The sequence below is a fragment of the Actinosynnema sp. NPDC050801 genome, from assembly GCF_040673975.1.
Classification (GTDB): Bacteria; Actinomycetota; Actinomycetes; order Mycobacteriales; family Pseudonocardiaceae; genus Actinosynnema.
The window spans coordinates 1-56,448 of sequence record NZ_JBFAQZ010000036.1 but is presented as its reverse complement, the minus strand read 5'-3'; the positions used below and the strand labels follow the sequence as shown (position 1 = coordinate 56,448).

The 56,448-nt window shown below is 71.7% G+C and carries 47 protein-coding genes, 1 tRNA gene, 1 pseudogene and 2 riboswitches; of the genes and pseudogenes, 15 read left to right on the top strand and 34 right to left on the bottom strand.

Annotated features, from left to right (window positions below; all coding sequences use genetic code 11):
• Positions 1–94: 94 nt before the first annotated feature.
• Both AB0K14_RS38985 and AB0K14_RS38980 read right to left on the bottom strand, forming a co-directional pair.
• Positions 95–964 (bottom strand): methyltransferase, encoded by an 870-nt coding sequence (locus AB0K14_RS38985; protein ID WP_360464940.1) that lies wholly within the window; start codon positions 962–964, stop codon positions 95–97.
• Between the two features lie 97 nt (positions 965–1,061).
• Entirely contained in the window at positions 1,062–1,643 is a 582-nt protein-coding gene (locus tag AB0K14_RS38980) for an XRE family transcriptional regulator (protein ID WP_360464943.1), read from the bottom strand.
• A gap of 184 nt (positions 1,644–1,827) precedes the next feature.
• On the opposite strand from AB0K14_RS38980, the gene AB0K14_RS38975 reads away from it, so the two are divergent.
• Positions 1,828–3,408: an MFS transporter gene (locus tag AB0K14_RS38975; RefSeq protein WP_360464945.1), complete on the top strand. Its 1,581-nt coding sequence runs from the start codon at positions 1,828–1,830 to the stop codon at positions 3,406–3,408.
• A 141-nt stretch (positions 3,409–3,549) separates the two neighbouring features.
• On the opposite strand, the gene AB0K14_RS38970 is transcribed toward AB0K14_RS38975, so the two are convergent.
• From AB0K14_RS38970 to AB0K14_RS38950, 5 genes and pseudogenes are all read right to left on the bottom strand, one after another.
• On the bottom strand, positions 3,550–4,206 hold the full coding sequence (locus AB0K14_RS38970; RefSeq protein ID WP_360465001.1) for a nucleotidyl transferase AbiEii/AbiGii toxin family protein: 657 nt from the start codon (positions 4,204–4,206) through the stop codon (positions 3,550–3,552).
• Complete coding sequence (locus tag AB0K14_RS38965; RefSeq protein ID WP_360465007.1) at positions 4,206–4,577, bottom strand: transcriptional regulator; 372 nt, start codon at positions 4,575–4,577, stop codon at positions 4,206–4,208. The genes AB0K14_RS38970 and AB0K14_RS38965 overlap by 1 nt, the downstream gene beginning before the upstream one ends.
• Positions 4,578–4,583: 6 nt before the next feature.
• Positions 4,584–4,709 (bottom strand): annotated as a pseudogene (locus AB0K14_RS38960) (helix-turn-helix transcriptional regulator); the annotation flags it as partial.
• Between the two features lie 177 nt (positions 4,710–4,886).
• Positions 4,887–4,960 (bottom strand) — tRNA-Leu (locus tag AB0K14_RS38955).
• Between the two features lie 65 nt (positions 4,961–5,025).
• Positions 5,026–5,307: a metal-sensitive transcriptional regulator gene (locus tag AB0K14_RS38950; RefSeq protein ID WP_360464948.1), complete on the bottom strand. Its 282-nt coding sequence runs from the start codon at positions 5,305–5,307 to the stop codon at positions 5,026–5,028.
• 274 nt (positions 5,308–5,581) lie between these two features.
• Here AB0K14_RS38950 and AB0K14_RS38945 point away from each other — a divergent pair, with 274 nt between their 5' ends.
• Positions 5,582–5,923 carry an Lsr2 family protein gene (locus AB0K14_RS38945; protein ID WP_015104119.1) on the top strand — a complete coding sequence of 114 codons (342 nt, stop codon included), beginning with the start codon at positions 5,582–5,584 and terminating at the stop codon, positions 5,921–5,923.
• Positions 5,924–6,003: 80 nt separating this feature from the next.
• Here the strand turns inward: AB0K14_RS38945 and pabB are convergent, their stop codons facing one another.
• The 3 genes from pabB to AB0K14_RS38930 form a co-directional block, all read right to left on the bottom strand.
• Complete coding sequence (gene pabB, locus AB0K14_RS38940; RefSeq protein WP_360464951.1) at positions 6,004–8,025, bottom strand: aminodeoxychorismate synthase component I; 2,022 nt, start codon at positions 8,023–8,025, stop codon at positions 6,004–6,006.
• 214 nt (positions 8,026–8,239) lie between these two features.
• Positions 8,240–9,181, bottom strand: a complete 942-nt coding sequence (locus AB0K14_RS38935; RefSeq protein WP_360464954.1) for a hypothetical protein — start codon at positions 9,179–9,181, stop codon at positions 8,240–8,242.
• Positions 9,163–9,681, bottom strand: coding sequence for a SigE family RNA polymerase sigma factor (locus tag AB0K14_RS38930; protein ID WP_360464957.1), 519 nt, complete (start codon positions 9,679–9,681; stop codon positions 9,163–9,165). The genes AB0K14_RS38935 and AB0K14_RS38930 overlap by 19 nt, the downstream gene beginning before the upstream one ends.
• A gap of 114 nt (positions 9,682–9,795) precedes the next feature.
• Here AB0K14_RS38930 and AB0K14_RS38925 point away from each other — a divergent pair, with 114 nt between their 5' ends.
• The 4 genes from AB0K14_RS38925 (at position 9,796) to AB0K14_RS38910 (ending at position 13,632) form a co-directional block, all read left to right on the top strand.
• Positions 9,796–11,025, top strand: coding sequence for a metallophosphoesterase (locus AB0K14_RS38925; protein WP_360464960.1), 1,230 nt, complete (start codon positions 9,796–9,798; stop codon positions 11,023–11,025).
• A gap of 98 nt (positions 11,026–11,123) precedes the next feature.
• A complete protein-coding gene (locus AB0K14_RS38920) occupies positions 11,124–12,323 on the top strand; it encodes a type III PLP-dependent enzyme (protein WP_360464963.1) in 1,200 nt (399 codons plus the stop codon).
• Between the two features lie 56 nt (positions 12,324–12,379).
• Positions 12,380–12,793 (top strand): adenosylmethionine decarboxylase, encoded by a 414-nt coding sequence (gene speD, locus AB0K14_RS38915; RefSeq protein ID WP_360464966.1) that lies wholly within the window; start codon positions 12,380–12,382, stop codon positions 12,791–12,793.
• A complete protein-coding gene (locus AB0K14_RS38910) occupies positions 12,790–13,632 on the top strand; it encodes a spermidine synthase (RefSeq protein ID WP_360464969.1) in 843 nt (280 codons plus the stop codon). Before speD ends, AB0K14_RS38910 begins: the two co-directional genes overlap by 4 nt.
• Positions 13,633–13,684: 52 nt before the next feature.
• Here the strand turns inward: AB0K14_RS38910 and AB0K14_RS38905 are convergent, their stop codons facing one another.
• Positions 13,685–15,772 carry a prolyl oligopeptidase family serine peptidase gene (locus AB0K14_RS38905; RefSeq protein ID WP_360464972.1) on the bottom strand — a complete coding sequence of 696 codons (2,088 nt, stop codon included), beginning with the start codon at positions 15,770–15,772 and terminating at the stop codon, positions 13,685–13,687.
• A gap of 118 nt (positions 15,773–15,890) precedes the next feature.
• Here AB0K14_RS38905 and AB0K14_RS38900 point away from each other — a divergent pair, with 118 nt between their 5' ends.
• Positions 15,891–16,538 carry a hypothetical protein gene (locus AB0K14_RS38900; RefSeq protein WP_360464974.1) on the top strand — a complete coding sequence of 216 codons (648 nt, stop codon included), beginning with the start codon at positions 15,891–15,893 and terminating at the stop codon, positions 16,536–16,538.
• Between the two features lie 105 nt (positions 16,539–16,643).
• Here the strand turns inward: AB0K14_RS38900 and glyA are convergent, their stop codons facing one another.
• From glyA to AB0K14_RS38860, 8 genes are all read right to left on the bottom strand, one after another.
• Positions 16,644–17,909, bottom strand: coding sequence for a serine hydroxymethyltransferase (gene glyA, locus AB0K14_RS38895; protein ID WP_360464977.1), 1,266 nt, complete (start codon positions 17,907–17,909; stop codon positions 16,644–16,646).
• Positions 17,910–17,924: 15 nt separating this feature from the next.
• The gene (gene gcvT, locus AB0K14_RS38890; RefSeq protein ID WP_360465004.1) at positions 17,925–19,028 is read right to left on the bottom strand and encodes a glycine cleavage system aminomethyltransferase GcvT; all 1,104 of its coding nucleotides are present in this window, start codon (positions 19,026–19,028) and stop codon (positions 17,925–17,927) included.
• Between the two features lie 122 nt (positions 19,029–19,150).
• Positions 19,151–19,249, bottom strand: a riboswitch (glycine riboswitch).
• Positions 19,250–19,337: riboswitch (glycine riboswitch) on the bottom strand.
• Positions 19,338–19,400: 63 nt separating this feature from the next.
• Positions 19,401–19,703 carry a DUF3817 domain-containing protein gene (locus tag AB0K14_RS38885; RefSeq protein ID WP_360464980.1) on the bottom strand — a complete coding sequence of 101 codons (303 nt, stop codon included), beginning with the start codon at positions 19,701–19,703 and terminating at the stop codon, positions 19,401–19,403.
• 15 nt (positions 19,704–19,718) lie between these two features.
• The gene (locus AB0K14_RS38880) at positions 19,719–20,096 is read right to left on the bottom strand and encodes a hypothetical protein (RefSeq protein WP_360464983.1); all 378 of its coding nucleotides are present in this window, start codon (positions 20,094–20,096) and stop codon (positions 19,719–19,721) included.
• 110 nt (positions 20,097–20,206) lie between these two features.
• A complete protein-coding gene (locus AB0K14_RS38875; protein WP_360464986.1) occupies positions 20,207–20,695 on the bottom strand; it encodes a helix-turn-helix transcriptional regulator in 489 nt (162 codons plus the stop codon).
• Between the two features lie 201 nt (positions 20,696–20,896).
• On the bottom strand, positions 20,897–21,058 hold the full coding sequence (locus AB0K14_RS38870; protein ID WP_181319924.1) for a hypothetical protein: 162 nt from the start codon (positions 21,056–21,058) through the stop codon (positions 20,897–20,899).
• 419 nt (positions 21,059–21,477) lie between these two features.
• Positions 21,478–22,617 (bottom strand): CaiB/BaiF CoA-transferase family protein, encoded by a 1,140-nt coding sequence (locus tag AB0K14_RS38865; protein ID WP_360464988.1) that lies wholly within the window; start codon positions 22,615–22,617, stop codon positions 21,478–21,480.
• The gene (locus AB0K14_RS38860; protein WP_360464991.1) at positions 22,617–23,765 is read right to left on the bottom strand and encodes an acyl-CoA dehydrogenase family protein; all 1,149 of its coding nucleotides are present in this window, start codon (positions 23,763–23,765) and stop codon (positions 22,617–22,619) included. Before AB0K14_RS38860 ends, AB0K14_RS38865 begins: the two co-directional genes overlap by 1 nt.
• A gap of 136 nt (positions 23,766–23,901) precedes the next feature.
• Between AB0K14_RS38860 and AB0K14_RS38855 the strand changes: the two genes are divergently transcribed.
• The 3 genes from AB0K14_RS38855 to AB0K14_RS38845 are packed head-to-tail and all read left to right on the top strand — an operon-like array spanning position 23,902 to position 27,676.
• Positions 23,902–24,354, top strand: a complete 453-nt coding sequence (locus AB0K14_RS38855) for a GNAT family N-acetyltransferase (RefSeq protein WP_360464994.1) — start codon at positions 23,902–23,904, stop codon at positions 24,352–24,354.
• Between the two features lie 56 nt (positions 24,355–24,410).
• Positions 24,411–25,613: an acetyl-CoA C-acetyltransferase gene (locus tag AB0K14_RS38850; protein ID WP_360464996.1), complete on the top strand. Its 1,203-nt coding sequence runs from the start codon at positions 24,411–24,413 to the stop codon at positions 25,611–25,613.
• A complete protein-coding gene (locus AB0K14_RS38845; protein WP_360464998.1) occupies positions 25,613–27,676 on the top strand; it encodes a 3-hydroxyacyl-CoA dehydrogenase NAD-binding domain-containing protein in 2,064 nt (687 codons plus the stop codon). Before AB0K14_RS38850 ends, AB0K14_RS38845 begins: the two co-directional genes overlap by 1 nt.
• A gap of 217 nt (positions 27,677–27,893) precedes the next feature.
• On the opposite strand, the gene AB0K14_RS38840 is transcribed toward AB0K14_RS38845, so the two are convergent.
• The 3 genes from AB0K14_RS38840 to AB0K14_RS38830 form a co-directional block, all read right to left on the bottom strand.
• Positions 27,894–31,265, bottom strand: coding sequence for a phosphodiester glycosidase family protein (locus tag AB0K14_RS38840; RefSeq protein ID WP_360464802.1), 3,372 nt, complete (start codon positions 31,263–31,265; stop codon positions 27,894–27,896).
• 115 nt (positions 31,266–31,380) lie between these two features.
• Positions 31,381–32,373 (bottom strand): AraC family transcriptional regulator, encoded by a 993-nt coding sequence (locus AB0K14_RS38835; RefSeq protein WP_360464799.1) that lies wholly within the window; start codon positions 32,371–32,373, stop codon positions 31,381–31,383.
• A gap of 247 nt (positions 32,374–32,620) precedes the next feature.
• The gene (locus tag AB0K14_RS38830) at positions 32,621–33,178 is read right to left on the bottom strand and encodes a DM13 domain-containing protein (protein ID WP_360464796.1); all 558 of its coding nucleotides are present in this window, start codon (positions 33,176–33,178) and stop codon (positions 32,621–32,623) included.
• A gap of 121 nt (positions 33,179–33,299) precedes the next feature.
• Between AB0K14_RS38830 and AB0K14_RS38825 the strand changes: the two genes are divergently transcribed.
• From AB0K14_RS38825 to AB0K14_RS38805, 5 genes are all read left to right on the top strand, one after another.
• Positions 33,300–33,695 carry a hypothetical protein gene (locus tag AB0K14_RS38825; RefSeq protein WP_360464793.1) on the top strand — a complete coding sequence of 132 codons (396 nt, stop codon included), beginning with the start codon at positions 33,300–33,302 and terminating at the stop codon, positions 33,693–33,695.
• Positions 33,692–34,792 (top strand): winged helix DNA-binding domain-containing protein, encoded by a 1,101-nt coding sequence (locus tag AB0K14_RS38820; protein WP_360464790.1) that lies wholly within the window; start codon positions 33,692–33,694, stop codon positions 34,790–34,792. Before AB0K14_RS38825 ends, AB0K14_RS38820 begins: the two co-directional genes overlap by 4 nt.
• A 73-nt stretch (positions 34,793–34,865) precedes the next feature.
• Positions 34,866–35,255 carry a hypothetical protein gene (locus AB0K14_RS38815; RefSeq protein WP_360464787.1) on the top strand — a complete coding sequence of 130 codons (390 nt, stop codon included), beginning with the start codon at positions 34,866–34,868 and terminating at the stop codon, positions 35,253–35,255.
• Between the two features lie 77 nt (positions 35,256–35,332).
• Positions 35,333–36,421 carry a GNAT family N-acetyltransferase gene (locus AB0K14_RS38810; protein WP_360464784.1) on the top strand — a complete coding sequence of 363 codons (1,089 nt, stop codon included), beginning with the start codon at positions 35,333–35,335 and terminating at the stop codon, positions 36,419–36,421.
• Between the two features lie 81 nt (positions 36,422–36,502).
• Positions 36,503–37,489: a LacI family DNA-binding transcriptional regulator gene (locus AB0K14_RS38805; RefSeq protein ID WP_360464782.1), complete on the top strand. Its 987-nt coding sequence runs from the start codon at positions 36,503–36,505 to the stop codon at positions 37,487–37,489.
• Between the two features lie 64 nt (positions 37,490–37,553).
• Here AB0K14_RS38805 and AB0K14_RS38800 read toward each other — a convergent pair whose 3' ends face one another.
• From AB0K14_RS38800 to AB0K14_RS38745, 12 genes are all read right to left on the bottom strand, one after another.
• Positions 37,554–38,972, bottom strand: a complete 1,419-nt coding sequence (locus AB0K14_RS38800; RefSeq protein WP_360464780.1) for a GH1 family beta-glucosidase — start codon at positions 38,970–38,972, stop codon at positions 37,554–37,556.
• Positions 38,973–38,980: 8 nt separating this feature from the next.
• On the bottom strand, positions 38,981–39,823 hold the full coding sequence (locus tag AB0K14_RS38795; RefSeq protein WP_360464777.1) for a carbohydrate ABC transporter permease: 843 nt from the start codon (positions 39,821–39,823) through the stop codon (positions 38,981–38,983).
• Between the two features lie 5 nt (positions 39,824–39,828).
• Positions 39,829–40,743, bottom strand: a complete 915-nt coding sequence (locus AB0K14_RS38790; protein WP_360464805.1) for a sugar ABC transporter permease — start codon at positions 40,741–40,743, stop codon at positions 39,829–39,831.
• Positions 40,744–40,805: 62 nt separating this feature from the next.
• Positions 40,806–42,089 (bottom strand): extracellular solute-binding protein, encoded by a 1,284-nt coding sequence (locus AB0K14_RS38785; RefSeq protein ID WP_360464774.1) that lies wholly within the window; start codon positions 42,087–42,089, stop codon positions 40,806–40,808.
• A gap of 321 nt (positions 42,090–42,410) precedes the next feature.
• Complete coding sequence (locus AB0K14_RS38780) at positions 42,411–42,992, bottom strand: hypothetical protein (RefSeq protein ID WP_360464771.1); 582 nt, start codon at positions 42,990–42,992, stop codon at positions 42,411–42,413.
• 65 nt (positions 42,993–43,057) lie between these two features.
• A complete protein-coding gene (locus AB0K14_RS38775; protein ID WP_360464768.1) occupies positions 43,058–43,543 on the bottom strand; it encodes a hypothetical protein in 486 nt (161 codons plus the stop codon).
• 214 nt (positions 43,544–43,757) lie between these two features.
• Entirely contained in the window at positions 43,758–46,271 is a 2,514-nt protein-coding gene (locus tag AB0K14_RS38770) for an FtsX-like permease family protein (RefSeq protein WP_360464765.1), read from the bottom strand.
• Positions 46,272–46,275: 4 nt separating this feature from the next.
• On the bottom strand, positions 46,276–47,028 hold the full coding sequence (locus AB0K14_RS38765) for an ABC transporter ATP-binding protein (RefSeq protein WP_360464762.1): 753 nt from the start codon (positions 47,026–47,028) through the stop codon (positions 46,276–46,278).
• Between the two features lie 166 nt (positions 47,029–47,194).
• A complete protein-coding gene (locus AB0K14_RS38760; protein WP_360464759.1) occupies positions 47,195–50,215 on the bottom strand; it encodes an AAA family ATPase in 3,021 nt (1,006 codons plus the stop codon).
• Positions 50,216–50,226: 11 nt separating this feature from the next.
• Positions 50,227–50,415: a hypothetical protein gene (locus AB0K14_RS38755; RefSeq protein ID WP_360464756.1), complete on the bottom strand. Its 189-nt coding sequence runs from the start codon at positions 50,413–50,415 to the stop codon at positions 50,227–50,229.
• A gap of 182 nt (positions 50,416–50,597) precedes the next feature.
• Positions 50,598–52,976, bottom strand: a complete 2,379-nt coding sequence (locus tag AB0K14_RS38750; protein ID WP_360464753.1) for a glycosyl hydrolase family 18 protein — start codon at positions 52,974–52,976, stop codon at positions 50,598–50,600.
• Between the two features lie 104 nt (positions 52,977–53,080).
• Entirely contained in the window at positions 53,081–55,939 is a 2,859-nt protein-coding gene (locus AB0K14_RS38745) for a BTAD domain-containing putative transcriptional regulator (protein WP_360464750.1), read from the bottom strand.
• Positions 55,940–56,448 lie beyond the last annotated feature (509 nt).

Genomic DNA, 56,448 nt, shown 5'->3' with positions numbered 1-56,448 from the left:
TCATCCTTCTGTCGCAAGAGCGATGATCAACCAAGGGCTGCTTCCATGATCAACCGGGGTGTGCGTCACCCGTCCGGGACCTTAAACGGCAAGCTCAGGCGCGGCGTGCGGCCCAGACGGAACGCTTGGTGCGGACCGCGAGGTCGTCGCGCCGCAGGAGGCTGTGCGGGCTGTCGACGTCGAGCAGCCGGTCGAGCGCGACGAGGTCCTCGGTGTCGAGTTCGGCCGCGACCGCGCCGCGAACGCGTTGCAGCGCACCGAGGGCGTACTGGCCGACCGCCGCGTTGCCTGCGCCCTTGACGTCCACGTCAACGATGAGCTCGCCCTCCACCACGAACCCGGCGGCGGTGAGCATCGGTCCCCAGTCGGCGCCGCGGTGGGGCAGGTGCCGGGCGTGGAGCCGGTCGCCCACGGCGTGGACGCGGTCCTCCAAGCCGGGCCGGTCGGCGGGTGCGGTTGCGGGCAGGAAACGGGGCAGGCCCGCCATCTCGACCACGACGAACAGGCCACCGGGTGCGAGCAGGTCGTGGACGGAGCGCAGGGCGTGGTCGGGATCAGCCATGTGGTGCATGGAGCCCGCGGCCCACACGAGGTCCGGGGCGCCGAGGTCGGGCCAGGTGACGTCGTCGAGGTTGGCGAGCACCGTGCGCACGCGCCCGTCCACCCCGCGGGCGCACGCCTTCTCGCTGAGCCGCCGCAGGTGGCCGGGCGAGGTGTCCACGGCCGTGACGAGGGCCTCGGGGAACTGGTCGAGAAGGGCGAACGTGCCGGCTCCGGTGCCTGAGGCGAGGTCGACGAGCCGGCGCGGGCGGCCGTGCAGGGGCAGCCACCTGATGATGTCGGCGGTGTGCTCGGCGAGGACTTCCGCGTCCAGTTCGAGGATCTCCGCCTGCGCGCTGTCCGCTTCGTGGTGATGGTGGCCGTGGCCGTGGTGGCCTTGGTGCTGGGCATGCGCGTGCGTCATGCTGCCACGTTAGAAGCGTTATGCCTTTTACGTATACGACCTTGCGTATTACGCAAGAAGTTGGGCTCGCGCAATGCTGTGGGCGCAAGCAGTGCCGTTATGAGCCGTTGTCCTCGGAGTCTTCGTTCTCGCGATGTCCGCGACGGGCGTCCCGGTCGAAGATGAACATGACCTCGCACGGGCGACCTTCCGCGCCGATGGCGTGCGGCATCATGGTCGGGAACTCGGCGGCACGATTGGTCTCGACGCGGAAGCGGCGGTCGCCGAGCAACAGGGTCGCGGTGCCGGACAGCACGACGAGCCACTCCCTGCCGGGGTGGGCGCGCATCTTGGCGGGATTGTCCGGCGGTGGCTCGGTCAACCGCCTGCGCATGACGCTCATGGCCGGGTCACCCTTCATCGGCCAGCTCAGGCCGTTGGCGCCGTGGTTCATCGGACTGATGACCACATCGTCCGCCGCGTTCTCGACCAGCTGGTCGAGAGTGGTGTCCAAGGCGCGGGCCAAGGCGACGAGCTGGTCCAGCGCCAAGCGGCGCTGACCGTTCTCGATGCGGCTCAGCGAGGACTGTCCCAGGTGGACTCGCTTGGCCAATTCCTCCAGGGACAGGCCCTGCGCGACCCGCAGTGCCCGGATCCGCTTGCGCACGAGGCCGTCCAGCGCACCTTCTTCTTGCGTCATGGGCAAGATGGTATGCCAGCGCCGCAAACCCTGCTTAGCATCGTGGCAGATGGCCCGGAACGACCGACGTGCCCGGCGTGCGGGTGGCCGGCAACGCCACCGGCTGATCTTCACCTCCCCCACCACTCCCGGCGTCCGGGCACCGCCCGGCGCCGTGATCCCCATGCCCGTTTGAGAGGAACCCATGAGCACCAACCAGCCCGCACAGGGGGCTGCCACACCGGACGCGCGTCAGTTGCGCACCATCCTCATCTCCGTGTCGATCTCGTTGATGGCCGTCGTCGCCTCGGTCTCGGGCCTCAGCGTCGCGCAGACCCACATGGCCGTCGAGTTCGAGGCCTCGCTGGGCACGGTTCTCTGGATGATCAACATCTACACCCTGACCCTGGCCGCGCTGCTGCTGCCGCTCGGCGCGCTCGGTGACCGCCTGGGCCGCAAGCCCATGCTGACCGCCGGGCTCACGTTGTTCGGCATCGCCAACGTGGCGGCGGCACTGGCCCCGACCGCCGAGGTCATGATCGCGGCCCGCGCGATCAGCGGTATCGGCGCCGCCGTCATCATGCCGATCACCCTGGCCGTCATCACCTCCACCTTCCCCGAGGAACAGCGCGGCAGGGCCATCGGCGTGTGGACGGCCGTCGCGGGAGGCGGCGGCGTCCTGGGCATGTTCCTCTCCGCGGTCTTGGTCGACATCGCCGACTGGCGCTGGCTGTTCGCGCTCCCGACCGCGCTGATCGTCGTGGCGCTCGTGACGACGGTGAAGTCGGTGCCCGCCTCCCGCGAGCGCTCGGTCCACCCCTTCGACACCGTCGGCGCGCTGCTCTCCACCCTCGCCGTCATCAGCCTCATCTTCGTGCTGCAGGAGGGACCCGAACGCGGCTGGACCGTCCCCGAGACGGTGATCAGCCTCGTCGTCGGCACCGTCGCCGGCATCGGCTTCGTGGTCTGGGAACTGCGCCGCCGCGACGCCTCCCTGCTGGACGTGCGCCTGTTCCGGGACCGCGGGCTGGCGAGCGGTTCGCTCACGTTGCTCGTGGTCTTCGGCGTCCAGGCGGGCACCGGCGTGGTGCTGTTCCCGTTCTTCCAGGCCGTGCTCGGGTGGTCGGGAGTGGTGTCGACGGCGGCCCTGATGCCCATGGCGATCTCGATGATGGCGGCCTCCGGCCTCGCGGCCAAAGCGGCCGAGCGCATCGGCTCCCGCGCGACCATGACCACCGGCGTCGCGCTGGCCGGCGTGGGGCTGGTGCTCATGGCGCTGTTCGTCTCGGTGGAGGGCGGCTACTCGTCGATCCTGCCGGGGCTGGTCGCCATGGGCCTCGGCATGGGCCTGTCGATGACGCCGTCCACCGAGGCCATCACCGGCTCGTTGCCGCGAGACGAGCAGGGTGTCGCCTCCGCGCTCAACGACATCACCCGCGAGTTCGGTACCGCCCTGGGTGTCGCCCTGCTGGGCGCGCTCGTGTCCGCCGGCTACCGCCGCTCGGTCGACGGCAAGCTGTCCGGCGTCCCCCAGGAGGCCGCGGACGTCACCAGGCAAGGCGTCGCCAACGCCGTCGAGGTCTCGGGCAGCACCGGCTCGCACGCGGCACGGATCGCCCAGGCCGCCCGAGAGTCCTTTGTGGATGGGTGGCAGCAGGCGATGTGGGTCGGAGCGGCCGTCATGGTGGTCCTGTTCGTCTACGTCGCCGTGCGAGGCCCGAAGAACCGGGTGCGCTCCGCGACGGACGAAACCGAGCTCGGCCTCAGGCCGAGCCTGGTCGAATGAGGGCTGAGTCCACCTGCAAGCCAGGCGATCGACATCACCACTGGCGACTGAGTCTCGTAGTTGCATCGGTTGAGGTGGACCAGGCACGGCAGCACAGCGGTTCATGGACACCTCCATGGACAACCGATCCACAAAAGATGATCAACTGGCGAGGCTGTCGACCAGCTCGACGGCCCAGTTCGCGAAGAACGATCGAAGTTCCGGCACTCGGTCACCGGGGATGGGGAGTTCGCCGTCCTCGAAGCGGGACAGCGTTCCGAGCATCTGCGCGAAGACCGCCACGTCGAACCCCATGTCGACTTCAGCGGCGCGGGCAAGCAGCAGTTCTTTGCCATAACGCTGGACCAGCGCGTAGACGTCCGTGAAGTCACGAGCTTCCGCACGGTCGAACAGGGCGAGCGTCTTACGGCCGGCCAGCTCCTCCAAGTCGAACGTCGGCCCGATGAAGCTGGCTGTGGGCGGCCTGCTGGGAGGCGTGTCCAGCGCGAGATCGACCACCAACGAATCCGACCCGGAAACCACCAGCCGGCAGAACGTCACCCCGTCCCGCACGCGCCGCACAGACCAGCCCCGCTCTTGCGCGGCCGTTTCGAAGGCGTCCCAAGCGACAACAACATTTCCGCTGTCTGGACCGACGGAGAAGCCCAAGTCCCGCGTGGGCCGGTCGGTCAAGGCTTGAGCCACCAGCGCCGCGCCGCCCGCGAGCAGGAACCCCTCGCTCTCCGCAAGACCGAAGAACACCCTGGCCACCTCGACCTGGAAGTCGGTCAAGCCCTCCGGAGACGACTCGTCGGGCATCACGCGGCCTCTGCCCCGGCACGACCGACAACCGAGGACCAAGCGGCTCGGACGTCACGAGGAAGGACGAGTTCGTCCCACAAGTCGATGAGAAGAGCACCGTCCACGTACGTGATCACGTCCTCCGGCCCACCCTCGCGAAGCACGATCTCGTAGACGCGCGCCCGTTCGGACCGGATGGCCAGGTTGAACCGCCGCTCCGGCGCGGACCAGTTCAAGTGGATCGGCAGGGTCACGACGGAAAACGCCCGATCCACCGGAAGCCGAGGAAGCTCACTCAACGTGGAGACCACGCGACCACGCGAGGTCACGTGCTCGACAACGCGCGGCACGGGCACGACCACCAAGTCGTGACCGGCTTCAGCCAGCAACCGCCCCAACGTGTCCACCGTGGGCGACTTCCGCCCGTGTTCGTAGGCGGATAGCGTCGGCCGCGAAGTACCTGCTCGACGTGCGAGTTCCTCTTGACTGAGCCCCGCAGCGCGCCTCGCTCGGACAAGCATGTCCGCCATGTCCGCCATGCTGCCTCCAGCGACGTATCCGAAGGGATACGGTACGCGGTCGGCTCAACGACGCCAACCCGTAACTGGTCCGACACCCGACGAACCGACCAGGTGGGGACAAGATCGGCCCTCGACCGGAAGATCACAGGTCGGGGGCCGCTGTAGGCGAATGCGATGTGCCCCCGGTGCGACTCGAACGCACACTGGACGGATTTTGAGTCCGCTGCCTCTGCCGATTGGGCTACGGGGGCCGGCGGGAGCACTGTACTGGATCAGGTCGCCCGGCCGCCTCGCGGGGGCGGCCGGGCGGGGTTGGTCAGGAGCGGACCAGGCGGCCGATCGCGGCGGAGGCTTCGGCGATCTTCTCGTCCGCCACCTCACCGCCTTCGGCCACGGCCTGCGCCACGCAGTGCTTCAGGTGCTCGTCGAGCAGACCCAGGGAGACCGCCTGCAACGCCTTCGTGGCCGCCGAGATCTGGGTCAGCACGTCGATGCAGTACTCGTCGTTCTCGACCATCCGCTGAAGACCGCGGACCTGCCCCTCGATGCGGCGCAATCGCTTGAGGTACGCGTCCTTGTCCGCCGTGTAACCGTGCATCGCTCCCGGCCTTCCCTACCCTGGGCGGGTACCGGGCTCCAGGATAGGCCACCCGTCCGGGTGTGACCGGCACCACGGGGTGGCGGCGTGCGGGGCCTCTCAATTCGGCTCCGTGCGGTTTGTGTCGCGAAATGACCCGTCCGGGGGCATCAACCACATTTTGACCGCGAAAGGTTAGGCGATATTCCTCTCGTGCACTATGGTGTCGACCTAAGCGTGTGGCGCAGAACTAGTCGAGGGCAGCACGCGCTATGCGAGCACACACGGAGGAACAGTGGCACAGCAGACCGTCGTCCAACTCATCGACGACCTCGACGGCAGCGAAGCCGCCGAGACCGTGACCTTCGCGCTGGACGGTGTGGAGTACTCCATCGACCTCTCCAAGGACAATGCGGACAAGCTCCGCGAGTCCCTGGCCGACTTCGTCGCCAAGGCGCGCCGCGCAGGTGGCCGCAAGCAGCGCAAGGGCACCGGCAAGAGCACGGTAAAGGCTGGTGACAAGGCCCAGGCCCAGGCCATTCGGGACTGGGCGCGCGCGCAGGGCCACCAGATCTCCGACCGCGGCCGCATTCCCCAGGGCCTGGTCGTGCAGTTCCAGGAAGCCCACGCCTCCTGAGTCACGCCGTTTTCCCCTGCGGCGGGCGGTGCCTGCCGCAGGGGAAAACCGCAGGTCAGCGATACCCAGAGCAGCGATACTCAGGGCAGGGATGAGCGCCCCGGGAACTCGACCCCTGCCAGGCTCAGCAGGGCGGTCGCCTTGACCGCGGTCTCCTCGAATTCCTCTGCGGGGTCGGACAGCGCGATGACCGCGCCGCCGACGCCGAAACTCACCTTGTCGCGGTCCACCACGAGCGTCCTGATGACGATGCTGAAGTCAGCCGTTCCGGAGAGTGAGAAGTAACCGAGCGCCCCGGAGTAGACACCCCGGGGCCCGGCTTCCAGCCCGTCGATGATCTGCATTGTCCGGATCTTGGGCGCACCCGTCATGGACCCACCGGGGAACGCCGCCCTAACGACCCGCGCGGCGGAACTACCGGAACGCAGTCGAGCCCGAACGGTGCTGACGAGCTGGTGCACTGTCGCGTAGCTCTCCACCTCGAAGATCCTGGGCACCTCGACGCTGCCGACTTCCGCGCAATGGCCCAGATCATTGCGGACCAAGTCCACGATCATGAGGTTCTCGGCGCGGTCCTTCTCGCTGGTAGCCAAGGCCGTGCGCAAAGCCGCGTCCTCGGCGGCGGTGGCCCCGCGGGGTCGTGTCCCCTTGATTGGCTCGGATTCGACGACACCCTGTCGGTCGACCCGGATGAACCGCTCGGGTGAAGTGCTGAGCACGGAGAGCGCACCGAAACGGAGCAACGCCCCGAACGGCGCCGGGCTTTCCGCCCGCAGGAACCGGTAGGCGTCCCACGGATCGACCGACCCGCGCCACGTCACCGTGTTCGTCAAGCACACCTCGTAGCTCTCGCCCGCGGTGATGGCCTCTTGGCAAGCCGCCACCAGCTTCAAGTAGTGCGAACGGCTGTGCCGCGGCTGCACGGAGTCGGCGCGGGCCGGGCGCGGGGCGGCCGCCGGCACCGCGGTGAAATCACGCAGGAAATCGGCCGTTCGGCCCAACCAGCCGTCCTCGTCGGTCAACGCCAACAGGTGGACGCACCGGGAAACGTGGTCGAAAACCAGGGCCCGGTCGGCGAACACGAATGCCGCGTCGGGTTGCTCCGAACGGTGCGCGGCCGTCGCGCCGCATTCGGCCTTCAGCTCGTAACCGAGGTAGCCGACCCAGCCGAGGGCGAACTCGAACGGCACGTCCGGGGGCACCACCCGCCACGCCGCCAGGTCGGCCTCCAGCCAGTCGAAGAACGGCCCGGGCCGCGTCTCCCCGTCCACCGTCACCTCGCCGGTCCACACGTCGTACGTCGCCACCCGCGCCAGCGGCCCGGACGCGTCGCCCATCACGGAGAACCGGCCGCGCTCCCCGGCGAGGCTGCTGTCCAACCAGAACGCGTGTTGAGACGCCCCGTACAACGCCGCGTAGACGTCCTCCGGCGACGGGTGCACGTCCACGCGGCGCACCAGTACCTCGCGAGCGCCCTCCGGGGGCGGCGACGGCGCGGGCGCCGGGAGGACGGGAGGGGCGGGAGAGACGGCGTCGGTCAGGTCGCGGAAGTTGGCCAGCAGCTGGTGGCCGTGCGACGTGCACACCGACTCGGGGTGGAACTGCACGCCCCAGGCGGGCCGCGACCGGTGCCGCACGCCCATCAGCACGTCGTCGGACCCGGCCCAGGCGATCGGCTCCAGCGACGGCGGCAGGTCCGACACGGCCAGCGAGTGGTAGCGCACCACGGGCAGCGGGGACGGCAGGCCGGCGAACACGTCCACCCCGGTGTGCCGCACCTGGTCCACCACGCCGTGCCGGGGCGTGACCAAGCCCACGGTCGCGCCGTGCGCGAGGCACAGCCCCTGGTGCCCCAGGCAGACGCCCAACAGGGGGATGTCGGCGTGCTCGATCACCGCCCGGCACAGGCCGAAGTCGGCGGCGCGCTGCGGCCGGCCGGGACCGGGCGAGATCACCACGTTGTCGAAGCGCCGCAGGTCGGACAGCCGGAACCGCGGGTCGTCGTGGGTGATGACGACCGGCTCGCGCCCGTTCACCTCGGCCAGGTACTGGAAGAGGTTGAAGGTGAACGAGTCGTAGTTGTCGATGAGCAGCGTCCGCATGGCAAACAGCACGGTACCTGCACGAACACCCGGATGGAGTACCCCTGGACGGGCGAGGCGACAACACCTCACGGCCCGAGCGGAAGCAGCGCACACCGGAGAGGCCGGCACCGGAGGCACGCACCGGGAGGCGGACACCGGAGGCACGCACCGGGAGGCGGACACCGGAGAGGCCGGGCGCGCCTGTCGCCCGGCCTCTCCGTCCCTCGGGTGCTCAGTCCAGGTGGAACTTCGCGTCCGCGGCGATCGCCGCGAGCTGCGCCTCGGTCAGCGCGGGCCGCGACAGCGCCGGGTGGCCGGAGTCCCGGAACTCGCTGGAGTACCCGACGGTCACCAGCGTGCCGTCCGGGTGCCGGTAGAACGCACCGGCCTCCATCGTGTTGGCGCCCGCGTCCGGGGTGGCCCCGGTGACGACGGCGACCTGCTTGCCGCCGACGTCCACGAGTCGGCACGCGCCGCCCGCGACCGGGTACGGGTACTTCGTCGCCGCCTCGCACCCGGTCAGGCCGCCGAGCCGGGTGTTGCCCCTGGTCTCGACCCTGATGGACAGCTCGCCGACCCCGGCCTCGCCGGTGATCACGACCGGCGTGCGCGCGTCGTAGTCCCAGACCTGCAGGTCACCGACGTACTCGGAGAACTGCGCCTGCCGCCAGGTCATCGGCCCGTAGTCGGGGAAGCCGATCCGGGTCCGGTCCTCGGCCTTGACCCCGGGTGGCAGCGACGACGCCAGGTCGTTGAGCAGCCTGACGCCCTTGTCCGCCCTGGGCCCGCTGGTCGCGGTGCGGTCGCCCTGCCCGTCCGGCCACGGCGTCGAGGTCCCGCTCTTCGGCGGCCCGCCCGAGGGCGGCGTCACGCTCACCGCCGGCGGCTCGGACGGCGGCGACCCGGTGGGGGTGGTCACCGGTGGTCGGGGTCCCGACGGCTGACCTCCCGCCACCTGGACGTCGGCACCACCGCCGGTCAGGTTCGGCACCATCACGGCGCCGACCGCGATGGCCACCACCGCGAGACCGGCGACCGCACCGCCCCACGTGGCCTTCCTGCGGCGCTGCGCACGACGGCCCCGGTCCAGCGCAGCCTCCGGGCTCATGGGTGGCGGCGGGCTGCTCGCCACCATCACTTCCTCCAACGCGCTCTTCAACTCGCGCTCGTCCATCGCACCTTTTCTCCCTGCTGAGGGGTGATCAGGCCGCGCAGCGTCTGCAGCCCCCGCGCGGCCTGGCTCTTCACCGTTCCTTCCGAACAGCTCAACGCCCTGGCGGTCTCCTCGACCGACAGGTCTTCCCAATACCGCAGCACGAGCACGGCGCGTTGCCTGGGCGGCACCTTGGCCAGCGCCGCCAGCAGCACCAGCCGGTCCTCCGCCGAGCCGCGCGACACGGCCGCCACGTCGGCGGTCGTCTCGCTCACCCGTTCCTTGCGGAACCACCCCCGGCGCAGGTCGGACACGAACGTCCGGACGAGCGTCTGCCGGGTGTAGGCGTCGAGTGCCTCGTGCCGGTTGATCCGCCGCCACGCCACGTAGAGCTTGGCGAACGTGGCCTGGACCAGGTCCTCGGCACGGTGCCAGTCGCCGCACAGCAGGTACGCCGTGCCGCGCATGGCCTCGGACCGCGCCGCGAAGTACTCCGCGAACGCGGCGTCCCGATCACTCATCTGTCCTCCCCCGTGCTGCGGTACGAGGTAATCACGCCCGCGGGCGGTCGGGGGGTTGCATGCGGACTTCGAGATTCGTGGAAACTGGACCCATCACCACCCGGGAGGCCGCACTTGTTGTTCTTCGCCCTGTTCGCCGCAGTGATGGGCGCGGCCCACTACTACATCTGGCGGCGGGTCGTGCTGGCCACGACCCGGCCCGGCCGCGGCCGGCGGACCGGCACCGCGATCGTGGTGTTCCTCTACGTGCTGCTGGTGGCGGCCCTGGGGTTGAGCCGGTTCGGGTCGGGCTTCGCCGTGGTCGTGGCGTGGCCGGGGTTCATCTGGCTGGCGGGCGCGTTCTACTTCGCGCTGGTCCTGGGCGTGCTGGAGATCCCCCGGCTGGTGCTGCTGCGCGCGGCGCGCCGGCACGAGGCACGCCGGCACGAGGCGCCCGCCACCGTCGGCGCGCCGGACGCGGCGGTGGGGACGCCGGTGAGCACGCCGGAGGAGCAGCCGGTCGACCCCGGTCGGCGGCTGTTCATCGCGCGGTCGCTGGCCATCGCGGGCGGCGTGGCCACGGCGGGCGTGGTGACCTACGGCACCACGCAGGCGTTGGGCGACCCGGTGCTCAAGCGGGTACCGGTCGCGCTGGGCAAGCTCGACCAGCGGCTGGCCGGCTACCGGATCGCGGTGGTGAGCGACATCCACCTCGGGCCGCTGCTCGGCCGCGGCCACACCGAGCGCATCGTGCGCATGATCAACGCCCAGCAGGTCGACCTGGTGGCGATCGTCGGCGACCTCGTCGACGGCACGGTGGAGGAGCTGGGTGAGGCGGCGGCTCCGCTGCGCGACCTGGTGAGCACGCACGGCAGCTTCTTCGTCACCGGCAACCACGAGTACTACTCCGGCGCGGAGCCGTGGCTGGCGGAGTTGGAGCGGCTCGGGGTCAACCCGCTGCGCAACGAGCGGCTGACCGTCGAACGGGCGGGCGCGTCGTTCGACCTCGCGGGCGTCAACGACGTCACCGGCGAGGCGTTCCAGGACGGTCCGGACTTCGCCCGCGCGCTGGACGGCCGCGACACCTCGACGCCGGTGGTGCTGCTGGCGCACCAGCCGGTGCAGGCGCACGAGGCCGCCAAGCACGGCGTGGACCTGCAGCTGTCCGGGCACACGCACGGCGGGCAGATGTTCCCGTTCCACCTCGCGGTGGGCCTGCAGCAGCCGGTGCGCAGCGGTCTGGAGACCGTCGACGGCACGCAGGTCTACACCACCAACGGGGCCGGTTTCTGGGGTCCGCCGGTGCGGGTCGGCGCGCCGCCGGACATCACCGTCGTGGAGTTGCATCACAAGTTCGCCCGCTGATAGCGCATTTTTCGCCCGCACCACCTAGAGTGGACGGCCGTGCCCGAACACGGTCGGACCGTGCCTCATCACGGTTGCGAAGGGGGACCCCTAGCGAGATGACGACGAGCTTTGCCGATGAACGGCTTCGCGAGGCAATGGCTCGTATTCGTCGTTTCCTGGACCACGACCAGCCGGACACGCCCTGCCTGGTGATCGACCTGCCGACGGTGCGCGACCGGTTCGCGGCGATCCGCGCGGCGCTGCCGCGGGTGGGGATCTTCTACGCGGTGAAGGCGAACCCGACGCCCGAGGTGGTCGAGCTGCTGGCCGCCGAGGGGTCCGCCTTCGACGTCGCCAGCCCCGCCGAGATCGACCTGTGCCTGGCCCGCGGCGCGGCGCCGGAGGCCATCTCCTACAGCAACCCGATCAAGAAGGCGCGGGACATCGCCTACGCCCACGGTCGCGGCGTGCGGCTGTTCGTGTCCGACAGCGAACAGGACGTGCGCGCGCTGGCCGAGCACGCGCCCGGTGCGTCCGTGCTGCTGCGGATCTTGGTCAACAGCAAGGGTTCCACCTACCCGTTCGGCAAGAAGTTCGGCTGCTCACCGGAGATGGCGACGGATCTCCTGCGGTTGGCCGCCGAACTCGGCCTCGTTCCGCTGGGTGTGGCGTTCCACGCCGGGTCGCAACAGCTGGACCCGAACGGGTGGGACGGCGCGATCGCCGACGCCGCCGAGATCATCGGGAAGCTGCGCGCCGAAGGGCTCTCGCCGACCACGGTGAACCTGGGCGGTGGCCTGCCGGCGGGTTACCTGACCCAGCCGCCGCCGCTGGCCGACTACGCCGCGGCCATCACCGCGTCGATCGCCCGTCACTTCGGCGACTTCACGCCCGAGGTGATGATCGAACCCGGACGCGCTATCGTGGCGGAGTCCGGCGTGATCCGCTCCGAAGTGGTGCTGGTGTCGCGCAAGTCCTATTCGGACGAACGTCGCTGGGTCTTCCTCGACATCGGCCGCTACGGCGGCCTCGCGGAGACCGAGGGTGAGGCGATCGCGTACCCGCTGGTCACCAGCCGGGACGGGGTCCCGCTCGCCGGGGTGTCGCTACCCGGGGTGCCGGTGGGGCCTGTCGTGCTGGCCGGTCCCACGTGCGACGCGGACGACGTCCTGTACCAGAACACGTGCTACGAGCTGCCGTTGGACCTGCGCGCGGGCGACCACGTCGACCTGCTCGGTGCGGGCGCCTACACGGCCAGCTACTCGTCGGTGGCGTTCAACGGCTTCCCGCCGTTGGCCACCCACTGCGTGCGATGAGCGCGCCCCCGCCTGTCCGCTGCTGTGCCCCCTCCTGAAGATGTTTGGAGTGATTGATGTCCGAACTCCCGTGCGAAACCGAGCCGGTCGGCTTGTTCGCAGGACAGCACGTGCTCGCCGAGCTTGAAGGTGTGAGCCCCGAACTGCTCGACGACGAGCGGTTCCTGCGACACGCGCTCGGCGAAGCGCTCACCCAGGCTGACGCCACGGTGTTGGAGGTGGTCTCCAAGCAGTTCGAGCCGCAAGGGGTCACCGTGCTGGCCCTGTTGTCGGAGTCGCACGCGTCCATCCACACCTACCCCGAGGTCGGGGCCGTGTTCGTGGACGTGTTCACCTGCGGCACGCGCGCCAAGCCCGCGCTCGCGGTGCAGTTGCTGGCCGAAGCGCTGGGAGCTGTGTCGGCACGGACGGACACGGTCAGCCGGGGGCACCGCGTCCCCGCGCTCGTCGGTGAGGAGAAGGCGTCTTGATCCGCGAACCGCTCGCGGCCGGTATGACCAGGCACTGGGACGTCGACGAGGTCGTGGTCGACACCAGGACCGAGTTCCAGCACCTGGTGATCGCCCGCACCGCCCAGGGGTTGTCGCTGTTCTGCGACGACGACCGGCAGAGCACCGAGTTCAGCCAGCTGACCTACCACGAGGCGCTGATGGTCCCGGCGCTGCTGCTGGCCGACCGCGTCGACCGGGTGCTGGTCATCGGGTCGTCCGAGGGCGTGGTGTGCCAGATGGCGGTGGCGGCGGGCGCTTCGGTGGTCGACCACATCGACATCGACTCGCAGGCCGTGCGGCTGTGCGCCGAGCACCTCCCCTACGGCTACACGCTGGACGAGCTCGCGCTCGCGGAGAAGGGCGAGGGCCCGATCCACGTGCGGTACATCGACGGCTACGAGTACATCCGGACGACGTCGGAGCGCTACGACATCGTCCTGGTGGACCTGCCGGACGAGCGCGAGGAGGAGGCGCAGCACAACCGCTTGTACGGCGCCGAGTTCCTGGCCATGTGCAAGGCGCTGCTCACGCCGGGCGGCGTCGTGGTGTCCCAGGCGGGCTGCCAGACGATGTGGCGCAACACCACGCTGGTCCGCATGTGGCAGCGGTTCAACGAGGTGTTCGACACGGTCGCGTACTACGGCTCGGACGAGCACGAGTGGGCGTACCTGTTCGGGCGCGCCGACGAGGTGGCCGACCCGACCGCGTTGATGGTCGAGCGGCTGCCCGGTGCCGGCTACCAGCCGGAGACGATCGACGACCTGGCCCTGGTCGGCAACTCGATCCCGCCCTACCTGGTCCGCCACTCCCTGGCCTGACGGTGGTGCGGGAGCGGGGCCGTCCCCCTGGCGGGACGGCCCCGCTCCCCCATCAGGCCAGGGAACGGCGCAGGAAGTCGACCTGGAGCAGCAGGAGGTTCTCGGCCACCTGCTCCTGCGGGGTCATGTGGGTGACGCCGGACAGCGGCAGGACGGTGTGCGGCCGTCCCGCCGCCAGCAGCGCCGAGGACAGGCGCAGGGTGTGCGCGGCCACCACGTTGTCGTCCGCCAGGCCGTGCACGATCATCAGCGGGCGCTCCAGCTTCGGCGCGTCGGCGATGAGCGAGTTGGCGTCGTACACCTCCGGCCGCTCGGCCGGGTCACCGAGGTAGCGCTCGGTGTAGTGGGTGTCGTACAGCCGCCAGTCGGTGACGGGCGCGCCGGCGATGCCCGCGTGGAACACGTCCGGGCGCCGCAGGACGGCCAGCGCGGCCAGGTAGCCGCCGTAGGACCAGCCGCGGATGCCGACCCTGGTCAGGTCGAGGTCCGGCTCGCCCGCCGCGACCGCGTGCAGGGCGTCGACCTGGTCCTCCAGGGTGGCGCCCGCGAAGTCGAACGCGATCTCCCGCTCCCACGCCGGACCGCGGCCGGGCGTGCCGCGACCGTCGACCACGAGGACCGCGAAACCCTGGTCGGCCAACCACTGCGACGCCAGGTAGGCGTTGCGCGCCGACACCACCCGCTGCGCGTGCGGACCGCCGTACGGGTCGAGCAGCACCGGCACCTTCGTGCCCGGCACGTGGCCGCGCGGGAACAACAGCGCCGCCCTCAGGTCGCGCTCGCCGACGGTCAGCAGCCGGACTTCGGGCGTCAGCACGGGGGTTTCGGCGAACGAGCCGATCGCGCCGCCGGTGGAGACGGTGACCTCGGCGCCGAAGTGGTCCATCGAGGAGCGGGACAGCACCAGCACGCCGCCGGCGCGGGTCGCGCCGTGCACACCATCCTCTGTGGACAGTCGGGTGACGGCGGATCCGGTGACCAGGAAGACGTGCGTCTGCGTCGGGTCGTCGGTGGAGGCGGTGACGAGCACGCCGTCCTCGGCCACGTCGAGCACCGAGCGGACCTGGAAGCCGTCCGGCGTCCACGCCCGGTCGCCGACCACGAGCCGGTTCGCGTCACCGACGGGCAGCACGCGCACCAGCTCGCCGCCGGGGTTCCAGCGCGGCACGCCCGGCACGATCTCCAGCCAGCGCGGGTCGGTGTCGTCGGCGACCACGTCGGTGGCGCCGGTCCCCACGTCCACCGCGAGGACCCGCACCCGGCGCTGGTCGCGTGACTGGACCTGGAGCAGGGGCTTGCCGTGCGACGTCCACGACACCGAGTTCAGGTACGGGAACGCCTCGCGGTCCCACGTCACGTCGGTGCGGTCGGTGCGGTCGGCGTCACCGGCGCGGTCGGTGCCGAAGACGGCCACCTCGACCACGGCGTTCGCCGCTCCCGCCGCCGGGTAGGCGATCTCGGTGGCGGGCGTGCCGGGGTTGGCCGGGTCGGCGATGTGCCAGCGCGGCACGGGCGCGTTGTCGACGCGGGCCGCCAGCACGCGCTCGCCGTCCGGGGAGAACCAGTAACCCCGGTAGCGGCTCATCTCCTCGGCCGCGATGAACTCCGCCAGACCCCAGGTGACGTCCGGCCCGTCCGGCGAGGCGACCACGCGGTCCTCGCCGGTGCCCAGGTCGACCACGTGCAGCGCGCCGTCGGCCACGTACCCGACCTTGTGGCCGGTGGGGTCCAGGCGCGGGTCGATGGCCGCGCCGGCGACCGGCAGCTCGCGGACGGCGGCGGTGGCGAGCTCGACCACGAACAGCCTGCCGGACAACGCGAACACCGCCTGCCGCGCGGCGCCGTCGGTGGCGTAGCCCACGATGCCGGCGGCCTGCTCGCGGGCGCGCTCGCGGCGTGCCCGTTCCTCCGGGGACAGGTCCTCGGGGTCGGTCAGCAGGGTGGTCGGGTCGACCAGCAGCGCCTCGGTCCGGGTCGCGGTGTCGAACGCCCACAGGCCGTTCGCCCGGCTCGTGGCCGCGGCGGTGCGGAGGAAGTACACCTTGGCGCCGTCCGGGGCCGCGGTGAACGTCCGCGGTGCGCCGAGGGTGAACCGCTGGGTGCGCGCGTGCTGGCGCGGGAAGGAGATCTCGTTGCCCACCCGGACACCCTACGGGCACCCCCTGTCCTGGTTCACGGATTCGGCCCGCGGCTGAACCGCACCGGCGGGAGGGCCGTAGTCGTCGGTGGAGCGATTGACGGACCAAGGAGGAGTGAGTGTGATCCGACGAAACCGCATCGCCATCGCCGTCGCGGGCGGCATGGCAGCCGTGCTCGCGCTGGTCATGTGGACATCCAACGCCACCGGCCTGCAGGGCAAGACGGTCGCGCAGACCGAGCAGGTGGGGGCCGCGGCCCAGGGCGACTACGGCGACGTGCAGGAGCCCCTGGCCCCTCCGACCAGCGAGGAAGCGGCGCCTGTCGAGGAGCCCGCCGCCGCACCCGAGGGCCAGGCAGCACCGGCGCCGTCCGGCCCGCAGGTCACGTTGGTGGGCAAGAGCGTGCCCAAGATGGGCGAGGTCGTGCAGGACGGCGACGGCCGGACGCTGTACCGGTTCGACAAGGACACGCCGGACCCGGCGAAGTCCAACTGCGAGGGTCAGTGCGCGGTGACGTGGCCTCCCGTGCTGTCCAACGGCACGCCGCAGCTGCAGGGCGTCGACCCCGCGCTCGTCTCGACGGTGAAGAGGGCCGACGGCACCGACCAGGTCACCCTGGACGGCTGGCCGCTGTACACCTACGCGAAGGACGAGGCGCCGGGCCAGTGGAAGGGCCAGGGCGTCGGCGGCACCTGGTTCGTGGTGCAGCCCAACGGCAAGCGCAACATCGAGTGCCTCCCGCCGGGGGTGACCGCTCCCGCCGCCTAGTCGACCCGGGTGGTCCACTGTGGAACGCCCTGATCCCCCGGCCTGGGGTTGGCCGGGGGATCAGGGCGTTGTGCAGCGGTAGGCGTCAGCCGACGCGCACGACCGTCACAGCGTGGGGTACAGCGGGTGCTTGGCGGCCAGCACCTCGACCCGCGCCCGCAGCTCCGCCAGGTCGGGCGAGGGCTGCAAGGCCGCCGCGATGACGTCCGACACCTCGGCGAAGTCCGCCGCGCCGAAACCGCGGGTGGCCAGCGCGGGCGTGCCGATCCGCAGGCCGGAGGTCACCATCGGCGGGCGGGGGTCGTTCGGCACGGCGTTGCGGTTGACCGTGATGCCCACCTCGTGCAACCGGTCCTCGGCCTGCTTGCCGTCCAGTTCGGACGCCACCAGGTCGACCAGCACGAGGTGCACGTCCGTGCCGCCGGTGAGCACCTTCACGCCCGCCGCCGCCGCGTCGGGCCGCGACAGCCGTTCGGCGAGGATCTTCGCGCCCTCGACCGTGCGCCGCTGCCGGTCGGCGAACTCGGGCGACGCCGCGTGCTTGAACGCCACCGCCTTGCCCGCGATCACGTGCTCCAGCGGCCCGCCCTGCTGACCGGGGAACACCGCCGAGTTGATCTTCTTCGCGAGTTCGGCGGTGTTGGTCAGGATCACACCGCCGCGCGGGCCGCCGAGCGTCTTGTGCGTGGTCGTCGTCACGACGTGCGCGTGCGGCACCGGGCTCGGGTGCAGGCCCGTCGCCACGAGACCGGCGAAGTGCGCCATGTCCACCATCAGGTACGCGTCCACCGAGTCGGCGATCCGGCGGAACTCGGCGAAGTCGAGCTGACGCGGGTAGGCCGACCAGCCGGCCACGATCAGCTTCGGCTTGAACTCCGCGGCCAGCCGCTCGACCTCGGCCATGTCGACCCGGCCGTCGGACTCCGACACGTGGTAGGGCACCACGTTGTAGAGCTTGCCGGAGAAGTTGATCCGCATGCCGTGGGTGAGGTGGCCGCCGTGGGCGAGGTCGAGGCCCAGGATCGTGTCGCCCGGCTGGAGCAGGGCGAACATCGCGCACGCGTTGGCCTGCGCGCCCGAGTGCGGCTGCACGTTCGCGAAACCCGCGCCGAACAGGGCCTTGACCCGCTCGATCGCCAGCCGCTCGATCACGTCGACGTTCTCGCAGCCGCCGTAGTAGCGCCGGCCCGGGTAGCCCTCGGCGTACTTGTTCGTCAGCACCGACCCCTGAGCCTGGAGCACCGACACCGGCGTGAAGTTCTCGGAGGCGATCATCTCCAGCGTGCTCTGCTGCCGGTCGAGCTCGGCGGCGACGGCGTTCGCGACCTCCGGGTCGAACTCCGCGAGGGAGGTGTTGAAGTGCTCGGACATGTGTGTGGATCTCCCTTACGAGGTGCGCTTGTAGAAGGGCAGTGCGACGACTTCGACCGGCTCGTGCTTGCCGCGGACGTCGACCGACAGCGCCGTGCCGGGCTCGGTGCTGCCGACGGCCACGTACGCCATCGCCACCGAGTACCCCAGGGTCGGCGACAACGCGCCGCTGGTCACCTCGCCGATCGGGGCGCCCGCCGCGTCCAGCACCGGGTACCCGTGCCGGGGCGCGCGGCGCGAGGTGGTCTTGAGGCCGACGAGGACCTGGTCCACGCCCTGCTCGGACACGGCGGCCAGGGCGTCGCGGCCGACGAAGTCGCCCGGCTTGTCCAGCTTCACCACCCGACCGAGGTTCGCGTGGAACGGCGTGCGGTCGCGGCCGAGTTCGTTGCCGTACAGCGGCATGCCCGCCTCCAGCCGCAGCGTGTCGCGGCAGCCGAGGCCGGCGGGCTTGAGGTCGTGCGGGGCGCCCGCCTCCAGCAGGGCCTGCCACACGTGCGCGGCGTCGTCCGGCGCGACGAACAGCTCGAAGCCGTCCTCGCCGGTGTAGCCGGTGCGGGCGAGCAGGACCGGCTTGCCCGCCACCTCGGTCGGGTACGACGCGTAGTACTTGACCGTGCCCAGGTCGGTGGGCGTGAGGCCGGCGAGGATGGCGGTCGAGTTCGGCCCCTGCACGGCCAGCAGCGCGTAGTCGGTCGAGGCGTCCTCGACGGTGGTGTCGAAGCCCTTCGCCCGCTCGACCAGCGCCTCGTGCACGACGGCGGCGTTGGAGGCGTTGGCCACGACGAGGTACTCGACCTCGCCCGTGCGGTAGACGATGAGGTCGTCGATGACGCCGCCGTCGGCCTCGCAGATCATCGTGTAGCGCGCGCGGCCGACGCCGATCGCGGACGCGTGGCCGACCAGCGCGTGGTCTAGCGCGGCGCCCGCCTCCGGGCCGGTGAGCCGGATCTCACCCATGTGGGTCAGGTCGAACAGGCCCGCCGACGTGCGCACCGCGTGGTGCTCGGCCAGCTCGCTGTCGTAGCGCAGCGGCATCCGCCAGCCCGCGAAGTCGGTGAACATGGCCCCCAGCGCCTCGTGCTCGGCGTTCAGGGGCGTGCGGCGGCTTTCCATCAGGCGGAGACCTCCCTGGGTGCGGACGTGCCCGCGCGCCGACCGGTCGGGTCGGCCGCGGGCACGTCCGGGAACTTCACGGTCGAAAGGATGACACGGTCCATCGGAGACTCCTCGTCGAGTGAGCCTCCCCCTCTGCCATGAGCCTGAGAGCTTCGCCACCGGGTGAGGGCGGCTTGCACCGTGGGCGAGGCGCACCGGGTGCGCCTGCTTTCCAGAGTTGCCTTCGTCGGGCGGTACCTGTGCCTGAGAGATTCCGGGGAGGAGTTGCTCCTTCGGCGCCCTGGTGGGGGACTCTCCCGCGCGACATCGACGGCCGTGTTCAGTTGGTACCGCCAGACGCTAGGGGTGGGCGGCGGACGGGGTCAACCCCGCTCACAGGCTCTTCTCGGCCCGGACGCTCTCGACCACCCTGCGCTCGGCGTAGAACGACACGAACGGGATCGTGCCCGCGAGCAGCACCAGGGCGGTGCCCTTGATCGACCAGCGCGCCTTGAGCGCCAGGTCGACGGTGAGCACCAGGTACACCGCGTACAGGAAACCGTGGACGGGGCCGACGACCTGCATCATGCCCTCGTTGCCGCCCGCGTACTTGGCGATCATCGCGACCACGAGCAGCAGCAGGCCGACACCGACCACGTAAGCCATGAACCGGAACCTGGTCAACGCGCCGCTCATCGCCCTACCTTCGCTTCACCGCTGGTCCCGCGCGTGGAGTTCGGCGAGCATGCGGTTGTAGGCCGCGAGCTCTTCGTCCTCGTCGTCCGGCGCGGGCGCTCTGACGGGCTCAACGGTAACGACCGGTCGCGGCGGCGCGGCCACCGGCTCCGGGACGGCGCCGTCAGCGGCCTCGGCCTTGCGGCGCGCGTCCAGCCTGCGGATGCGCCACACCATGAACGCCGGGAAGAGGCCGAACAGCGGCCACTGGAAGACGTAACCCAGGTTCTGGAACGTGCCGCCGGCCTCGGAGAACCGCTCCCACTGCCAGTAGGCCAGGCCGCAGCACACGACCAGCGACGCCAGGCAGGCGGCCGCGATCGCGAGCCGCTTGGGAGTGATGAGGCCTCGCACGCCTCAAGAGTACTTCGTGCATCCCCCGGGGCTGGGGCTCCCCGCGCAGGAGCCCGCCCCTCACGGTGAGGGCCCCTCGACCACAGGAGCCCGCCCCGACTCGTCGGAACCTAAGCGACGCCGTCCCGGCGTTGCCTCTGCAGCCTGGCCACGCACCAGGCCGCCGCGCTACCCCGACGCAGGTGCTGGAGCACCGTCATCGGGCCGAGGCGACGACCGAGGTCGGCGGGCGTGAGCCCGGCCGCCCGGTAGTCCAGAGCGCGCTGGTCCAGCGGGCTGATGCCCGCGTCCCACCACTGCTCCGCCTCGGACAGGTCGCCCACCAGCTGCCAGTAGCTGGCGGCGGCCGCGAGCAGAGCCTCGGGCACCTCGGGCGCCCGCTTCCGCATCGCCGTCACGTACGCCGGATCCGCGGACTCGACCTTCACCAGGCCGCGGGGACCGCCATTCGCCCGCTGCACGGGGATCCCCGGCGCGGACGGCGGGGCTTCCGCGAGCCACGCGTCCTTGATCCGGTTCACCTCCTGCAGCTCGGCGTCGTCCGAGCGCTCAGCCGCCCACTGCCGCAGCAGCTCGTCGACTCCGGAGTCCTCGACCATTCTGCCTCCTCGTCGGTCGAAGATCAGCCAATGCGACGCACCGTATTAGCGGGTACCGACAACCGCTAGACCCTGGATTGTCCAAAACCCTGTTACCAGGGCGTTATAGCCCTCATTCCACCCGTACGGTGCAACGTTCAGGGCGTGCGGTCACCGATCGTGACCGCATTGAGCGGAGTTCGACGAGGTCGGGCGGGCGTCTCAGGCGAAGAGGCTGCGGACGAAGGTGATGATCGACTCCGCGCCCGACTGGAGCCACCCGAGCGCGGTGCGCACCGCTTCGGCGGACTCGTTCGGCTGGGTGATCAGGAGGAACAGCACCAGCGCGACCGCCGCCAGCGTCACCACCTTCTTGACGTTCACTGATCGGTCTCCGTCCGTATCACAGGGCAGGGCGGCCGGGTGCCGCTCCGGGCGTGTCAACCGACATGGTCCCCCATTCACCCGGATGATGACGATCGAACCCGCCGTCGTCGCCCGACCGGTCGCCGATCAACCACGCAACCACGCCTGAGCAGGCCCTGGTGTCACCCGATCGGACGATCAAGGGGACCCATGGCCCCGCCGATCACCAAGGTACGGGCACTCGCCCACCCCCCTCGCACGAACACCGAGGTGCAGCGACACCGTCCTACCCCCACAGCCCATCACACGAATGCGCCGGCGCACGCACTGTCCGTGACAAAGGCCGATGGCGGCTGCCACTCATTTCCGATACCCCTTCAGGTGATTTCCCGCGCCCTTTTTCCGCCCGATCCGGCGGCGCGGGAAGTGAGCGGGGTTCAGCCGATCACCCCGGACCGCCGCAGCCCGGCGATCTCGTCCTCGCCCAACCCCAGCTCGCCCAGCACCTCGGCGGTGTGCTCGCCCGGGGTGGGCGGCGGGCTCGGCGTCGCGGCGGGCGTCCGCTCGAACCGCGGCGCGGGCGCGGGCTGGGCCAGGCCTCCCACCTCGACGAACGTGCCCCGACGCGCGTTGTGCCCGTACCCCGGCGCCTCGCCGGGTGCCAGCACCGGCGCCAGGCACGCGTCCGTGCCCTCCGCCAGCGCCGCCCACTCGTCACGGGTGCGGGTGGCCACCGCCGCCGCGATGCGGGCCCGCAGCTCCGGCCAGTTCGCCGGGTCGTGCCGGGACGGCAGTCGTGCGTCGGCCAGCCCGAGCACCACCAGCAGCTCGGCGTAGAACTTCTCCTCCAACGCCCCGATGCCGACGAACCTGCCGTCGGCCGCCTCGTAGACGTCGTAGAACGGCGCCCCGCCGTCGAGCAGGTTCGTCCCGCGCCCGCCGGGCCACGCCCCGACCGACGACATCCCGTGCAGGAACGTGGTCAGCAGCGCGGCGCCGTCGACCATCGCCGCGTCCACCACCTGCCCGCGCCCGGACCGCTCCCGCTCGTACAGCGCCGCCAGCACGCCGATCGCCAGCAGCAGCCCGCCGCCGCCGAAGTCGCCGATGATGTTGAGCGGCACGGTCGGGGGCGCGCCCGCCCGGCCGATCGGCTCCAGCGCGCCGGCCACCGAGATGTAGGTGATGTCGTGCCCGGCGCGGTCGGCCAGCGGCCCGTCCTGGCCCCACCCGGTCATCCGCCCGTAGATCAGCCGCCGGTTGCGGGCCAGGCACTGCGCCGGGCCGATGCCCAGCCGCTCGGTCACGCCCGGCCGGAAGCCCTCCACCAGCACGTCGGACTCGCCGACCAGCCGGAGCACCAGCTCGGCGCCCTCGGGGCGGCGGATGTCCACGCCGATCGACCGCCGCCCGCGTCCCAGCACGGGCACCCCCGAGTCGGTCGAACCGGCCGCGCCGCCGACCCGGTCGACCCGCACCACCGACGCGCCGAGGTCGGCCAGCACCATGCAGCCGAACGGCCCGGGCGCGAGGCCCGCCAGCTCGACCACCTTCAGCCCCTCCAGCGGCCCCGGCACTAGAGCGACCTCGCGATGATTTCCTTCATGATCTCGTTCGTCCCGCCGTAGATCTTCTGCACGCGCGCGTCCGCCCACGCGCGCGCGATCGGGTACTCGGTCATGTAGCCGTAGCCGCCGAACAGCTGCACGCACTCGTCCACGACCTGGCACAGCCGCTCGGTGGCCCACCACTTGGCCATGGCCGCGGTGGGCACGTCGAGGCGGCCCGCCAGGTGGTCCTGCACGCACTCGTCCACGAAGGCCCTGGTCACACGGGCCTCGGTGGCGCACTCCGCGAGCTTGAACCGGGTGTTCTGGAACTTGATCAGCTCCCGGCCGAACGCGGTGCGGTCCTTGACGTAGGCCAGGGTGAGCTCCACCGCCGCCTCGATGCCCGCCACCGACGCCACCGCGATGATCAGCCGTTCCTGCGGCAGCTGCTGCATCAGCTGGATGAACCCCTGGCCCTCGCTCGTGCCGAGCAGGTTCGCCGCGGGCACGCGGACGTCGTCGAAGAACAGCTCCGCGGTGTCCTGGCCCTTCATCCCGATCTTGTCCAGCACCCGGCCGCGGCGGAACCCCACCGCCTGCGCGGTCTCGACGACCAGCAGCGAGATGCCCGTCGCGCCCTCGCCGGGGTCGGTCTTGGCCACCACGACCACCAGGTCGGCCTGCGCACCGTTGGTGATGAACGTCTTCGAGCCCGACAGCAGGTACTCGTCGCCGCGCCGCAGCGCCCTGGTCTTGATGTTCTGCAGGTCCGAGCCGCCGCCGGGCTCGGACATCGCGATCGCGCCGACGTACTCGCCCGACGCCAGCTTCGGCAGCCAGCGCAGCTTCTGCTCCTCGGTGCCGTAGGCGTTGATGTAGTGGGCGACGATCCCGCTGTGCACGCTGTTGCCCCACGCGCTGTCCCCGCACCGCGCCTGTTCCTCCAGCAGCACGGCCTCGTGCGCGAACGTGCCGCCGCCACCGCCGTACTCCTCGGGGATGGACAGGCAGAGCAGGCCGAGCTCACCGGCCTTGGTCCAGAAGTCCCGGTCCACCTGCTTCTGCGCGGCCCACCGCTCCTGGTGGGGGACCACCTCCCTCTCGAAGAACGTCCGGGCCAGCTCGCGCAACTGGTCCAGGTCCTCGGTCATCCATGCGGAACGGCGAGTAGGCATACTCCGACGTTCCCACCGGCGACGTCGGACCGCCATGACCGGGACACGCCAGAGTGGCGGCTGATCGTGAGCGGATCGGTCAGTGTTCGGTGGCCGCTGCTCCGCGGCCGGCGGCCGGGTGGGCCAGACTTGTGCCATGCGACTTCGGCGGCTGGGGCCTGCGGACTGGGCGACCTGGCGTGACATCCGGCTCACCGCGTTGAGCAGCGATCCCGAGGCGTTCGGCTCCACCTTGGCGTTGGAGCGGGAGTACGACGAGGCGCGGTGGCGGGACCTTCTGTCGCCGGAGCACGGGGTGCGGGTGGTGGCGGAGGATCCGGAGCCCGTCGGGCTGGTGGCCGGTGTGCCGCACGAGGTTCACCCCGACGTGTTGTACCTGTACTCCATGTGGGTCATGCCGGAGTTCCGCCGACGGGGCGTCGGCGAGGCACTGGTCGCCGACGTGCTGGCGTGGGCCAGGGAGAACGGGTGGGCGCGGGTGCAGTTGCGGGTGTTCCGGGACAACCGGACGGCACGGCGGCTGTACGCGCGGCTCGGTTTCGCGGGCGACGGCGAGATCATGGACCACCTCCTCACACCGGTGAGCTAATAAGTCACCTCGGTCGGTCATGGGCAGCGCCGGGCGCGGTGCCTACCGTGGGGTGCATGAGCGAAGCCTTGATCTTCGACGCGGTGCGCACACCGCGTGGCAGGGGAAAGCGCGGTTCGCTGCACAGCGTCAAGCCGATCACCCTGGCCTCCGGGGTGCTCGCGGCGCTGGCGCGGCGCAACGACCTGGACACCTCCGCCGTGGACGACGTGGTGTTCGGGGTCGTGTCACCGGTCGGCGAGCAGGGCGCGGACATCGCCCGCACGGCGGTGCTGGCGGCCGGGTGGGACCTGCGGCCCGCGGGCGTGCAGCTCAACCGGTTCTGCGCGTCGGGCCTGGAGTCGGTGAACCTGGCCGCGGCCAAGGTCGCGTCCGGGTTCGAGGACCTGGTGGTGGCGGGCGGCGTCGAGTCGATGTCGCGGGTGCCGATGGGCTCGGACGGCGGCGCGTGGATGGCCGACCCGGAGACCAACATGGCGGTCAACTTCGTGCCCCAGGGAGTGAGCGCGGACCTCATCGCCACGCTGGAGGGCTTCAGCCGCGAGGACGTGGACGCGTTCGCGTTGCGCTCGCAGCAGCGGGCCACGTCGGCGCGGGACAAGGGCTACTTCGACCGCTCGCTGGTGGCCGTGGTCGACCAGAACGGCTCGGTCGTGCTCGACCACGACGAGGCGATCCGCCCGGAGACCACGTTGGAGGGCCTGGGCAAGCTCAAGCCGAGCTTCGGGTTCCACGGCGACCTGGGCTTCGACGCGGTGGCCATCGACCGCTACCCCACCGTGGAGCGCATCGACCACGTCCACACGCCGGGCAACTCGTCGCAGATCGTGGACGGCGCGGCGGCGATGCTGATCGGCAACGCCCGCACCGGCCGGGAACTCGGCCTCACGCCCCGCGCGCGGATCATCGCGACCGCGATCATCGGCTCCGAGCCCACGATCATGCTGACCGGTCCCGCGCCGGCCGCGCGCAAGGCGTTGGACAAGGCCGGGCTGACCGTCGAGGACATCGACCTGTTCGAGATCAACGAGGCGTTCTCGTCGGTGGTGCTGAAGTTCCAGCGCGAGCTCGACCTGCCCGACGACAAGGTCAACGTCAACGGCGGCGCCATCGCGCTGGGCCACCCGCTCGGCGCGACCGGCTGCATGATCCTCGGCACCCTGCTCGACGAGCTGGAGCGCCGGGACCTGCGGCGGGGTCTGGCCACGCTGTGCGTGGGCGGCGGCATGGGCATCGCGACGATCATCGAGAGGGTCTGATGGCTATCCACTTCGAGCGGGACGACGAGGGGATCGTCACCCTCACGATGGACATGTCCGGCTCGGCGAACGTGATGAACGCCGAGTACCACCGGGACATGGGCGACGCGGTCGCGCGGCTGGAGGCGGAGCGCGACGACATCACGGGCGTGGTGCTGACGTCGGCCAAGAAGACGTTCTTCGCCGGTGGCGACCTGAACCTGCTGATCACGATCACGCCGGAGAACGCGGCCGAGGCGCTCGGGTTCCTGGAGGAGGTCAAGGGCCAGCTGCGGCGGTTGGAGCTGCTGGGCAAGCCGGTGGTCGCGGCGATCAACGGCAGCGCGCTGGGCGGCGGCCTGGAGATCGCGCTGGCGTGCCACCACCGGGTGGCGCTGGACGACGACCGGATCAAGCTCGGGCTGCCCGAGGCGACGCTCGGCCTGCTGCCCGGCGGTGGCGGCGTGACCCGGATGGTGCGGCTGCTGGGCGTGCAGCCCGCGTTGCCGCTGCTGATGGAGGGCAAGCAGCTGCGGCCGGCGCGGGCGTTGCAGGCCGGGATCGTGCACGAGCTGGCGTCCTCGCGGGAGGAGCTGATCGCCAAGGCGCGGGCGTGGATCAAGGACAACCCCGCGCCGCAGCAGCCGTGGGACAAGCCCGGGTACGCGGTGCCCGACGTGCGACCGGGCGACCCGAACCTGTACGGGCTGCTGGCCGCCGCGCCCGCCGTGCTGCGGAAGAAGACGCACGGCGCGTACCCGGCGCCGGAGAAGGTCCTGGCCGCCGCGGTCGAGGGCGCGTTGGTGGACTTCGACACCGCGTTGCGGATCGAGGCCCGGTACTTCGTGGAGCTGGCGTCGGGCCAGGTCTCCAAGAACATGATCAACACTTTCTGGTTCCAGCTCAACGAGATCAACGCGGGCGGGTCGCGGCCGTCCGGTGTCGAGCGGTCGAAGGTGACCAAGTTGGGCGTGCTGGGCGCGGGCATGATGGGCGCGGGCATCGCGGAGGTCAGCGCGAAGGCCGGGATCGAGGTCGTGCTGAAGGACGTCACGCTGGAGGCCGCGCGGCGCGGCGCCGGTGACACGCCGGGCATCACGCCGACCGACTCCGACGCCGACCTGGCGGGCTGCGACCTGGTCATCGAGGCGGTGTTCGAGAACCGGGAACTCAAGAACAAGGTGCTGCCGGCGGCCGAGTCCGCCGCGCTGCCGGGCGCGGTGATCGCGTCGAACACGTCGACGCTGCCGATCACCGGCCTGGCGTCGGCGGTGGGTGATCCCTCGCGGTTCATCGGGCTGCACTTCTTCTCGCCGGTGCCGAAGATGCGGCTGGTGGAGATCATCCGCGGCGAGAAGACGTCCGACGAGACGTTGGCGCGGGCGTTCGACTACGTGCTGCGGATCGGGAAGACGCCGATCGTGGTCAACGACAGCCGGGGGTTCTACACGTCGCGGACGTTCGGCACGTACGTGACCGAGGCCGTGTCGATGGTGGCGGAGGGCGTGTCGCCCGCGTTGATCGAGAACGTGGCTCGGCGGGCGGGCATGGCCGTGGGGCCGTTGGCCGTGTCCGACGAGGTCACGCTCACGCTCCAGCTGAAGATCCGCGACCAGACCTTGGCCGACGACCCGTCCGCGGCGGGCGCGCTGGGCGACCACCCGGCGTTCCGCGTGTTGGAGGAGCTGGTCGCCGGGGGGCGTACCGGCAAGTCCGGCGGTGCCGGGTTCTACGAGTACCCGGAGGGCGGCCGGAAGTTCCTGTGGCCGGGGCTGGCGCGGTACGCGCGGGCCGACGCGGGCGTGACCGAGCAGGACGTCGAGGACAGGTTGCTGTTCGTCCAGTCGTTGGAGACGGTCCGGTGCCTGGACGAGGGCGTGCTGACGTCGATCGGTGACGCGAACGTGGGCAGCGTGTTCGGCTTCGGGTTCGCGCCGTGGAGCGGCGGCACGGTCCAGTTCGTCAACTCCTACGGCTTGACGGAGTTCGTGGAGCGCGCCGACTACCTGGCCGACACCTACGGCGAGCGCTTCCGCCCTCCCGCCTCCCTCCGCGACCGCGCCACCCACAACACCCCCTTCTAACCCCCGCGCGAGTCGAACCTCCAGGTCCCGCGAGTCCTACCTCCAGAACGCGCGTGTCCTACCTTCGGAACGTGCGTGTCCTACGTTCAGGTACCCCGAGTTCAACGCTCAGGACGGCCACCCGTGTTCTGAGCGTTGAACTCGGGTGTTCTGAACGTAGGACACGCGGGACCTGAACGTAGGACACGCGGGCGTTGGAGGTTCGACTCGCGCGAGGTCAGGCGGTGCGGCGGGTTCGGGTGGGGAAAGCGGTGGTGAGGTCGGCGCGTCGGGTCACGCCGTTGACGGTCACGGCGATCGTCACCCGGCCCGGGCGCAGCGCGGTCAGGGCCCCTGTTTCCGGGTCGAGCCACGCCACGTGCCACGGCCGCAGGCCGGGTGCCGGACCCACGTGCAGGTTCGGCGAACCGGACCAGTCCGCGGTCACCGGGTACGCGACCGGGACCTGGCGCGAACCCTGGGTGATCGACGCGGTCACCCTGGTCGGGCCGCCGACGCGGGTGGTGGGCTCGGCGGTCAGGGTGAGGGCGTCCACGTGGGGACGGATCTCGGCGGCCAGCCAGGAGTCGCCGAGGCGCGGGTCGACGCCCAGCAGCGTCCACCCGGTGAAGCCGCCCCGACCCGCCTCTCCCGCGGGCGCCTTGCCCGAGTTGCCGTTGACCAGGTACGGCACGCCGTCCACCCGCGAGGCGTGGAACAGGCCCACGTGCGCACCGATGAACGCCGCGCCCTTGCCGGTCGTGCGCCGGAACTCCGCCAACCAGTCCTCGACCACGTCGGCCTCCATCCGGTCGGCCAGCTGGCTCCCCTTGGTCGGCGTCGGGTCGCGCGGCGGGTGGTGCTCCACCACCACGACCGAGTGCGCGGAACCGTGGTCGCGCAACGCGTCGCGCAGCATCACGGCCTGGTCGAACCCGCCGCCGCGCACCGTGCCGGTGGACGAGTCCAGCAGCACGAACCGGGTGCCCTTGTGGTCGAAGACCCGGTTGGTGGCGCCGAACTCGCGCCGGAAGTTGTCGACCGTGCCCGGTCCCATGATCTCGTGGTTGCCCGGCACGTAGTACCAGGGCAGCTCGTCGCCCAGCTCCTCGGTCAGCACCCGACGCGCCAACGCCAGGTCCGCGGGTGACGCCTCGTCCACGAAATCGCCGTTCACCATGAGGAAGTCCGGCCGCTGCGCCTTGACCTCGCGCAACGTCCGCCGCGCCGCACGCACCAGCTCGCTGTCCGGGGCGCGCGCCACGAACTGCGCGTCGGACATCACCGCGAACCGCCACGGCCGGTCGGCCACCGTGCCGTCCCGCACCACGAACCGGTCCGCGGGCTCCTCCACCACCGGCAGCTCCACCGCGGGCGGCACCTCGGCCACGATGTCGTCCACGATCACCTCACCGGTGTACTGCCGGTCCGCTGTGGTCTCGATCGTGTAGAACCTGTTCACCCGCAAGGGGAATGCGAGTCCGGACGGCACCGGCACCTCCAGGTAACGCCACCCCGTCCAGGTGATGTACGGCCCGTAGAGCGAACGGCTGAGCCCGGACGAGTCGGTGACGGTGAACGCGGTCCACTCACCGCGCCCGTGCCCGTACACCCACGCGCCCAGCGCCAGCGGCTGCCCCGGCACCTCGATCGGCCGGGGCGGGATCGCGTACGCCGTCCGCGTGCCGGTCGACCGCGAGAAGTCGTACGACATCCGCAGGCCCGCCCCGGTGTGCCCCTCGGACACCGGCGCCACCGAGCCGGACCCGCGCGCCGAGCCGAACGTCCACGCCGCGCCGTCGTCGAACCCGGCGAGCAACCGCTCCTCCACCCCCACGGTCACCGGCACCCGCACCACGTGCGCCCCGACCCGCGCCTCGACCGTCGTCGCACCCGGCCGCACCGCCGTGACCAGCAGCGCGCCGTCGGCCTCCGGCACGACGTCGATCACCGAGCGGTCGTAGTGCAGCACGACGTCCGCGGGCTCGACCGGCGCGGTGAACCCCTCGGCGTCCCGCCCGACCACGCCGAACGAGGTCGTGCCGCCCACCTCGGGCAGGCTCACCCTGCTCGTGGTCGTCGACAGCCCGGCCAACGGGCCCAGCACGGTCAGCTCCACCTCGCCGGTCACGCCGCCGCGGTGCGCCACGGCCTTCGTGGTGCCGGGCCGGTGGGCGTGGAACACACCGTCGGGATCGACCCGCCCCACGTCGGCACGGGCCGTCCGCCACCGGTGCGCGTCGTCCCGCGCCGGGCCGTACGTCTCGTCGTGCCCGTCGGCCACCAACCGCCGGGTCAGGCCGGGGAACACCCGCTCCGGGTGACCGCCGGGCACGGTGCCCGACCCCGGCGCGGCGCGCGGGTCGATCGCCGTCCGCACCCAGAAGCCGGTGAGCGAGCCGCTGCCGGCGGGCGCGTACAGCGCCAACCCGTTGGGCACGGGCCGCTCGCCGCCGTCGGACGGCGTGTTCTCCACGACCACCGACTCCGCGCCGGGCGTGCGGGCCACCAGGGTGGACGACCCGCCGCCGTCGAGGTTGAGGGCGTTGTGCGCCCCCATCTCCAGCAGGATCGCGGCCACGTCCTTGAGGTTCAGCCCGAGCAGGTACGCGCCCTGCCTGCCGTCCACGGTGAGCAGGAACATCTTCTTGCCGTCGGCCGAGAACCCGACCGCCGTGCGGGGGTGCAGCGGGTCGGCGGGCGCGACGACCTCGCCGTCCTTGATCAGCAACTGGTTCCCGCCGATCGCGGCACGGAGCGCGCTGCCGTCGTCGGCCTTGGTCGTGTGCTCCACGGCGACCCGCTGTCCCACCGCCAGCGTGGCGAGCGCGTCGGCGCCCGCCTCCCGGCCCACGAGCACCTGGCCGTCCGCGGGGACCGGGTCGTCACCAGCCCGGTCACGCCGCTCGGTGACCACGCCCGCCCGCAGCACGACCTCGGTCACGCGGGAGGCGCCCGCCACCGCCCGCGCCCGGCTGTAGGAGCCCCAGATCGGGTCGAACAGGCCGATGCCGCCGGCCTCGACGGCGGCGCTGTTGAGCTGGTGCAACCGGATCGAGGTGCCGTCCTCGCGGGTGATCCGACCGTCGAAGAACACCTCCATCACCCGGCCGACGCCCGCCGCGTCGAGGCCGACCGCGCGCCGGTGCCCGGCGACCGGCGACTTGACCGTGCGGCCGTCCTGGACGCCCACGCCGCGTGGCGCGTCGGAGTTGTCGATGTCGAAGAAGTCGCCGTTGACGGCGGCCACCGCGCGGGTCCGGTCCGCCTGCGCGGACAGCGGTTCGGCGGCGGCGACCCGGCCGGGGTGCAGGTAGTCGACCCTCGTGCCGGCGGTGAGGTCGACGGTGAGCGCGTCGCCGCGGATCCACCCACCCGCGCCGCCCGGCTCGTACCAGTCGAACGAGCTCAGCGACACGCCCGGCGCGACCGGGCGGGTGGTGCGGGCGGTCTCGATGCGGCGGGCGGGGTCGACGGCGGGCGCGACCGCGACACCCGGCAGGTCGACCGGGGACGGTGGTGGCGGCTCGGCGCGTGCCGCCGGCGTGGCCACCGACAGGGCGAGGACCAGCACCGAGGCCAGGGCGGTGGAGCGAGGGCGTGGGAACACGGGCACTCCCGCAGGGTGGGTGAGGAACTTACGCACTGCAAGTCCACCGTGTTGACGATTCGCCGGACACGCCCGTTCGGCCGCAGTTGTCGACCCGGCCGGCCGCCCGGCGGGATCAGCCGACAGCCCCGCCCCGGTAGGCGCCGGGGCTGGCGCCCGTCCACCGCTTGAACGCCCGGTGGAACGCGCTCGCCTCGGAGAAGCCCAGCCGCAGCGCCAGCTCCTCCACCGACTCGCCACCGCGCACCAGGCTGGCCACCGCCTGGTCGCGCAACAACTGCTCGCGCACCTCGCGGAACGACGTGCCCTCGGCCGCCAGCTTCCGCCGCAGGGTCGGCGCGCTCATCCCCAGCCGCGCGGCCACGTTCTCCAGGCCCACCACCCCGCCGCCGAGCATCCGCCGCACCTGGCTGGACGCGTCCGCGCCGTAATCGCGCCGGGACAGCAATTCGGCGGGAGAATTGCGCAGAAACCGCCGTAATGCGGATTCGTCCTGCACCACGGGCATCCGCAGGAACCGCGCGTCGAAAGTCAACGTCGTGGCGGGTGCGGAGAACCGCAGCGGCGCGCCGAAGATCAGGTGGTATTCCGCGCCGTGCGATGGTTCGGGATAGGACAGGTCGACCCCGCGCAACGGGATCCGGCGCCCGATCAGCCACGACGAGAACCGGTGCCACAGCACCAGCAGCGACTCGACCAGGAACCGGTCCGGGTCGTCCACCCCCGTCGTGGACAGGGTGAACACCGCCGCGCCGTGCTGCTCGCCCAGGGTCATCGCGGGCCGCACGTCGAACAGCTCGTAGAACGCGAGGCCGCGCCGGAGGGCGTCCTCCAGGGACGCGCAGTGCACCGCGAGCAGGCACATCGTCGGGAACGTCCCGCGCTTGCTCGGCCGCGGCCCCAGGCCCATGAACTCGTCGTCCAGCACGTCCCACAGCGTCTGGACGAGCCGGGTGTACTGGGCGGGCGTGACCCGGGCGCGCTCGTCGGCCAGCAGGGCCTCACCGATGCCCGCGGCCGCCAGGAGCCCGGTCACGTCGACGCCACGCCGCACCGCGCCACGCAGCGCCGCGTTCACGTAGTGGATGGCGATGGTCCTGGTGAGCATCACTCACAGTGTGCACGACCGTCACAGCGGGCCGTGAGCGGCGGCGCGGAACGGGGAGAGAAAGCGCCGCGCCGCCGCCACGGTGGCCCACCCCAGTGAGCCGGCTCCTCGTCGATGGGGCATCCGCCCGCCCACCAACGAGGGACGTTGTGGTGCTCACTACTCTAGGTGGTCTAGACCAGATACGTCAATACGTCGAAAAGGCTATATATGGCACAGACCATTGCGCATTTGTTTCACCTATGTGTCAGCCCTGTTCCAGGGGTGCTACCCCGAAACCCTCGGAAAACCTCTCGCACCAGATCACGACGCTGCGGACCGCCGTGAGGTCCACTCCGGCGGGCACGTCGTAGACCTGGTTGCCCCGATTGGCCTTGAGCTTGCCCAACTTCGTGAAACCGGAGCCGAAGGCCGCCTCGGGCGCGTCCGCGGGTTTGTCCGAGAGGTACACGTAGAGGTCCGGGCCGTCGCTGGTGTCCAGCGCCTCGAACTGCACCGCCCGCTTGCCGTCGGCCAACTGGACCAACGTGGCGCTGCCCGTGGTGGCGTAGTCGAGGGAGCGGAACGGTCCTGCGGCCAACGCGACCGGACCGGCGGGCGGTGGCGGCGGCGTCGTCGTCGTGGTGGCCGAGGCCGCCGCCGGTGCGCTCGTCGTCGCGGCCGAGGTCGTCGGCGGCGGCACGAGCAGCGCCTCGTCGGCGGTCCGGTCGGTGACCAGCCGCCACGGCTGGAACAGGTACAACCCCACCGCCAGGGCGACCACCAGCACGCCCGCCACCCCGACCACCACTACCCGCTTGGACATCGCATGCCTTCCGGAGTCGTCTCGTTCACGGACAACTCTGGCGAATCGGGCGGCCGGACGCGGCCGAAATCGGCTTACGAAGTTCTGACGCCTCGCAGGCCCGCGTTGTTAGGGTCGCCGGGTGGGTGAACGGGCCGGGTTGGCGATCGTGTGCGCGCTGATGGTGGGCTGCGCCGCGTTCGGCCCCTTCCCGCACCCGGTGCCGCTGCTGTTCGCGATCGCCGCGGTCGGTGCGGCCAACGCCGCGTTCCCGCTGATGCGCACGTTCGGGTCGGCCCTGCTCGGCGGGGTCGCGGCGGCCAGCATCGGGCTGGCCTCCGTGCCGTTCGTGACCTGCTCCTCGGACAAGTTCACGGAAGTGTTCACCTGTACAGGTGACGCACCCACCTGGCACATGACCGGCGCGGTGCTGGTGGCCGGCCTGTCCGGCGCCGGGCTGGTGCTGGCCCGGGTGCTGGGCACGGCGGTGCTGGAACGCAGGCTCACGGCCACGCAGGCCCGGGGCGAGCGCCGATGACGGTGACCTGGCGGCAGGTGGCGGCCTGGCGCACCCGCAGGCACGGCCTGGACGCCCGTCGACCGGCCGCCGAGGCGCTGGACGTCGTCTCGCGGCTCTGCGGGCTGCACGCGCAGCTGATGTCGTCCGCCGAGGCCACGTTGCGCGCACGCGTGGACGACCTGGCCGACGACGCCGTGGAACGGGCGTTGTGGGTCGACCGCACGCTGGTCAAGACCTGGTCGATGCGCGGGACCCTGCACCTGCTGCCCGCCGCCGAGTACCCGCTGTGGCAGGCCGGCTTCGCCACCTACCGGCACTACCTCAAGCCCGTGTGGCTGCGGAACTTCCACATCACCGCCGAGGAGCTGACCGCGCTGGTCGACGCGGTCGGCGACGTCCTGGCGGACCGCGTGCTCACCCGCGCCGAACTGGCCGACGAGGTCGCCGCGCGCACGTCGGCGCACATCGGCGAGAAGCTGCGCGAGAGCTGGGGCGCGTACCTCAAGCCCGCGTCGTTCCGGGGCAGGCTCGTCTTCGGGCCCGGTGAGGGGCAGCTCGTCCGGTTCACCGCGCCGCGGACGTGGCTGGGGGTCGACCTGGCGGACGACGACGGCGCGGTCGAGCGGGTGGCGCTGCGGTTCCTGGCCCAGCAGGGGCCCGCGACCAGGGAGGACTTCGCGCGCTGGTGGGGCGTGCAGCCGGCGGAGGGCGGCCGGGTGCTCAAGGCGCTCGGCGACCGGGTCGAGCCGCTGGACGTCGAGGGCACGGCCTGCTGGGCGCGGGCCGAGGACGTCGAGGGCTTGCGCGCGGCGGAGCCGGTCGAGACGGTCCGGCTGCTGCCCGCGTTCGACCAGTACGTCGTCGCGGCGACACGGCAAGCCACGCACTTTCTCGATGGAGGGACGCCTGAACAAGTGTACCGACCGCAGGGATGGCTGTCCCCGGTACTCCTGGTGAACGGGATGATGGCCGGCGTCTGGTCGCAGGAGCGCCGGGGTCGACGGACGGCCGTCACCGTGCGACCGTTCCGCTCGTTGTCCGCTGCGGCGCGGAAAGCCGTGCTCGACGAAGTGGACCGGCTGGGCGACCGGGCCGAGGTGCACTGGGCCGAGTAGGACGGGTCCGACGGGCGGTACTGTTCAGCCGCTCACCGTTGCGCCACAAGCGCGTTCTGTAAGGAGGCTTGCTGTGCGGGTGCTGTGGGCCACGTGCGGCTTGGCCGTGGCGGCGTCGGCGCTGACGGGTGTTCTCCTCGGGGTGTACCTCGACGGGGTGAACGACGACCAGCAGGCCGACACCCCGGCCTCGACGTGGATCACCGGTCGGCCGGCTACCGGCGGCGGCATCAGCTCCACCACGCCGCCGAGCGCCGTCACCACGGACGCCATCTCGTCGCCGCCGAGCTCGACCACCGCGGTCCGGACCACCACGACGACGACGCCACCGGCCGCGCCGCCGCCACCGCCGGAGAGCCCGCCGCAGACGCCGCCCCCGACGACCACGACGACGACCGTGCGCAACACCGAGTGGCCGTGCAGCCCGCTCAACCCGCTGCCGCCACCGCACTGCCGGGACTGACCCGCGCGCGGCAAGCCTCAACGTCGCCGAAACGCCCGCGTCCCCTCCCGGCAACGTCCGTCGAGCAGCCTGGGGCCATGGACACCACACCGAAGACCTGGCGACTGCGGGTCGAGCTGGACGACAGTCCCGGCGCCCTGGCTCGGGTGACCATCCGGCTCGCGGACCAGGACTGCAACGTGCTGGCCCTGTCCGTGCTGCCGGTACCCGGCGGCGTCATCGACGAGCTCGTGGTCCAGGCGGGGCCGGGCCTGCTGCCCGCGGACCTGGTGGACGCGGTGCGCGCGGAGGGCGGCCGCTGCGTCGGCATCACCGCCGCCGACCTGCACGACCTGGTCGACGCACCGACGGCGGCCTTGCGCGCGGCCGGGCACGCGCTGCACGACCCCGACGCCGTGTCCGACGCGCTGCGCACCGTGCTGGCGGCCGACTCGGTGGTGGCCGTGACCGAGGAGGGCGCGACGCCGGAGGCGGCGCAAGCCAACACCGCGCGACTGGTGACCCGTGACGGTGCGGTGTTCCTGGCGCGACGCGGCTGGGCCCCCTTCACGCAGGTGGAGCTGGCCCGCGGGCAGGTGTTGATCGACCTGCTCGCCGCCCGCGGCGCGGCGGAGCCGCGGCCGACCGCGCTGCTGACCGAGGACGGCATGGCGCTGGTGCTGCGGCCCGGCCGCGCGGACGACGAGGACGCGGTCGCCGACCTGCACTCCCGCTGCTCGATGGGCACCCTGTTCCACCGCTACCACGCCGGTGTGCGGACGGTGCCCAGGCGTTGGCTGCACCGGCTCCTGAGCCCGCCGCGCGGCAGCACGATGGTGGCCCAGTGCGCGGACCGGGTGGTCGCGATGGGGCAGCTCATCCCGATGTCCACTCCGGACAGCGCCGAGGTGTCGTTGCTGGTGGAGGACGGTTGGCAGGGTCGTGGCGTGGGCACCGCGCTGCTCCGCTCGCTGGCCGGCGCGGCCCGGGCGGACGGGCGGCGCGAGCTGGTCGGCTGGTGCCTGCCCGCCGAGACCGGACTGGTCCGCACCGCGGCCCGCGCCGGGCTGCCGACGTCGGTGCGGCGGGAGGACGGGCTGCTGCGGGTGTCGATCGCCACCGAGCACCCGCGGGTCACCGCTCCGGGTCGTCTTGAGAGCGCTTCCCGGCAGGTCGCCTCCGGCTAAGCTGGGTTCGTAGGCGATCGTCGAGGAGTGGTGCTCGTGTCGGTTCAATCGCACTCAGGCGCGAGGCCCACGCTGGAGGACGTGGCGGCGAAGGCCGGCGTCTCCCGTGCGACGGCGTCGCGGGTGCTCAACGCGTCGCCCAGGGTGAGCCCGGAGGCGCACGAGGCGGTCACGGCGGCGGTGATGGAGTTGGGCTACCAACCGAACCAGGCCGCGCGGGCGCTCGTGACGAGGCGTTCCGGCGCGGTGGCCGTGGTGTTCTCCGAGCCCGAGCCGAAGATCTTCGACGACCCGCACTTCGCCTGGCTGATCCGGTCCGCGGCACGGTCGCTGGCCGACGCGGACGTGCAGATGGTGCTGATGCTGGTGCACTCGACGCAGGACCAGGCGCGGGCCGAGCGGTTCCTCGCGGGCGGGCACGTGGACGGCGCGTTGCTGTTCGCACCGCACAAGGGCGACCAGCTGCCGACGGTGGCCCGCAAGCTGCCGCTGCCGGTGGTGTACGCGGGTCGGCCGTGGGGCTCGCTGCGCGGCCTGCACACCGTGGACCACGACAACGAGGGCGGCGGCCTGCTGGCCACCGAGCACCTGATCTCGTTGGGGCGCAAGAAGGTCGTGTCGGTGACCGGGCCGCTGGACGAGCACTCGGCGATGGACCGGCTGGCCGGGTGGCGCACGGCGGTCGGCGCGGACGACGAGACCACCGCGGTGATGACGGCCGACGGCGGCTTCTCCCGCGAGGGCGGGAGGAAGGCCATGGAGGCGTTGCTGGCCAGGGTACCCGACCTGGACGCGGCGTTCGTGGCGTCCGACCACATGGCGGCGGGCGTGCTGGACGCGTTGCGCGAGGCGGGCAAGCGGGTGCCGCAGGACGTGGCCATCGTGGGGTTCGACGACCACCCGATGATCGCGCCGCACACCACCCCGTCGTTGACCAGCGTGCGGCAGGACACCAGCGCCCAGGTCCGCCACATGGTGACCCACCTGCTGCGACTGCTGCGCGGCGAGTCCATCCGGGCCCGGCGCGAGGTGCTGCCCACGGTGCTGGTCCGGCGCGAGTCCGCGTAGTCGCCGCCGTGCGCGAACCGGGTCGGTCGGGGGCCGCACCGGCGAGCGGCCCCCGACCGACGCGTCACGGCAGGTCGTAGCCGGTGGCCGGGACGGCGTTGGCGCCGATCACCCGGGCCAGCGTCCGACCGCTCCGCTTCACCGTGCGCACCTGCGTGTCGTAGTCGACGTGCACGATGCCGAACCGCTGGCTGTAGCCGGCCGCCCACTCGAAGTTGTCCAGCAGCGACCACGCGAAGTACCCGCGCACGTCGACACCGGCGCCGATGGCCTCGTGCACCGCGCGCAGGTGGTCGACCAGGTACCGGGTGCGCGCCTCGTCCACCACCTGGCCGTCCTCGACCACGTCCGGGAACGCCGAGCCGTTCTCGGTGATCACCAGCGGCAGGCCGACGTCGCGCTGGAGGCGTTCCAGCAGCTCGGTGAGCCCGCGCGCGTCGACCTCCCAACCGAACCCGGTCACCTCGCCGCGCGGCGGCAGGAACTCCACGCCCCGCAGGCCGGGGAACGGCCCGCCGCTCACCACCAGCGGGTCGGCCGCGGCGGCGACGCGGGTCGGGCTGTAGTAGTTCACGCCCATCCAGTCGATCGGCGTGGCGATCACGTCCAGGTCGTCGTCGCGCACCACGGCCGTCCAGTCGCCCAGCCACGCCGTGTCCTCGACCACGTCCGCCGGGTAGCCGCGGCCGCCCAGCGGGTCGAGGAACAGGCGGTTCTGCAGGCCGTCGACCTTGCGGGCGGCGTCGAGCGAGGCGTCGTCGTCCACCCACACCGAGCAGAAGTTCAGCACGATGGAGAACCGGTGGTCGGCGGGCGCCTGCGCGCGCATCGCCCGCACCGCCAGCCCGTGGCCGAGCATGAGGTGGTGCGCGGCCTCCAGCGACGCCTTCGGGTCCACCACGCCGGGCGCGTGGATGCCGGTGGCGTACCCGAGGAACGCCGAGCACCACGGCTCGTTCAACGTGGTCCACAGCTTCACCCGGTCGGCCAGGTGCTCGTGCGCCACGGCGGCGTACTCGGCGAACCGGTACGCGGTGTCGCGGTCGCGCCACCCGCCGCGGTCCTCCAGCGCCTGCGGCAGGTCCCAGTGGTACAGCGTGGCGACCGGCTGGATGCCCCGGCCGAGCAGCTCGTCCACCAGCCGGTCGTAGAACGCGAGCCCCCTCGGCTCCACCCGACCCGAGCCGAGCGGCTGGATGCGCGGCCACGCCAGGGAGAACCGGTACGCGCCGAGTCCCAGCTCCGACATCAGCTCGACGTCGGCCGGGTAGCGGTGGTAGTGGTCGCACGCCGGGTCGCCGGTGTCACCGCCGAGCACCGCACCCGGCGTCGCCGCGAACGTGTCCCAAATGGACGGCCCACGACCGTCCACAGTGGTCGCACCCTCGATCTGGAAGGACGCCGTCGCCGCTCCCCACAGGAAATCCGGTGGGAAGCGCAGCAGGTCCCGCCCGACCTCGGTGTCCGGGTCGGTTGTCGTCATCTACGAGTTCACCCCTTCACAGCGCCCTGCATGATCCCGCCGACGATCTGCCGCGCCAGCAGGAGGAAGATCCCCACCACCGGCAGCACCGCGAGCGACGCGCCGGACAGCATGAGCGAGTAGTCCGTGTAGTAACCGCTCGCCAAGGTCGACAATGCCACCTGCACCGTGGGGCTGTCATTGGGGTCGAGCACGATCAGCGGCCAGAAGAAGTCGTTCCACGCGGTCATGAACGTGAACATGCCCATCACCGCGGCCTGGGGGCGCACCGCCGGGAACGCCACGTGCCAGAACGTGCGCAGCACCGAGCACCCGTCCACCCGGGCCGCCTCGATCAGCTCGAAGGGCACGGACTCCTCGCACGCCTGCCGCATCCAGAACACCGAGAACGCGCCGATCAGCGCGGGCACGACCACCGCCTGGAGCGTGCCGTACCAGTCCAGGTCCGACATCAGCATGTACAGCGGGATGACACCCAACTGGGTGGGCACCATCGACGTGCCCACCACGACCAGGAACAGCGAGTTGCCGCCCCGGAAGCGCAACCGGGCGAACGCGAACCCGGCCAGGGTGCCCAGCACGACGTTGCTGATCGCCACCGTGCCCGCCACCACCAACGAGTTCTGCATGGCGAGCCAGAAGTCGACGGTGTCGAACACCCGGGTCAGGTTGGCCACCAGGTTCCCGCCGGGCACGAGGGACGGCATCGCGTCGCCGAGCGCGGAGTTGTCCTTGCTGGCGATCAGGAACGAGTAGTACAGCGGGAAGATCGACGCGAGCAGCACGACCACGAGCAGCGCGTAGGTGAACGGCCCGGCCTTGACCGACCGCTTGGACCTCGTCGCGGACACCGGCCTCACCCCTTCGACGCGATGCGCCGCGCCAGCGTGAAGTTCACGACCGCCACCACCAGGATCACCAGGAACAACACCCAGGCGATGGCCGACGAGTAGCCCGCGTCGAACAACCGGAAGCCCTTCTCGTACAGGTACATCACCAGGGTCTGGAACTGCCGGTCGTCACCGCCGGTGCCGGTGGCCGTGCCGCCCGGGTCGAACAGCTGCGGCTCCACGAACAGCTGCATGCCGCCGATCGTGGAGACGATGACCGTGAACAGGATCGTCGGCCGGATGCTGGGCACGGTGATCGACCAGAACACCCGCCACCGCGACGCGCCGTCGAGCATCGCCGACTCGTACACGTCCTTGGGCACCGACTGCATCGCGGCCAGGTAGATCAGCGCGTTGTAGCCGGTCCAGCGCCACACCACCATCGAGCTGATCGCCAGGTGCGAGGCCCACGTCTCGGCGCGCCAGTCCACCGGGTCGATGCCGACGAAGCCCAGCACGCCGTTGACGATGCCGAAGTCGCGGCCGAACAGCTGCGCGAACACCAGCGCCACCGCGGCCACCGAGATCACGTTGGGCAGCAGCACGCCCGCCCGCCAGAACGCCCGGCCGCGCAGGCCGCGGTCGAGCAGGGCGGCCAGGCCCAGCGCGGCGAACAGCTGCGGCACGGTGGAGAGCAGGAACAGGCTGATCGTGTTGCCCAGCGCGTTCCAGAAGTTCTCGTCCGACAGCAGTTCGGCGTAGTTGGCCAGGCCGGTGAAGCCCTGGTCGCCGTCGATGAGCTGCCAGTCGTGCAGGGAGACCCACGCGGTGTAGAGCAGCGGGTAGAGGCCGAAGATCGCGAACACCACGAAGAACGGCGCGACGATCACGTACGGCGTGTACTTCGTGTCGAGCCGGCCGAGCCGGTCCCGCCACGACAGGCGCTGCGCCGGCGGCGGGACGGGAGCCGTGCCCCGTCCCGCCGCCCGTTCCGGTGCGACCGTCACTTGGCGGCGTCCCGCGCTTCCCCGACGGCCTGGGCGAACGCGTCCGATGTGGACTGCTTGCCGGTCTCCACGCGCGAGAGGGCGTTGTTGAAGACCGGGGTGACCTTGGCGTCCTTGGTGCCGCGGTAGGTGGGCTTCAGGCTCTCCGCGGAGTCGCCGAAGATCCGGCCGACCGGTGCGGAGTTGAAGTACTCGTTGACCGCGGCGGTGACCGCCGGGTCCTTGTACGCGGCGGGCTCGCTGGGCAGGTTGCCGGTCTCGGTGAAGATCCGCTTCTGCTGCTCGGGCGCGGTCAGCCACTTGGCCAGCTCGTACGCCTCCTGGGGGTGCTTGCCCTGCTTGGGCACGGCGAGGAACGAGCCGCCCCAGTTGCCGCCGCCACCGGGCGCGGCGGCCACGTCCCACTTGCCGGCCGCGGCGTCGCCGGCGCCCGCCTTGATCAGCGCGAGCGCCCACGCCGGGCAGGTGGTGGTGGCGAAGGACGCCTGCTTGAGCGCGACGTTCCAGTCCTGGCTGAACGGCGCCAGCGCGCCGGTCTGCTTCTTCTCGCCCAGGCTCGCGGCCAGCGTGAAGGCCTGCTCCACCTTGTCGTTCCGGTCGCCGATGAACGAGTCGTCGGCCTTGGCGAAGTAGCCCTCCTCGGTCTGGTCGAGGATCGCCTTGTAGACGTTCTGGGCGGTGTCGACGAACTTCACGTTCGGCGTCTGCCGGGTGAAGGTGTCGGCCACCTCCAGGTACTCCTCCCAGGTCGGCCACAGCTTGCCGACCTCCTCGCGGTCGGTCGGCAGGCCGGCGGCCTCGAACAGGTCGCGGCGGTAGCACAGCGCGAGGCTGCCCATGTCGGTGCCGAGGCCGAGCACGAAGTTGCCGCCGTCGGTGGTGCCCTGGTTCCACTTCCAGGCGGCCCACTGGCCGGCGAGTTCCTTGGCGCCGTGGTCCGCGAGGTTGACGAACTTGTCCTTGGACTGGCGGAACTGCGTGATGTTGCCTTCCTCGATCGCCACGATGTCGGCGGCGCCCCGACCGCCCGCGAGCTGCGTGGCGAGCTGGGTGTGGTGCTGTTCCATCTTGACCGTGCGCTGCTCGATCTCGATGTCCGGGTGCGACGCCTGGTACTCCTTGATCAGGTTGGTGTAGCCGAAGTCGGAGAAGATCCCGATCGACAGCTTGACCTTGCCGTCCCCCGCGTCACCTCCCCCGCCACCGCAGGCGGCCACCAGTGCGGCGGTCAACGCCACCGCCGTGATCGACGCGGTCCGGCCGACCAGAGTCCTGCTCATCCGTCCTCCTCGACGCACTCGCCGGGCTCGGACCCGACGCCGTGAGAGCGCTCTCATGAGAGCGCTCTCACACTGGTGAGTCCCGGTTCGCGCTGTCAACCCGAGAAGAACCGGTCGACACCGTTCCGCAACAATCTGAAGCGCTCTCGTGCACGGACCGCAACGGTCGCGCACGTTCCGTGAGCCCGGCGGCAGGGGTGTGGGAAGCCGGGTGGCCCGGCCCTCGCTCGAGCCACCCCGCACCCTGTTAGAGGCGTTCCGGACCTGGATGTGACGCGTGCTCGCCGAAAATCTTGTGACCGCCGTCACACGGCGCGCCCACTACTGGCCGCGGCACCACCGGTGCTGTTCGCAGAGCTGGGAGAGGAACCGCCGAACGGCTACGGCTGCGGGCTCGTCAGGAGCGAGAGGATCCCGAAGCACGGTGTCCCTTTCCTCAAGCTTGTGCGCGACGAGAGCGTTGCCCACGCGGGCCACCACATGGGCGTAGTGCCCGTACACCTGGTCACCTGGTCGGCCGGCCGGGTTGTAGAAGAACTTGATGAACGCTTCGTCCGCTCCCAGGTCGTCACGTGGGTGGCGATCAGTCTGCGCACCGGTCCGGCAGCGATCAATGGCCGCGTGGAGCTCGGTGAAAGCGAGATGGGCGGAGTCGGCGTCGGGGTACACGCCCAGTTGCCAGGCTCGCGTGGTGTCCGCGACCTGCGTCGCGGTGCGGAATCCCGTGCGCAGCACATCGCTCTCCATGGTCGCGCGCCGCGCGTCATCCGCATCCAGCGGGCACGTCGCCGCCGGGATCCACTCGGCGTAGAAGCTGTCGTCGACGGTGACGCCCGCTCCGCCGAGCGGCAGGGTGAGATCGGCGGGGACGTCCTGCGGCGGACTCGGCCCGCTGGAACTCACGGCGGGCGCGCTCGGGGTGTCGCCACCTCCTGACGGCGTCGGAGAGTCCCGGACACCGCAGGCGGTCAGGAGGAGGCCGAGGGCCGCGGCGACCACCACTTGAACGGGAACGGCACCGCGGGGTAGCCGGTCTCGTCGTCGGTGTCGCCGATCATCGGGATGGGCTTGACGGTCGGGTCGGGTCGGTCGAGGTCGACCTGGAAATTGCGCGGGGTGACCGGTGTGCCACCACAGATCGGGTCCAGCACGAGGCCGGTGGTCGGTGGCGGCGAGACGGTCGACTCCACCAGCCGCATCCCGGTCAGCAGGACGTCTTCACCGCCTTTCGCCTGAGCGGTGATCCTGATGGGCATGGGCGCGCGGCCCTCAGCCAGCTCGGGCAGTCTTTCCGGATCCGTGGTGGCCAGCGCCTCCTGGGCCTTCGGCTGGGAGAAGTAGAACCCGCTGCAGCCGTCGAATCGGAACGCGTCGGCGACCACCTGCCGCACGTCACCGGAGCCCTCGGTGTCGACCACGACGATCGTGGGCCGGGCTGTCCCCGCCGGGTTCACCGTCGTCCTTGGGAGCCACCCGATGAGCTGCTCATAAGGCGCAGTTGTACCGGCGCGCGCAGCGAGGTGTGAGTCGAATGCCGCGAAACGCACCCGGTCGGCCGTACGTCCCACGCGAGCGGATGTCCACTGCCCCAGCCACTTCCGCGCGTCGCACCCGACCGGGAACCCGGCAGCCCGCTCCTCCCCCGAAGAAGAGCGGGCTGCCGGGTCTTCACGCCTCGGCCATCCCCGCGACGACCGAGGTCCGGGCGGCACGCCGGGCCGGTAGCGCGGCGGCCAGCACTGCGGCCACCACCGCGCCGGCGAGCATCACGCCGATCTGCCCGAACGGGACCACCAGGTCCACCGAGATCGTGTCGGTCGACAACGCCTCGGTGAGCACCCAGCCGAAGCCGATGCCCAGCAGCAGCCCGAGGGCCGCGCCCATCAACGCCATCAGCACCGACTCGACCACCAGCATCAACCGCAGCTGACCCCGGGTCAGGCCGAGCGCCCTGAGCAGCGCCGACTCGCGCGTCCGCTCCAGCACCGACAGCGTCAACGTGTTGGCGATGCCGAACAACGCGATCACCACGGCCAACCCGATCAGCGCCCAGATGAACCCGAGCACCTGGTTGAGCTGCCGGTTGAGCTGCTCCTTCGTCTCCGCCGCGCTGTCCACCACGGCCAACGGCGAGGGGTCGGTGACCTTCTCGACCGCCGCGCGCCCGTTCTGGGCACCGTCCTTGAGCTTGACCAGGATGCTGTCGTAGCCCTCGGCAGCCTGCGGGAACCTCAGCGACGTCGCCATCGTCATGACCCCGTCGGACAGCCGCTGCCCCTCGATCACGGCGACCACCTTGAGCTGCTGCGGCTCGCCCTGCTCCGCCTTGATCGTCACCGTGGAGCCGACCGACACGCCCTCGCGCTTGGCGTACTCCGCGTTCACCGCGATCGCGCCGTCGCCGAGGTCGGCGAGCGACCCGCTGGTGACCGTCGGCCGGAACAGGTCGCCGATCGCGTCACGCGACACGCCGGTGAAGTACCCGCGCTCGCCGTGCACCACCGTGGTCGGCGCGACCTTCGCCACCTCCGGCACGGCGGCCAGCTGCCCGGCCAGCTCCTCGGGCAGCGGTCGGTCGTACACCGCGGACGTCACCGTGTAGTCGGCGGGCATCCGCTGGTCGATCTCGGCGTTGGCGGTCTGCTTGGCGCTGTTGGCGACCACCGTCACCAGCGCCACGATCGTCACGCCGATCATCAACGCGGCGGTAGTCGCGGCGGTGCGCTTGGGGTTGCGGCCCGCGTTGGCCGACGCGAGCTTGGCGGGTACCCCGAGCAACGCCCGCGGCACCGCGCCCAGCACCCGGTTGACCGGGCCGACCAGCAGCGGGCCGAGCACGAGCACCGTGGCCAACAACGCCATCGTGCCCGCGCCGCTGGTGAGCATCGCCGCTTCCTCGTCGTCCATGCCCATGCCGAACACCACCGCGCCGACGCCGACCACCGCGAACAGCACGGCGGTCAGCACCCGCAGCACCCCGGTGCGGCGCACCTCCTCGCCGCTGTCGGGTTGGCTGCGCAGGGCGGCCACCGGCGCGACCCGGGTCGCCTTGCGGGCGGGCAGCACCGCGGCGAGCACGGTCACCAGCGTGCCGACCGCGAACGCGGCGAGCACCGTCGTGACGGTCACCGGCAGGAGCACCGTGCCCGTGCCACCGTCCTCGAACGAGAAGATCACCTGTTGCAGCAGGGCGGACACCCCGATGCCGCCGAACAGGCCGATCACCGACGCGACCAGGCCCATCACCAGCGCCTCGGCCAGCACGGTGCGGAACACCTGGCTCCGGCTCGCGCCCACGCACCGCATCAGCGCCAGCTCACGGGTGCGCTGCGCGACCAGGATGGTGAACGTGTTGTAGATGACCATGGCGGCGACCACGAGCGCGATGATCGCGAACGCCAGCAGCACCGTGGTGATCTCGCCCGCTTGGGACTCGACCCGCTCCAGCGTCTGCTTGGTCAGCTCCTCACCGCTCTGGACCGAGAACCCGCTGTCCCCGATGGCCTTGCGGACGTTGTCGACCACCTGCTGCTGCGTGAAGCCGGCCGCGGCGGTGGCGACCGCCTGGTACGGCAGCCGTTCGGGCCGCAGCGCCTGGAACGCCTCGGGCGTCAGCCCGATGTGGTCGTAGCCGGACAACGACACCTGGTTCGTGCCCTGCTGGTACGTGCCGACGAGCGTGTAGGTGGACCGCTGGTCCTGTTCGCCCAACAGCACGACCGGCTGCCCGATCGCGAGCTTGGCGGTGGTGGCCGTGCGCTTGTCGACCACGATCTCGGCGGCCGAGGTCGGGTAGCGGCCCTCGACGAGGTCGAACTCGTTCAGCTTCTCGTCGGTGGCCAGCGACACGGCCCAGGCGGGCTTGGCCTTGCCGTTGGCGGCGACCAGCGGCACCGTCTGGGCGCCGCGCGTGTCGGCGCCCGCCACGCCCGGTGCCTGCCGGATCTTCGCCAACGTCTCCGGGTCGATGCCCTTGGCGTCGGGCGACGACTCGCCCGACAGCGTCACCGAGACGTCGACGTTGCGCGCGCCCTTGGCGAACTCGTCGCGCAGGCTCGCGCTCATGGCGTCGCCGAGCACCAGCGTGCCGGTCACGAAGGCGACGCCGAGGGCGATCGCCACCGAGGACAGCACGAGCCGCGCGGTGCGGGCCTTGAGGCCCGCGATGATCGTGCGCAGCATCAGGTCACGCCCCCAGGTGCTTCAGGGCGGACAGCACCGAGTCGGCGGTCGGGTTGTCGATCTCGCCGGCGAGCCTGCCGTCGGCGAGCAGCACCACGCGGTCGGCGTAGGACGCGGCGACCGGGTCGTGCGTCACCATGATCACGGTCTGCCCGAGCTTGCGCACGGACATGCGCAGGAAGTCGAGCACCTCGGCGCCGGAGCGCGAGTCGAGGTTGCCGGTCGGTTCGTCGGCGAACACCACGTCGGGCCGGGAGACCAGGGCGCGGGCGCAGGCCACGCGCTGCTGCTGGCCGCCGGACAGCTCGGTCGGCTTGTGCTTGAGCCGGTCGCGCAGGCCGAGCACGTCCACGATGGTGTCGAACCACTCGCGGTCGGGCTTGCGGCCCGCCAGTTCGAGGCCGAGCAGGATGTTGGCCTCCGCGGTGAGCGTGGGCAGCAGGTTGAACGCCTGGAAGACGAACCCGACCCGGTCGCGGCGCAGCTTGGTCAGCTCCTTGTCCCCCAACGAGGTGATCTCGGTGCCGCCGATGTGGACGGTGCCGCCGTCGACGTTGTCCAAGCCGGCCAGGCAGTGCATCAACGTCGACTTGCCGGACCCGGACGGGCCCATGATGGCGGTGAACTTCCCCGCCGCGAAGGCCACGCTGACACCGTCCAGCGCCCGGACGGCGGTGTCGCCCTTGCCGTAGACCTTCACCAGGTTCCCGGCGGCTGCAGCGGTGCGGGTTCCGACGTCGGACACCAGTGCGGACATGCTCCCTCAATTCCTCGGGTCTGCTGACGTCGAGAAAGCTATGGGGCACGCGGGTCGCCGGTCGTCACCTCGGCGGCGGAACCGGAGGTCAACCGGCGGGATGACGACCACTAGTCCCGAGGTCTGACACCCCGCCGCCGGACGGCGCGGGCGGGCGCCGCCGGCCCTACTCCGCGGCCGGTCCGGGCGCGACGACCGTCCCCTGGTCGACCTTGGGCAGGTCGAGCAGGCCCCGGTCGAACGCGTTGGCCACCGCCTCGGCCCGCCGGCTCGCGCCGAGCTTGGACATGATCCGGCTCAGATGCACGCTGACCGTCTTCTCCGAGATGTACAGCTCCTCGCCGACCTGCCGGTTGGTGCGCCCCTGCGCGACCAGCTCCAGCACGGACCGCTCACGCGGGGTGAACGGGTCCACCCGGTCACGCGGTCCCACGTCGCGCAACGCCACCCTGGCCCGCCGGGCGACCAGGTCCAACGCCTCGCGCAACGGCGCCGAGCCCAGCTCGTCGGCCACCGCGCTGGCCAGCTTCAGCTCCGCCGCCGCCTCGTCCCGCCGGTCCGCGCCGAGCAGCGCCTCGGCCAGCCGCCACCGGCACACGGCCTGCTCGAACACCGACCCGAAGCCGAAACCGTCGACCGCGCGCCGCCACAGCTCCGGGTCGCCCGGCCCGGTCAACCGCGACTCCTCGGCCTCCACGCGCACGAGCCACGCCCGGCCCTCGGGACCGAGCTCGCCGGTGCGGGGCATGCCCATCTCGACCGTCCGGTGCGCGTACCCGACCAGTTCGCGGCCGGCCCGCACGGCGTCCTCCTCGGCCGCCCGGTCCTTGCGCCGACGTGCCCGCGCCGCGATCTCCACGTGGCCCGCGACACCGAGGGCGGCCAGCCGGATGCCGGCCAGCATCCACTCGCCCTCCTTGCGGGACCAGCTGATGGCGTCCGCGACCCGGTCCACGGCCAGCTCCGGCTGACCGCGCCACAACGCCAGCTCCGCGCCCGTGCCACCGGTGATCAACGCGATCTGCAGGTCGCGGTGCCAGTCCGCGCGCAGCTCCCGGATCATCCGCTCGGCCTGGTCGAACTCGCCCCGGCTGACCGCCACGTGGGTGCCCGCCGCGGCCAGCCGCGCGGACACCGTGCTCGACACCCGCAGGCCCGGCGGTTCGGCGGCGGTCGCCGCGCCGTCCCACTCGCCCCGGTAGTACCTGGTCAGCACCTGCAGGATGCGCAGCTCCAGGCCGAACGAGCTCCACGTCAGCCCGGTCGCCTTGGCCCGCGCCACGCCCTCGTCGAAGACCCGCGCGGCCTCGTCCAGCTCACCGAGGTCGTAGTGGTGCAGGCCGAGGAAGTACCGGGCCCGCAGCTCGGTGCTGACGGCGTCGGCCTCCATCGCGCACGCCACCGCCGCGGTCAGGTGCTCGTGCGCCCGCGGCACGTCGCCCTCCGGCTCGTCGAGCAGGCCCAACGTGGTCAACGCGTCCGCCACGGCCGAGTCCGCGCCCGCCGCGCGGCCGTCGGCCACCGCCAGCTCGGCGCGCTCACGGGCCTCGACGTACTTGCGGTCGTGCCGCAGCGCCGCCGCCCACACCGCCAGCACCCACGCGCGGGCCGGGCTCGCGGGCCGGTCCCGGACCAGCCGCCACGCCTCCTCCACCGCCCGGTACTTCTCGTGGTCGGTGCCGTCGAGCACCTGGAGCGTCTGGGCGAAGCGCCGCCACATCACGGCCGCGACCTCGGGATCGGCCTCGTCCACCACGGTGGTGCCGGTGCGGGCGAAGGCGATGGCCCGCTCGGGCTGGCCGGCCGTGCCCGCGGCCCACGACGCGTCGCGCAGCAGTTCCAGCTCGGTCAGGCCGGGCGGTCGCTGGTCGGCGGGCACCGCGTGCCACAGCTTCAGCGCCTGCTCCAGGTGCCTCAGCGACTCGGCGGGCGCGCCGGCCGCCTGCGCCTCGTGCCCGGCGTCGACCGACGCGCGCAGCGCGCGGACCAGGTCGTGGGACTCCAGGCTGTGGTGGGCCAGCGCGGCGGCGGCCCCCCGGTCGCCGGACGAGGCGAGCCGGTCGGCGTACGCGGCGTGCAGCCGGACCCGTTCGCCGGGCAGCAGGTCGTTGTAGACGGCCTCGCGCAGCAGCGCGTGCCGGAACGTGTACACCTCGGCGCGGTCGACCACCAGCACGTGGTGCTGCACGGCCTCGCGCAGCACGCCGTCGAGGCCGACGTCGTCCATGCCCGCCACGTCGCGCAGCAGGTCGTGGCGCACCGACCGGCCGCCGACCGAGGCCACCCGGACCAGGCGCTGCGCGTCCGGTGAGAGGCGTTCGATCCGGGCCAGCAGCACCTCGGCGAGCGTCCACGGCACCTCGCGGTCGCCACAGCTCGCGACGGCGATCAGCTCCTCGGCGAAGAACGGGTTGCCGTCCGAGCGCTCGGCGACCTCCAGCACCAGGTCGTCGGACAGGTCGTCGGTCAGCGCCGCGACGAACGAGCGCGCGTCGATCGCGCTCAGCGGGGTCAGGTCGAGCCGCTGCACGGCGGGCAGCCGGACCAGCTCGCTGAGCAGCGGCCGCAGCGGGTGGCTGCGGTGCAGGTCGTCGGAGCGGTAGGTGGCGACCACCAGCAGCCGCTGCGCGCGCAACCGGGAGAGCAGGAAGGACAGCAGGTAGCGGGTGGAGGCGTCGGCCCAGTGCAGGTCTTCGAGCACCAGCAGCACGGGCCGTTCCTCGGCCAGGTCGCCGAGCAGGCCGTGCACCGCGTCGAACAGCTGGAGCTGGCCCACGTCCTGCTCGGGACGGCGGCCGACCAGGTGCGACGGCAGGCCGGAGACCGACGTGCTGCCGTCGTGGCCGGCGGGCAGCGCCAGTTCCGGCATCAGCAGGCCCAGGGCCGGCCGGGCGTTGACGTCGAGCAGACCGGCCTGCCGCACCTGCCCCAACGCCTCGGTGAAGGGCAGGTACGGCAGGCCGGTCTCGCCGACGTCCAGGCAGCGGCCGGTGAGCACGAGCGCGTCACCCGCGGTGGCGGCCAGCTCGTCCATCAACCGGGTCTTGCCCACCCCCGCGTCACCGGCGACCAGCATCGCGCCGGCCTGGCCGCGGACGGCCTCGTCGAGGGCGGCGCGCAGCCTGGTCATCTCCCTGCCACGCGCCACCAAGGGGATTCCGGAACCGAGGCGTGCCACACCAGGCATGTTGTCACACCTCAGGCGGCGTCGCGGTGACCATTGTCCGCTGCCGGCCGATCCGGGCCGGCGCGATGGGCCAGCCGCCGCCACCACGTCCGCGTGGCCCGGCTGGACTGCCGGCCGACGCGGTAGTGCGAGGCGTCCGCGCGCAGCGCGGCCTGCCGGTAGTCGATCTCCGCCTTCAAGGACTCGGGCGTCCACTCCATGATGACCTGCTCCTCGTGTCGTTCGCTTCTCTGATGACACGAAGATTCGTCCTGAGGCCGTGGTGCGGGCATCGGTCGTTCACGTGGGTTGCGGTGGTGGTGCCCTTACCCGCCGCCGTAAGGGGTGGCAGACGGCGGGTAAGGGATGCCTCAGGGCAGCGTCAGAGCACGTCAGGGACCCCTCAGCAGGCGCCGAGGTCGCGCCAGACGCCCCACTCGCCGGTGGTGCCCGGCTCCTCGGCCTGCGTCCACCACTTGGCCTGCCAGCGCTTGCCGCGGTGCGACACCTCGTTGCCGCCGTTGTAGACCTTGGCGCGGTCCCACGCGGGCGCGGTGCAGCTCGGCTGGCTCGTGGTCGTCGTGGTCGTCGTGGTCGTCGTCGTCGTCGTAGTCGTGGTCGAGGTGGTCGTGGTGCTGGTCGGGCCGGTACCGCCGCCACCGCGCGGGTGGTCGGAGGCGATGGCGTAGGACTGGCCGCCGAAGGTGAGCTTGACGTTCGACGGCGACGCGATGGGCAGCTGGTAGCTCAGCGCGACGTCCACCGACGCGCCGGGCGCGAGCGACTGCCACGTCGGCAGCGTCAGCTCGACGTGCTGGAAGTCGCCCTTCAAGCCGCCGACGTTGCCGCCCGTGTGGCCCTTGGCGGTGACCCGCAGCCCGAACCCGGACTGGTCGGCCATGCTGCCGGGCGCGCTCGTGCCGTAGTCGAACTCGATCTTCGTGCCGCCCGGCAGGGTCGTGGTCGAGTTGTTGGTCAACCTCAGCTTCGGCGTGATCGGGTAGTTGCTGTCGCCGAGCGCGAACCCGGAGACGGTGGCGCTCACGTCCAGCACCTGGGCCGGCGTGGTGCCCGCCGCCTTCCGGTTGCCGTACGGCGCCGCGCCGCGCAACCCGTCGTTGATCTTGGTGAGCAGGGTGTCGCCGACGGTGTACTGGCCCTTGCCGCCATCGAAGCGGTAGTCGCCCGCCAGCTCCCAGATCATGATGCCGCCGATGCCCTTGTCCGCCACGTACTTCGCCTTGGCCGCGATGGACTGCTCGTCCTCAGTGGACAGGAACACCTTCTTGTCCGCGTTCCACAACCACGGCGAGGTGAGCGTGCTGTCGTAGAACCGTTGGTAGGAGCCGGAAACGCGGTCGGTGGGGTCGTTGGCCGGGTCCAGGCCGTGCTGGGCGAGGTAGTCCGGCGTGATCTCGTTCTCCAGGTTCTTGGCGTGCCACATGGGGTTCACGCCCGACGGCACCTCGGCGCCGCCCGCGGTGGAGTCGTGCCACAGGTTGTCGATGCCGACCGCCCCGTTGCCGCACGGCGTGGTCGAGCCGACGCTCGAACCGGTGCCGGGCGGGCACTTCGCCTGGTCCGGCAACGCGGCCCGGCCCCACAACCCGTTCGTGCCGCCGGTGACGCCCTGCCAGCCGCGGCTGTAGAACGGCACGCCGATGTTGATCCGGCCGGCCTGCATCGCGCCCCGGTAGTAGTGGTAGGCCCAGTCGGTGTTCAGGTAGCCCATGCCCTCGTACTGCGGCGCGGTGTAGACGCCACCGGCGGCGAGCTCGCCGTCCTTGCCGTCGTCGTAGAGCGCGGCGTTCGGGCCGACGAAGTGGTTCCACGAGCCGTGCAGGTCGTAGCTCATCACGTTCAGGTAGTCGAGGTAGCGGGTGACCTGGTAGGCCTCCTGGCCGCGCAGCAACCAGCCCGAGGCGGGCACGGCGGCGGTGAGCAGGTAGTGCCTGCCGTCCTGCGCCGAGGCGCGGTCCAGCTTCTCCCGCAACGTCTTCATGATCTTCTCGTAGCCCGCCCACAGGGTGCCCCGGTTGGCGTTGGAGATCCAGAAGTCGTCCGGGTTGCCCGCGTGGTTGTTCGACGTGGCGTACTCGTAGTCGATGTCCACGCCGTTGAAGCCGTACGTGCGGATGAACCGCACGGCGGAGTCGGCGAACGCGTCCACGGTGGCCTGAGGCTGCGCGCCCAGCTTGTAGAACCCGCCGGAGGCGTTGCGCGTGCCGTCGGCGTCGAAGAAGCCGCCGGTCTCCGCCCAGCCGCCGACCGAGATCATCGTCTTCACGTCCGGGTGCTGCTTCTTGTACTTGGTGAGCAGGTTGAAGTGCCCCTTGTACGGCAGCGACGGGTCGAGGTCGACGCCCGGCCAGGTCATGCCGGTGGAGGCGTTGTCGGGGCCGTCGGGGCCCACGGAGACCCGGTTCTGCGCGTCGATGTGCGCGAAGGCGTAGTTGAGGTGCGTGACCTTGGTCCACGGGATGTCGGACGCCAGGTAGGCGGGCGCGCCGTTGCGGCCCGTGCGCCAGCTGGTGAAGTAACCGATGACGCGGCGCGAGTGGTCCGCCCCCAACGACTCCCGACCCTCGGTGTCGTAGACGGAGCAGTACGGCACCGCGACGCCGGGGGTCTGGTAGAGGCCGTCGGGACGGCACTCCTCCCCCGCGGCGGCGGCGCTGGGCGAGGACGGGGACACGACGGCGACGACGAGCCCGACGACCGCGGCGAGCAACGCCACGAGCGGCGAGAACTTGGACCTGCTGAACCCGGATGATCTGGACAAGGCCGGCACACCTCCTGCACGAGGCGGCGGCCACGACGCAGCCACCGAACCGTAAATAGGTCTAGACCTCTATGTCAATAGGTCCAGACCACGTACGGGTACGGTCAGACGGTCGTGGTGGCGCGGGCGCGCGCCAGGCGTTCCCGCACCTGGTCGGCCTCGGGCGCGTCCAGCTCGGTGAGCAGCGCCAGCGCCCGCTGCCAGTGCGCCACCGCGCCCGGCAACCCCTGCCGGTCGAACACCACGGCCAGCCGGTCGTGCGCCATCGCCTGGTGGTACGGGCTCGCCGCGGCCGACGCGACCGACAGCGCCGTGCGCGCCGACGTCACGGCCTCCGTGCCCTCGCCCGACTCCAGCAGCACCGTCGCGAGGTCCGTGTGGCAGGTCGACTCACCGCACTGCTCGCCGACCTCCCGGTACATCGTCACCGCCGCCCGCAGCCACGACTCGGCCTCGTCGTAGCGCCGCGACGCCAGGTGCAGCAGCCCGAGGTTGTGGTGCGCGTTCGCCTCGGCCCACCGCGACCCGGCCGCCCGGCTGACCTCCAGGGCCTCCCGGTACGAGGACTCCGACTCGTCCACCCGGCCCAGGAACGCCAGCATGTCCGCGACCGCCGTCAGGGCTCGTGCCTGCGCGTTCACGTCGCCGGACGCCCGCGCCACCTCCAGCGCCTCGCGGTGGCGGGCCAGCGACTCGTCCATCCGCTGGAACTGGGCCAGCGCGATGCCCAGGTTGAACAGCATCACGAACGTCGCCTCGGGGTCGCCCAGCCTCGTGGCGGCCTCCAGGGCGGCCTCCGTGGTGCGCAACCACGTCGTCCGGTCCGCCCGCAGCCAGAGGAACCGCGACAGCGTGTACGGCAGCTGCCACGCGTGCACCAGCCACTTCGGGTCCGCGCCCTCGGCGGCGGCCGACTCGGCGGCGGCGATGATGTTGCCCTGCTCGGCGTCCAGCCAGGCGATCGCCTCGGCCGAACCCTGCAACTTCGGCACTTCCACCGGCACGTGCTCGGGCGCGATCCGCACGCTGCTGCCGCGCGTCACCGGCAACCGGCCGTCGGCCAGGTCGGCGCAGTGCAGGTAGTAGTCGAGCATCCGGCTGGTCGCCTCGTGCCGCAGGTCCGGCGGCAGCTCGGCGGCCAACGTCCGCATGTAGACCCGCACCAGGTCGTGCGCCCCGTACCGCCCGGGCTCGTTGACCGACAGCAGGTTCGCCGCCGTCAACGCGTCCAGCGCGCGCTGCGCCTCGCCGACGCGCACCCGGGCCGTGGCGGCCACCACGAACGCCGTCACGTCCGGGCCGGGGTGCAGGCCCAGCAGCGCCAGCAGCCGCGCGGGCAGCGGCGGCAGCGCCCGGCGGGACGCGTCCAGCGCCGCCCGCACGGTGGAGTCCTCGTCCTCCAGGCCCAGGGCGGCCAGCCGGCCGTGCTCGTCGTCCAGCTCGGCGACGAGTTCGGCCACCCGCAACGACGGCGCGACCGCCAGCCGGGCCGCCGCGATCCGCAGCGCCAGCGGCAGCCCGTCGCACAGCACGGCCAGTCGGCGCAGCGCGGCGGCCTCCGTGGCGTCCCGGCCGGCGACCCGGCTGACCACGGCCACCGACGCGTCGAGGTCGAGCATGTCCAGCTCGACCAGCCGCGCCTCGGCGTGCGCGACCAGGCCGACCAACCGCCGGCGGGACGTCACCAGCACGCACGACGGCGGACCGGGCAGCAGCGGCAGCAGCTCGGTCGAGCCGCGGGCGTTGTCCAGCATCACCACCATGCGCCGGTCCGCGATGAGCGTGCGGAACAACGCCGACCGCTCCTCGACCGTCACCGGGATGTCCGGCGACGGCACGCCCAGCGTGCGCAGGAACCGGCTCAGCACCTCGCCCGCGCCCAGCGGCTCCTGGTTCGGGTCGTAACCGTGCAGGTCGACGTACAGCTGGCCGTCCGGGAACTCCTCGCGCACGCCTTGCGCCCAGTGCAGGGCGAGTGCGGTCTTGCCCACCCCGGCGGGCCCCGTGACGACGAGGACCAGCCCGCCCTCCGGGTAGGAGGCCAGCAGGCCGTCCAGCCGCTTCAGCTCGTCGTCACGGCCGATCAGGGACGCCGAGACGCGCGGCAGCTGCGCGGGCGTGATGGCAGGCGAGGGGTCGGGCACCGGCGGGCGCAGCTCCATCGGCCGGGTCGGGCGCTCGGGCTCGGGGTTCTCCCCGGCCAGCACGGCCTGCTGGAGCTTGCGCAGCTCAGGGCCCGGCTCGACGCCGAGCTCGTCGATCAGCACCCGGCGCGCCTCGCGGTAGACGGCCAGCGCCTCGGCCTGCCGTCCCGACTGGCACAGCGCGCGCATCAACAGGCCGTGGCCGCGTTCCCGCAACGGGTGCTCGCCCACCAGCGTGGTCAGGGACGGCACCAGCTCCGCACCTCGTCCGATCAACAGCAGCAGCTCGGCCCGCTCCTCCAGCACGGCCAGCCTGCGCTCGACCAACCGACCGCGCTCGACCTCGGCGAACAGGCCCGCGACACCGCCCAGCGGCTCACCGCGCCACAGGCCGAGGGCCTCGTCCAGCGCGGTGGCCGCCGAGATCAGGTCGCCGGACGCGCGCAGGCGGGCCGCCGCCGCCACCCCGCGTTCGAACTCGTCCAGGTCGACCGCGTTCGGGTCGACCCGCAGCAGGTAGCCGTCGCCGACGGAGGTCAGCAGCTCGGCCGGTGCGCGGCGGGCGCGGCTGGGCTCCAGCGCACGGCGCAGCCCGGCCACGTAGGTCTGCACGAGGTTGACCGCGCTGGTCGGCGTGTTGTCGCCCCACACGGCCTCGATGATCTGGCCCCGGCTGACCGGCGCGTTGCGGGCCAGCAGCAGCACCGCCAGCACGGCACGCTGCTTGGCGGCGCCGAGGTCGACCTCCCCGCCACCGCGCACCGCCCGGAGCAGGCCGAGCACCTCGAACCGCAAGCGCTCGCCGCCGCCGTCTGCCACCGACCGATCCTTCACCGAACGTTGGGCCCCAGACGGAGCCTAGGAGATCACTTCAGTCCGGCTCCAGTCGTCCTGTAGCCGCATTCTTACGCTAAGCGTGTCCGATCAACCACACAGGGCGAACCCCGGTGAGGGAGGTTGGACCAGACAGCGGAACATCCGCTGCTCTCCCTGAACGACGAGGGCAGGCCGGCGTGCAAGGGGCATCCAGCCCGCGGCGGCGGAACGCCGGCCCGCCCTCGTCCCCTTCTCCACCGGAGACGGGTCATCCGGTAGGGGATGACCTGCCTCCACTGCCCTCCCCCCAGTGGAAGGGGCCGTGACCGGGATCCGAACCCCCGATCACGGCCCCTTCGACATGTCCGGGGTCGGCTTGCGGTCCCGCAGGCCTAGGCGCAATACCAGTGACTTAAGGGTTGATCGGGTAGGTTGTGCGTCCTGGAGGTGCTGGATGCCACGGCCTGGGCAGGTCAAGCCTGAGACAGATGCGCGGTTGTCGGATCGGATCG

What these genes read in the sequence shown, in the direction of transcription:
- pabB (WP_360464951.1), bottom strand. Translation starts at nt 8,025, where the DNA reads ATGCGGACGCTGCTCATCGACAACTACGACTCGTTCACCTTCAACCTC.
- AB0K14_RS38810 (WP_360464784.1), top strand. Translation starts at nt 35,333, where the DNA reads ATGGACACCACACCGAAGACCTGGCGACTGCGGGTCGAGCTGGACGAC.
- speD (WP_360464966.1), top strand. Translation starts at nt 12,380, where the DNA reads ATGTCCGAACTCCCGTGCGAAACCGAGCCGGTCGGCTTGTTCGCAGGA.
- AB0K14_RS38860 (WP_360464991.1), bottom strand. Translation starts at nt 23,765, where the DNA reads ATGCCTACTCGCCGTTCCGCATGGATGACCGAGGACCTGGACCAGTTG.
- AB0K14_RS38785 (WP_360464774.1), bottom strand. Translation starts at nt 42,089, where the DNA reads ATGAGCAGGACTCTGGTCGGCCGGACCGCGTCGATCACGGCGGTGGCG.
- AB0K14_RS38875 (WP_360464986.1), bottom strand. Translation starts at nt 20,695, where the DNA reads ATGGTCGAGGACTCCGGAGTCGACGAGCTGCTGCGGCAGTGGGCGGCT.
- AB0K14_RS38770 (WP_360464765.1), bottom strand. Translation starts at nt 46,271, where the DNA reads ATGCTGCGCACGATCATCGCGGGCCTCAAGGCCCGCACCGCGCGGCTC.
- AB0K14_RS38975 (WP_360464945.1), top strand. Translation starts at nt 1,828, where the DNA reads ATGAGCACCAACCAGCCCGCACAGGGGGCTGCCACACCGGACGCGCGT.
- AB0K14_RS38835 (WP_360464799.1), bottom strand. Translation starts at nt 32,373, where the DNA reads ATGCTCACCAGGACCATCGCCATCCACTACGTGAACGCGGCGCTGCGT.
- AB0K14_RS38970 (WP_360465001.1), bottom strand. Translation starts at nt 4,206, where the DNA reads ATGCCCGACGAGTCGTCTCCGGAGGGCTTGACCGACTTCCAGGTCGAG.
- AB0K14_RS38845 (WP_360464998.1), top strand. Translation starts at nt 25,613, where the DNA reads ATGGCTATCCACTTCGAGCGGGACGACGAGGGGATCGTCACCCTCACG.
- AB0K14_RS38765 (WP_360464762.1), bottom strand. Translation starts at nt 47,028, where the DNA reads ATGTCCGCACTGGTGTCCGACGTCGGAACCCGCACCGCTGCAGCCGCC.
- glyA (WP_360464977.1), bottom strand. Translation starts at nt 17,909, where the DNA reads ATGTCCGAGCACTTCAACACCTCCCTCGCGGAGTTCGACCCGGAGGTC.
- AB0K14_RS38885 (WP_360464980.1), bottom strand. Translation starts at nt 19,703, where the DNA reads ATGAGCGGCGCGTTGACCAGGTTCCGGTTCATGGCTTACGTGGTCGGT.
- AB0K14_RS38850 (WP_360464996.1), top strand. Translation starts at nt 24,411, where the DNA reads ATGAGCGAAGCCTTGATCTTCGACGCGGTGCGCACACCGCGTGGCAGG.
- AB0K14_RS38930 (WP_360464957.1), bottom strand. Translation starts at nt 9,681, where the DNA reads ATGAGTGATCGGGACGCCGCGTTCGCGGAGTACTTCGCGGCGCGGTCC.
- AB0K14_RS38920 (WP_360464963.1), top strand. Translation starts at nt 11,124, where the DNA reads ATGACGACGAGCTTTGCCGATGAACGGCTTCGCGAGGCAATGGCTCGT.
- AB0K14_RS38755 (WP_360464756.1), bottom strand. Translation starts at nt 50,415, where the DNA reads ATGGAGTGGACGCCCGAGTCCTTGAAGGCGGAGATCGACTACCGGCAG.
- AB0K14_RS38820 (WP_360464790.1), top strand. Translation starts at nt 33,692, where the DNA reads ATGACGGTGACCTGGCGGCAGGTGGCGGCCTGGCGCACCCGCAGGCAC.
- AB0K14_RS38830 (WP_360464796.1), bottom strand. Translation starts at nt 33,178, where the DNA reads ATGTCCAAGCGGGTAGTGGTGGTCGGGGTGGCGGGCGTGCTGGTGGTC.
- AB0K14_RS38800 (WP_360464780.1), bottom strand. Translation starts at nt 38,972, where the DNA reads ATGACGACAACCGACCCGGACACCGAGGTCGGGCGGGACCTGCTGCGC.
- AB0K14_RS38950 (WP_360464948.1), bottom strand. Translation starts at nt 5,307, where the DNA reads ATGCACGGTTACACGGCGGACAAGGACGCGTACCTCAAGCGATTGCGC.
- AB0K14_RS38980 (WP_360464943.1), bottom strand. Translation starts at nt 1,643, where the DNA reads ATGACGCAAGAAGAAGGTGCGCTGGACGGCCTCGTGCGCAAGCGGATC.
- AB0K14_RS38760 (WP_360464759.1), bottom strand. Translation starts at nt 50,215, where the DNA reads ATGCCTGGTGTGGCACGCCTCGGTTCCGGAATCCCCTTGGTGGCGCGT.
- AB0K14_RS38985 (WP_360464940.1), bottom strand. Translation starts at nt 964, where the DNA reads ATGACGCACGCGCATGCCCAGCACCAAGGCCACCACGGCCACGGCCAC.
- AB0K14_RS38855 (WP_360464994.1), top strand. Translation starts at nt 23,902, where the DNA reads ATGCGACTTCGGCGGCTGGGGCCTGCGGACTGGGCGACCTGGCGTGAC.
- AB0K14_RS38935 (WP_360464954.1), bottom strand. Translation starts at nt 9,181, where the DNA reads ATGGACGAGCGCGAGTTGAAGAGCGCGTTGGAGGAAGTGATGGTGGCG.